Consider the following 45,106-nt stretch of genomic DNA (forward strand, 5'->3'; position numbering starts at 1 on the left):
AATTGCTGGCACTTACGGTTTAGCGGCGATGGATGCACTTCATGTTGCTGCTGCGCTGCAAATTCAAGCTGATGAACTAATCACCACCGAAAAGCCAACCAAACCAATGCACCGAGTCAGGGAAATTCAGATTGTTTCAATAGACATCTCTTTTGCATGAGTAGAAAACGGGTTTCTCCGAGAAACCCGTTTTCTGTGCGTTACTCAGTCTCAACTTAGTTGGGGTTTAACAACCTTTCTAGGTTTTGTTCACAGTTCTCTTTATGGGAGAGCATATTTAATTTTTCAGAAAGATGTAAAGCTCTTTGCCAGTGATTAATAGCTGATTTAAGATCATGGGTTTTTTCTTCAAATTCGGCCAAAATAATTAAAGTCTCTAGTTCTACATATCGTTCTCCAATATCGAGGGCAATATCTAAAGCTTGATTAAGATATTGATAGGCTAGATCATCCTTTCGAGTGATACTATAAATTTCTCCTAATCCAGCGCAAGCATGGGCAACACCTGCCACATCTGAAATAGCTAAAGCTCTTTTCTTTTGTTGTTTAAAGTATTTTTCAGACTCCTGAAAATTTGCTTGTTGCCAATAAATTGCGGCTAAATTTCCCAAAGAAAAAATAATTCCTGCTTCATCGGTTATTTGCTCAGATAAATCAAGACTTCTTTGAGTATAATCGATAGCTGTATTCAAATCATTGATTCGCCGGTGTGCTTCTCCTAAATTTCGTAAAGCCGTTGCTTGATAAATAAGATTTTTAATTTTTTCTGCCCATTTTAAGTATTTTTCTAAACAAGGAATAGTCTGGTCAACTTTTCCCTGATAAACATAACAATTACCCAGATTTGAATGGGCAACATTAATAATCTCAAATTTTTCGTCACAATCGGGAATAATCTCGGCTAGATTTAAAACTTCATTCAGTCCTATTTCAGCGCTTAAATATTCCCCTTTTATTCCATCAATTGTGGCTATATTTCCTTTTCCTCTTGCTTTCCAAAGAGGATTATTTAATTGCTCGGCTAAGGATAAGAGTTTCTCCGCATAATTTTTTGCTTGGTCAAATTGTCCTAATTCTCGATACATATAACCGAGTTCACTTAAACAGATAAAATCGGTTTCATTGTCAAGATTTCCTAATAATTCTTTACACAGTTTTATGCCATCTTCATACCGTCCCCAGATGAGTAATTGTTTGTGCAAAGGGAAAGAAGTTGGATCATGAATTTCTAAGGGTAAAGAAAATAAAGATTTAGCTTCTTTATACCAACCTAATCGACATAGACAGAGAAATGCTTCCACATAACGACTTGCCCGTTCTTGAATAGAGAGCTGCTGTCCCATTTTATCCTTAATATGGCGTTCATAACCAATTAAATGCCAGATGAATGCGCCAAAATGTGCTTTTTCAAAATGACTTCCTGTCGCCCCTAAAATTTCCCCTTTTTGTTTGACTTGAGCGAGTTCTCCAAAAACAGTAAAATCGATACTTGTGAGACGTTCTTTGACTCTTAATTGAGGAGATTTAAAATCATTCATGATTTGGGTTTCCTTCTTTTCTTTGGGTAGATACTAGACGCTTGAAAGCAACATTGCGAATTAAACTGTGCTGTTTGATATGTGGTTCATATCCCAGTTGTTTTTGAGTTTCTACTAAATAACGGTTAAACAAGGTAAAAAGAGCTAGGTCTAAATCTTGTTCCTCGTATTCTGAAAATAATTGAAGATTTTGAAACCACGCATTTTTAAATTCAAAAGATGAATAAGTAGAACCATAGATAAGCAAGAAATAAGCAGTTGTAAAAGTTTTTTCAAGTCGCTCTATTGTTCTTTCGATTTCCTCCTCTAACAGTTGTTTTCGTAATTGTTTGGTCATTAAGTTGACTTTGTAATAATCATCAGGATTGGCTTTTTGAGCTTCATCAATCATTTCTCTTAATCGTCGAAATCGGGATTTATTCTCCTCATAATAAATGCTGATATCTCCCTTCAGTCTATCAATAATATCACCAGAAATTAAGCGGATAGCGAGAGGATGTCCCTCATAAAGTTTTCCGATCTCTTTAAGGTAAGCAAGGTTACGTCCATGAAGAATTAATTCGACTTCTGCTTGTTGAAATAAGCGTTCAAATAACTGTAAACTTTCTTGATCCTCTAATCCCATTAATGGCTGAATATGCCAATATTGAGCTTGACTAAAAGTTTCAAAATCTTCAGGCTTATCCTGCGAAGTTATCACAATTCGAGTCTGACAATCTTCGGCTTCTAATATTTTTTGAAAAAAGACTCGCCAGAGGGGGCCTTTAAAGCGATTACTACCATCTTGTTGTTCTCCTTGTAAAAGATTTTCCATTGAATCAAACCAAATCAATCGACGATTATTGCTCAGATGATTAACCAGTTGAGTTAATAATTGTTCTGGGTTTTTTGCTTGTTTTGCCGTAACAGGTTCATCGCCACGATTGAGTAAATCAATAGCTGTGCTGATAAAGTTTTGTGCTTCTGATTGCGACTGTTGATCCTCCCGTTGATTAAACCCATCAAAATCAATAGGCAGTTCAGGAGGAAACCCTTCTTGACACAAAGCTAAGGCCAATTTGTAGGCGAGGGCAGTTTTTCCAATACCTGTTATTCCCGTAATTACGACAATGCGACAATCGCCTCTTAGTTTTTCCAGTAAATCACTTTGAAGAGACTCTCGCCCCACCCAAATAGGCTCGATATCTTGAGTCAGTTTTTGCAAAAGATTATCTAGATCTGCGACTTTTGAAGGGTCGATGTTCAAAGCTCGACAAAAGGCAAAAAAACCTTCCGATTGAATGGTTTTACCCCTCAAAAAATGATCTAAAGTCTCCGGTGAGCAGTTGTCGGCGTAATAAGAGTAATAAGTGTGGGCTGGGTCATTTGAAATTTCCTCCCAATTCCCATCGGGTTTGGCAAATTGACTAGCCTCGGTGCATAAGTATTTTCTAGTCCAGCCTTCTTTTTGTTTTTGCGCCCATCGGGTTTTGACTTGCTCAAGTCCCGCTACGGAGAGTTTTAACTTCATTGCTCTCTATTCAATCTACATAAGTTTATTTCTCTATTGTTGATCAATTATCCCCAGAAATTCTCATTTTTTGAAAAAATTTTCTCTAATCTGACTAAGCACATATCAGCTATTTGCTCAATTATAGGTATAGGAAGCCATTCAAGCTTTCTAATTCTTTCTAATTCCAGCTTCTTTTGCTTTTTGCGCCCAAAAATCATCGTTTTGCTTGCTTCTCCGTAGAAATCTAAGGATTTCTATCGCTTTACTCCCAATGAAGAGAGCCTCATTGCTCGTTGTCCTCTTCCTAAGGGTAGCAAAATGGCTATTTCTCAAATAATCAACCAAACCAATGGTAAACAGTTTATCTCATTATCATCTACATCGGTGCGGCTACTGTCGTCGGATGGAGGTGATGTCAATCACTTATTTAGCGGTCAAATACGAGAGCGTCACTATGAGCAACTTTCTTGTTGGCTTGATTTAAAACCAAACGAGGAAAAGGATTTAACGGCACAAACATTTACAACGCTAAAGACCACAAATTACACCCAAAAAGATCCCCTATTCACTTTAAGGACTGTCCGAAGAATGTTACAGGATAACGGTCTTCTCTTTGTCTATGATATATCCCAAACCCCTGATATTGAGCAATATGTGAAGATTCTGTTTTCTTGTGCTGGATTTATTGTGTTAAATAACATTGGCAACTGCTGGATTCTTAGCAAAAGAGCCTTACTTTCTTTTGATGTGCCAAAGGTCAAAGGTTATCTGGTCAAGGAAGCGGAAACACCAGCAGAAATTGAATCCTATTTCTTATTTCTCAAGAATCGCTATCCTGAGTCACAAAATTATTGCAAAGAAATCGACGATTTATTTACTCACCAATCGGTTATTTTTCTAGCCTATCCTGAACAGAATCCCTCTCAGGTAATCGGTGTTGCACGTTATACCTATTCTCTGCCTGAATATGGCTACTATTTGCCTTGTCAACTGGCAACACTTTGTGAAGGAAAACACACAGGAAAGCATTTGATGTTACCCAAAAATTTAACAAGCATCGGAGAAAGTCTCTCTCTCTATGATGAAAAGGGAACTGGCAAAATAGGAACAAGTTATCTTGTTTATCAGCAATTGATTCGAGCTATCTTGACTTACAAACATGATATTGCTCACACTGAAATTTCCTACACGACTTATCCGAAAGGGGACGAAACAATTGAAGCACTGTATAAAGAACGTTTTGGATTTAAGCACACTCTACACGATAATGAAAAAGTTTGCTTAAAATATGGAACATTTGCCGGTCAATGGTATCTCATTGAACTGGAGCAGTGGATGATTAAGCATCAGTACCACAACGCTGACCAGATTTTTCATAAACACAAGGAAGCGTTTGCGCTGTGAAGTCTAGCTCAGTAGATTTCCGATAAATATTATATTTTGGGAACTTAAGGTAAATTATCCTGAAAATTGGCTATATCCTTAAGTGTCCCGAAGTTGAACTAGAGTCTTAGCGACGCAATGCCTTATCCCACAAAGACTTACAGCTTTTCAAAAAAAATTTGCATCGGGGAAAGTCCCAAGTTTATCCTCAATGGAACAGTGTTGTATAAGTTTTTGCCCATGAATACTCAAACAGACACAGAATTATCGCCAGCAGACGTTGACAATCAGCAAAGTCAAAAATTGACGGATTCATCCGAGATAGGTAATCAAATTCTCGACAAGCTTGATCACCTTCAATCAGGGTTAGATTCTTTAGGTGATATTTTTGAGCAAAGATTAACCTACGATAAAGAGAAAGAAAAGGCTTTTGACCTGCTCTATACTGAACTTCAAGCACTCAAAGATAATTCAGCATTTGATAGTGTTAAATCTCTCTATCTCGACTTAATCCTCCTACTTGACAGAGTAGAAAACATTAAAGAAAGTATCACTGATGACAAGATAGAAAATCGATCTGATTCCATAAAAAATATTCTAACATCAGTAAGTGAGGAAGTTTTAGAAATTCTCTTACGTCAACAGATAGAGGTCATCCAAACTGTTTCTGGAACGCCATTCAACCCCTCTTGTCAAAAAGCAATTCAAACCCAAGAAACTGACGTTGAGTCGGAAAATAATAAGGTTTTCTCTATTGTTCGTCGTGGCTTTCATTATGGCAATCGAATTTTACGGCCAGAGGAGGTAATTGTTTCTAAGTATCACAGAGCGTAAATTTTTCATTATTAACTTGTTGATGTCTTAAAATCTGACATTTACTCTCAAGAAACAACAGAAATTAAAATGAGTGAAGAAATTATTGTAGGAATTGATTTAGGAACAACTTTCTCGGCTATTGCTTATGTCAACAGCTATGGCAAGCCTGAGATTATTCCTAATTTAGAAGGCGAAAGAACCACTCCATCGGTCATCTTTTTTGAAGAAGATGATGGTACACCAGTCGTGGGACAAACTGCCTTTAATCAAGCCATTACTAATCCTGAAAGAACGGTTCGTTTTGTCAAACGGCAAATGGGAAATCCTTCTTTTCGCTTTAATGTTGATGGAGAAGATTACCTTCCAGAAACCCTATCTGCTATTATCCTAAAAAAGCTTAAAAATGATGCAGAAGAAAGACTCGGAAAGGAAATTAAAAGAGCAGTTATTAGTGTTCCTGCTTACTTTAAAGATGCTCAAAGAGAAGCGACTAAACAAGCAGCAGAGATTGCAGGATTAGAAGTTATTCGCATTATTAATGAACCCACTGCTGCTGCATTAGCTTATGGTTTAGATAAAGAAGAAGACCAAACGATTCTCATTTATGATTTTGGGGGAGGAACGTTTGATGTCACTATCTTGAAAGTAGCGGGACGTGAATTCACTGTTTTAGCGACTGATGGAGATCCTCAATTAGGAGGAAGTGATGTGGATGCAGTGTTAGTTAAATATCTGGCTGAAGACTTCAAAGAAGTCCATAATATCGATTTAAGAGAACACCCCCATACCAATCAAGATTTATGGCAAAAAGCAGAAATAACCAAAAAAGATGTTGGCTTAAAAAATTCAGTTAAAATTGTTCTATCTCATGGAGAAAAAACTGCTAGGCTTGATCTAGATCGGGATGATTTTGAGGATTTAATCGAGGACTTGATTAATAAGACTGAAACCTACATGGAGAAGGTCATTGAAGATGCCAAGATGGATTGGTCAGATATTGATAAGATCATATTGGTAGGCGGCTCTAGCAGGATTCCTGCTGTTCAAAAAATGATCAAGCGTGTCACAGGGAAAGAACCTGTAAAAGACACGAATCCTGATGAATGTGTGGCTTTAGGGGCCGCTATTCAAGCGGTTGTTGCCACTAAGGAAACACCAAAAGATTCCAATGGCAAGAAATCCACTGAAGAAACGCCAGATCTGAAATCAGATAAGGGAGAAATTATTGATCTAGTTATCAATGAAGTCGCTTCTCATAGTTTAGGTATTCGAGTTAAATCTGCACAGACGGGTAAATATATTAATAGCATTATTATTCCTCGTTTAACGCAGATTCCTTGTGAAAAAACTAAGATTTATGGAACCTCTGAAGATAATCAATCCCGTGTCGAATTTGATGTACTTCAGGGAGAAGATGAAGATCCGCGTTCACCCGATGTCGATCGAATTGGCAAAGCGGGATTAAAAAATTTACCTTCTCATAAAGCAGGAGAATTAAAGATTGAAGTCACCCTTAAATATACGGCGGATGGCATTATTGAAGTTGTCACTCGTGAACAGATGAGTGGTCAGGTTTCTCGTGAATCTATCATGCAAAAATCTGGCATCCTTGCTGATGATATTGTTGAAGCAAGTAAGCAAAAGTTAGAAGCGATGGAAATTTAGTTTTTTTTCAGTTTAGTTAATTTATTTGGAGGAATTTATCATGGCTAAAGTTATTGGCATTGACTTAGGAACAACTTATTGTGCTGTTGCCTATCTTAATAAACATGGTCAAGTGGAAATTATCCCTAATCGAGAGGGAGAAAGAACAACACCATCAGTTGTTATGTTTGACGAAGAAACCCCTATTGTAGGTAGTATTGCTAAACGTTCAGCCGTTGCTAACCCTAACTATATTGTACAGTTTGTTAAACGGCAAATGGGAAATCCTACTTGGGAGTTTATTACTGATGAAGATGCAACCTATAAACCTGAAGAAATCTCTGCGATTATCCTCAAACGCTTAAAAGAAGATGCAGCAACATTTCTTGGAGAAGAAGTCAGAGATGCCGTTATTACTGTTCCTGCTTATTTTAATGATGCTCAAAGAAAAGCAACGCAAGATGCCGGTCGCATTGCTGGACTTAATGTTCTTCGGATTATTAATGAACCTACGGCGGCTGCGATTGCTTATGGCTTAGATAAAGGGGAAAAAGACCAAACGATTTTAGTCTATGATTTGGGGGGAGGAACATTTGATGTCACTATCATTAAAATTACTAAAGACTCTATTGATGTACTTGCCACAGATGGCGATAAAAACTTAGGAGGTTTTGACTGGGACAATGAAATTATTAAATTTTTGAATCAAGAATTTCAAAAACATGGTGGTTCTGATTTAGCAAAAGATGCCACTTTATTACAGGATTTAAGAGATAAAGCTGAGACAGCGAAAAAAACTCTATCTACAAAAAGTAAAACCAAAGTCTTTTTATTTGCTAATGGTAAAAACGTCTCAATTGAATTAACCCTAGAAAAGCTTCAGGAAATTACAGAACATTTACTGGAAAGAACTGCTGATTTAATGGAAGCTGTTTTAGAAGATGCTAAATTGCAATGGAAAAACATTGATAAAACTTTGTTGGTAGGAGGTTCAACCAAAATGAAAGCAGTTGCTGATTTAGTCGAAAAAGTAACAGGTAAAAAACCATCGCGCGAAGTACATCCTGACGAAGCTGTAGCAATAGGAGCAGCATTACAAGGAGCTTTGTTACAAATTAAACAAGGCAATATGGATCTGATTGAGTTAGAAGAAGATTCCAGTAAGATGATGGCTACTACTGCACTAACAGAACTAATTAAAGTTGAAATTAAAGATGTTAATTCTCATAGTTTAGGTGTTATTTGTCTAGATTCTAAAATGTGGAATATGGGAATTGAGAAGGAAATCAACTCGATTGTCCTTGCAAAAAATACACCGATACCTTGTAAAGCTTCAAATACTTACTACACCATTCAAGATAATCAAAAGCAACTAAGTGTAAGAATATCAGAAGGCGAAGATATAGATCCTCAATATGTCACCATCATCGGCAAAACACTATTAGATTTAACCCCTCGTCCTAAAGGTTCACCTTTAGAACATTCTTTTGAATATGATGAAAATGGAATTGTTCATGTCAAAGTTTATGACACTTCTGTAAAACCTAGCAAGTTTTTAGGTGAGTTAAAAATTAAGAGAGAATCCAATATGAATGAGGAAGAAATCAAGAAAAGTAACCAAAAAGTTACCGATCTTGTCGTTGGCTAAAAATTAGACCTCTTGCATAAATCCGAAAACAAACGATAGAAACAATAATGGGAGGGACCTTCAGTTAATTATTTATTAGTAGTTGATAATCTTCAAAAATGTTGCTGTACAAGGATCGACTTAAGACTTTTGCAAGAGGTCTATTTTAGAAACAAAATAAATGTTATTTATTACCATTGGAGGTAAAAAATGATCGAGGAATTTGTCAATTATTACGAAATTTTAGAAATCAGTCCTACAGCTGGACAGGATGAGATTGAGCAACAATACAAAGCTATTACTCGCCGATTGAGAAATCTGCAAAATAACCCTGATCTGAATATTCAACAAGAAGCTACACGGAAATCAGAAGAGCTTCCTAAAGCTAAAAAAGTTCTTTTAGATCCTGTTGAAAGGCAAAAGTATAATCAACAATTAGAAGAGTATCAAAGAAGACAACAGCAAGCTCCCTCTCAAGATTCTCAAGGCAACGATATTGCTAGTAGTAGTGAATTAATTAAGGAAGGCTACAGACTGTTTGCAATAGGTGCAATAAATGCAGCTTTGGAAGTTGCTAAGAAAGCCACTGCAAGATACGGAGATGATCCCAATACTTGGGCTTTATTAGCAGAAGCAAGATTCCGAACTAATGATACAGATTCAGCTATTTATGAGTATAAAAGAGCGATTGACCTTAGACCTAACGAAGCAAAGTTTCATCACTCTTTAGGTCAAGTTTTTGAGAAAGCAAAACGCAATGACCATGCTATTATAGCATATAATAGATCTATTGAGTTAGCCCCCACTCAAATCTATTATGCTCTGTCATTGGGACGTTTTCTAGTTGAGATTAAAAGATGGGATGGCAGTGTAAATATTTTAGAAGACTGCTACAAACGTCAACCAGATAATCCCCAAGTGGCTGAAGCTTTAATGATTGCTTATGATGGTTGGATTAAAGCTAATGGTTCTGCTAAAACGCTTGAAGAGCTTAAGAAAACCCTGAAAATGATTGATAAAAGTTTAGCTATCAACAATAATAGTGAAATAACTGATGTCCAAGAATCCCTTCTACAATTAAAAAATACATATAGTAGCTACTTAAAGCGTAAATTTAATGGTCGTCCAATACTTGGGGCTTTTGCAAGCTTATCCTACTCTGGCAATTTTGGGGAGAAATTTTTTCTTTTTGGAGCTATTGGAATTTTTGTATTATATTACTTTTCCTGTCGTCCTCCAAGATATATTTGTTACGATGAAAAAGAGAAAAAAAGCAAAGCTGATTTCGCTCAATCTGGATGTATTGGTTGGGTGCTATTTATAATGGCTTTTCCCTTAGTTATTTTGTATAACTATTTTAATAATTATACAGGAAAAAATAACCCTTCAGAAGATGAATATATCAGAGAAGTTGTTGAATCAATGAAATCTAGGTAAGTTACCTGATTTTAGCATTTAACTCACTTTGTTTGATAAAATTTAAGGAGCAACAATCATGTTTTTTTCTAGTGCATATTACTCAAAAAAAGCTGAACAACAGAAAGAAAAAGCAAGAGAAGCCTTGCATCATGCTGATACTTGTCAACGTCTATATCGTTTTAATGATAGAGGAGACGAATCTGATGAAAAGTTATTAGCTGCTGAAAAAAAATTTCGAGAACAGGCTGAAAAGCATACGCAAGACGCAAAGAAATACGAGGAAAAAGCAAAACTCCAAAAGGAAAAAGAACAAAAAGAACAAGCGCCTAAAGACAAAGCAACTAGGGAAAAAGAAGCCCACCAAAGGGAACAAGAAGCCCGCCAAAAAGTAGCTAGAGAAAGAGCAGAAAGAGAAGCATCTCGTTCTGATAGAGAAAGGTAAATTTTATGTTTGCAATTTTTTAGATTTCTCAAGCTAATTGATTTTTTAATTATTCATAAGGAGTCATCGAACATGAACGGTAATATTATGATTTTGTTAACTATTTTAATTATCGTTGGGAGCAATCTATTATTTATTTATCTTAAAAAGCGCAATCCGATTGTTTGTTATTTAACCTATGGTGTCGGCTTATTTATTGTTGTGCTTTGGCTGATCAGAAATCCAATAATTATGAAAATTCCAGACTTTTACCTACAAATATTAGGTGTTTTTGTTATCGCACCTTTTCTCAAGCAATTAATCTGGCTATCCTTTAAATTTACGGGATTATTAGAAAGAAGATGAATCGGAATTTATTTTAGAATTAAATTATCTAGAACTAAATCTAATTAGGAGATGGAATTATGAATGATTCTCAATTACAGGCAGAGATTAACAAGCTTGAAAAGCAAGTTCATGAACACAATGATCGCGCAGACGATCATGATAAGACAGCCAAGCAAGCCTCTAGACAAAATAATAAACCTGCGTATGAACAGGCAAAACAAAAAGCTGAAGATGAACGCAAAAAAGCCCGCGATTGTAAAACAGGCGCTGACGAATTAAAAACACATCTCAAACAAAGAGAACAGCGAGAAAATCAAAAATCAAGAGACTTTCAAGCTGCCCAGAAAAGAACCAGTCATTCTGTTGCCGCTGATCCTAAAACAAACGATGGTACATCAGAAAGAATTAAAAGAGAAAGAGATGAAGCCGTAGCTGCTCAAGAAAGAACAAAACGTGCTATGGAGGCTGAACGCAAAGTTCAGGAAGCAAAACAACGTGAAGCCCTCACTCGCTCCGATAACGGATATTCTCGTTAATTTCACAATCAATCAATTCTAAAGAGGTTAAATTTATGGTTGAAATATTTATTGAATCAATGAGATGGGTGTGGGGCATTACATCCTTGTTATTAGGTTTCTTGTATAACAAGATTATTTGTCGCTATCCCTACCATTGTCTAGGAGGATTTTTAGCCGCTATTCTTGCCAGTTATTTATTCCCTGGACTATCAGCAAGTTCTTTGATATTAGCCGTGATCATCGGTGTCATTATTGCCGTAGTTTTTAAGCGAAAAACATTACAATTTTCTCCTTCTTCTTCTGAAAAGTTGGCTTCAGCTGAATGGATGAATAAACAAAAAATGACTGAATTGGAGTTATTTGAATCTCAGGGACTTTTACTAGGAAAACTAAACAATCAGCCCCAAACTGGCTTAAAAAATATTTTCTCAAATCAGAGAGCTTTACCCCCATCAAATTTCATTAGTTTTAATCAAAATTTAAAAGACTGTGAAGGAAATTTACTCACCGTTGCTCCCCCTGGTGCTGGAAAAGGAATTGGTGTGGTTATTCCTAATCTTTTAATCTATCCAGGCTCAGTTATTGTTATAGATCCTAAAGGGGAAAACTATGCAGTAACAGCCCTTGCCCGTCGGCGCATGGGGCAACAAGTATTTTGTTTAGATCCCTTTGATGAAATACCTGAAAAAAAGAACCAAGCTAAATTAAATCCTTTAGACCTTTTAGCTCCTGACAGTGATGACTTGATAGATGATGCTAGAACTTTAGCAGATTCTTTGATTTTAAGACCAAAAAGTGAGCAAGGTAATGACAAATATTTTAATGATGAAGCAGTTACTCTTTTGACAGGATTTATTCTCTATGTTGTTTGTGAATCTCCTGAAGAATCGAGACATTTGGGAGAGGTAAGAAAACTACTCACTTCTCCTCCTGATGAATTAGCTTTTCACCTTAACATGATGGAAAGCTCTCCTTATGCTCATGGAATAATTGCCAGAACCGCATCTGGTTTCAAACAATTAGCAGAAAACACCGCTTCTAGTGTCCTTTCCACTGTTAAAAGTAATACTGGATTTCTTGATTCTCCCAAAGTAGTTAAGTCTTTATCTAAAAGTAATTTTGACATTAGAGATATTAAAAGAACAAGTGATGTTTCCCTTTATTTAGTGTTACCGACTGATAAATTATCCTCTTATTCTCGGTTGCTACGTTTATGGATAAGTACGGCAATAAGAGCAATTACAACCGTTAAAGGAAAACCTAAACATCGTGTTTTATTCTTATTAGATGAAATGGCACAATTAGGACGAATGGATTCCCTCAGAGAGGCTGTTTCAATTGTTAGAGGTTATGGCGTAACTTTATGGATAATTCTCCAAGATTTGTCTCAAATAAAGGCTCTTTATCCTAATGATGAATGGCAACCATTTGTTTCAAGTAGCACTGTTCAACAATATTTTGGAGTAGCTGATCTAGATACAGCTAAGTATGTTTCAGAAAAACTAGGTAAACGTGAAATTAAAGTAACTGGAATCAGTCAAGGTACAGGTGAAACCCATGGATGGGATGGAAACCGATCTACTAACCGAGGAATTAATATTACTACCCAAGTAAAGGATCTTTTATCACAAGATGAGGTAATGAGAATGGATAAAACCGATCAAATTATCTTTATACAAGGGCAGAATCCCATTTTGTGCCAAAAAGTTAAATATTATCAAGAACCAGAATTTGAAGGAATGTTCAGTTCTAATCCTCAACACGAATCAGTTTAGTAAAAATGTTAAACTACTTAAAACTCCAAACTATTTTTTCAGAGAGAGCCTTTTTAGCAATTGTCGCCGAAACCTATGAAAGCTCTAAAACAGAAACAGGTGGAATTTTCTTGGGAATAAAAACAGTTAATATATGGTACATTCTCGAAACATTAGATCCAGGCATACATCCTATTTTTCAACCAGGTTATTTTGAATATGATACTGAGTATATTAATCATTTATCTAAGAAAATAGGAAGATATTATCAGGAACCTATAGAACTTCTTGGACTTTGGCATAGACATCCTAGTAGTTTTGATTGTTTTTCACAAACTGATGATATAACGAATAAAAAATATGCTTCTCAAAATTCTGATGGAGCTATTTCTGCCCTAGTTAATCTTGACCCTGATTTCCGATTAACGATGTACCATGTTTTAATTGAACCCGATTCTTTATCACGCCCTCAATATACTAAAATTCCTATAGAAGTAGGCGACCACCTCATCCCAGAAAAATTTTTAACCCTCAAATCCTTCCCAGATTCCTTAGAAAATATTAATCAACATTGAAAATATAGCTATAATGAGAAAAATTATTATCTTCATAGATTATGCCAAGACTAAATACAAGTGATACAGTTAAAGAACAACTCTCTCTTTTGTTAAGAAGATTATTAACGTATGTAAACGGTGAATTAGTAGATCAAGCTTATTGGTCAGATAAAATAATCTATAACTGGTTAAAATATGATAAACCTCACCCAAAACTAATTGTCAAAACAGAATTAAAGGTTTTGGTAGATTTTTGCAACGCTGGTACTAAAAAAACATCAGTTATTTCCCTCACTACAATTCAGATGAGAAATGTTCTTGATGTTTTAAAAGATTGGGGAATCCTTACAGATCATCGCACGAATCCTCAAGGATCACGACAAAGGCACTTCACCCTCAACCTTTGGAGTTCATTTACAGAAGAAAATTTGTGAAAATTTGAGGAAGAATGGGATAAGCGTAAATTTCCCAATCTTGAAAACTCATCAGTTAAAACAGAAATAAATTATGATAATTTCGGATTAATTCCTGATATTTCTCAGATTTATGGTAGAGAAAAAGAACTAGAATTATTAAAACAAAAGTTTTTTCAAAATAGTCCCCCGTGTAAAATTATCGGAATTTTCGGAATAGCAGGAATCGGAAAAACATCTCTTGTCTGTAAACTGATTGAGCAAATTCAAGAGGAATTTCCCCGTGTTATCTATTGGTCTTTTTTGAATCCTCCTTTACCCCTAGAATTTCTTGAAAATACCAGTAATATTATTTCACAGAATATTAGTTTTAAGACAGAAGATAAATTTAAAATAAAACTGATAAAATTTATTAAGATACTAGCTAAATCTCGTTGTTTATTATTTTTAGATAATATTGATGCGATTATTGAGCATGAAAACTATCGAGAATATAGCGAAATTTTACAAGCAATTGGTCAGTCAAAGCACAATAGCTGTTTAATTATAACCAGTCGAAAAATTCCTCAAGAACTTGAATCGTTAGTGGGAAATAAAACTTCAACTTATTTCCGAGAGTTACAAGGACTTGACTATCAAACTGGACGGCAAATTTTGAGAGATATTGACACCTTTCATGGTTCAGAGGATGAATGGCAATTTTTAATTCAACAAGTCTGTCACGGCAATCCTTTATTCATCAAATCTATCGCTCATCATATTCAACGAGTTCATCATAATAATCTCTCGGATTTTCTGTTAAAAGGGAATCTTCTGATAAAAAAAATTGAGTCTATTTTAAATTCTTACTTTCAGCAACTATCTAATTTAGAAAAAGCGATTATTTTTGAGTTAGCGATTAATCGAAATCCAGTTTCTTTGTCGGAACTAGAACATAATATTATCATTGAACCTGATGGTAAAAGTATCCAAGAAGGGATCAGATCATTATCTAGCAAAATTCTGTTAGATAAAAAAGATGACTACTTTACCATACATCCTCTACTGATTGAATATTTCACTCAAAAAATTATTACCATAGCAACCGAAGAAATCAAAACTCAAAAATTCCAATTATTAAAAAGTAATTCCTTGACTAAAACCACTGTTCCTGATTATCTAAGAAAGATTCAAGTTAATGTTATTTTACACCCAATAATTAAGAACTTAATTCATAATTTTCAAGAAAATAATCTAGAAAGCAAACTAATTGATTGTTTAAAGACATTAAAAAATGAACCTTCTGGACAAATTGGCGGCATTGCTGGCAATATTATTAACTTACTTAATATACTGAAAAATGGTCATTTAATCGGCTACGATTTTTCCCATATCCCTATTCGACAAGTCGATTTTTCAAACATTAGACTCAACCAAGTAGATTTTTCATACTCACAGTTTTTTGACTGTATTTTCCCTCAAACTTGTGGCAGTATTTTATCAATTTCTTGCAGTCAGTTTAATCGCTCTTTTCCAAGAGAAGAGCTTTTAGCAACTGGTGACAGTCATGGGATGATTTACCTCTGGAAAGTCAAACAAGATGGAAAATTAGAATTAAGCAAAAGTTTTCCTGCTCACGGAAGTTGGGTGTGGTCAGTAGCCTTAAATTCCGAGGGACAGTTACTAGCAAGTGGGGGACAAGATGGAATTGTTAAAATTTGGTCTATTACAACAGATATATCTATAAATTGTCATTCTTTGCCCCACCCTTCTCAAAAACATTATGCTCCTATTAGAGCCGTTACTTTTAGTGCTGATAGTCAGTTTTTAGCCACAGGAAGTGAGGACAAAACCGTCAAAATATGGTCAGTTGAAACAGGAGAATGTCTCCACACCCTTGAAGGACATCAAGAACGAGTGGGTGGTGTTGCTTTTAATCCAAATGGTCAACTTTTAGCCAGTGGGAGCGCTGATAAAACCATCAAAATATGGTCAGTTGACACGGGAGAATGTCTCCATACTCTTACAGGACACCAAGATTGGGTTTGGCAAGTTGCCTTTAGTTCCGATGGTCAACTTCTAGCCAGTGGAAGTGGGGATAAAACCATTAAAATATGGTCTATTATAGAAGGAGAATATCAAAATATTGATACTTTAACAGGACACGAAAGCTGGATTTGGTCAGTTGCTTTTAGTCCGGACGGTCAATATATAGCCAGTGGGAGTGAAGATTTTACACTGCGGTTATGGTCAGTAAAAACCAGAGAATGTCTTCAATGTTTTAGGGGATATGGCAATCGATTATCATCGATTACTTTCAGCACCGATAGTCAATATATTTTGAGTGGTTCTATAGATCGTTCGATCCGATTATGGTCTATCAAAAACCATAAATGTCTTCAACAGATTAATGGTCATACTGACTGGATCTGTTCAGTAGCTTTTAGTCCCGATGGAAAAACATTGATAAGTGGAAGCGGAGATCAAACGATTAGATTATGGTCAGGGGAAAGTGGCAAAGTAATTAAAATTTTACAAGAAAAAGATTATTGGGTTTTATTGTATCAAGTCGCGGTTAGTCCGAATGGTCAACTGATTGCTAGTACCAGTCACGATAACACCATCAAACTTTGGGATATTAGGACAGATGAAAAGTACACTTTTTCCCCAGAACATCAAAAGCGCGTATGGTCGATCGCTTTTAGTCCTAATAGTCAAATGCTGGTAAGTGGTAGTGGAGATAATTCTGTTAAGCTTTGGTCGGTTCCGAGAGGATTTTGTCTTAAAACTTTTGAGGAACATCAGGCCTGGGTATTATCAGTAAATTTTAGTCTTGATGGAAAATTAATAGCAACTGGTAGTGAAGATCGAACTATTAAACTCTGGTCTATTGAAGATAATATGACTCAATCTTTGCGAACTTTTAAAGGTCATCAAGGAAGAATCTGGTCTGTTGTCTTTAGCTCTGACGGTCAGCGATTAGCCAGTTCAAGTGATGATCAAACGGTCAAAGTTTGGCAAGTCAAAGATGGTAGATTAATTAATAGTTTTGAAGGTCATAAGTCTTGGGTGTGGTCAGTAGCTTTTAGTCCCGATGGGAAGTTACTAGCAAGTGGGGGGGATGACGCAACGATCCGAATTTGGGATGTTGAAACAGGTCAGCTTCATCAACTCCTGTGTGAACATACTAAAAGTGTCAGGTCAGTCTGTTTTAGTCCCAACGGTAAGACATTGGCCAGCGCAGGTGAAGACGAGACGATTAAACTTTGGAACCTAAAAACAGGAGAGTGTCAGAACACTTTACGCTCTCCTAGACTTTATGAACAAACAAATATTAAGGGAGTAGAAGGGTTGAATTATGAAACGAGCAACACCATGAAAATTTTAGGAGCTTTTCTGTCACGTTGAAGAGAGGATAGAAGTTAATCAAGGTAGTCTCAATGAGAGGTAATCCCGATCTGAAAATCCCTAAAACCCCACACCCCACTTCATAATTCATCATTCATAATTCATCATTCATAATTCCCATGTAGTCTTAACGGGTTACTCCATCCACCACTGGACGGACATCGCTGCCCTCAAAATAGCCGGGGTTGCCTGTCCAGTTGAAATCCGACACGCGGATGTTGAGTATTCCCAACTGCAGCACTGGGTTATAGCGCAAAATTAAACTATAGGTACGACGACTCCATTCGAGAAAATATTCTGTACTGATTTCCTTCGCTTGATCGATACTATAAATACTCTGGAAACCCACGCGAATCGGACCATATACCTGTTGAGTTATACCATAGGACATTGTTTGTTGATCAACAAAGCGATCGAAGAAAAAGGGTGATTGTCCGTTAACTAAACCCTGACTAAAACTGATATTAAACCCGGTATAGTCGAAAAAATTGCGGGAAAAACGCCCAAACTGTCCTAATAATCCCACAGTTCCCGTGACGGAATTTTGCGTCTCTCCGTTAGTGTAATAACCAGTGACACCAGTGACACCAGTGACAATAGCAATATAGGGTTGAACGGGAAGAGGAGAAAATCTTAAACCTTGGTCGGGAGTCGGTGGTAAAGTAGGGGCAGACCAGAGTAAAAAACTGCGATTGAGGGAGACAGCACCCTGAAAACGGCTTAAATTAGTAACATTATCCGTTGCATTGGCCGCTAAGAGATTACTGCGATCGGTGGGTGCGTTAATATTCTGAACAGAAGCTTGATAACTGAGTCTAATATCCGTATTCGGGATGACAATCACAGGTGAGGTCAAAATTGCCCCAAAACTGCTATTAACCGTCTGAAAACCCAAAGAACCGTTAAAGAGACGCTCGCGATAATTGTACTCCACATTGAGCAGATAGGGATCCTGCAACTGTCCGAGCGTCTGTTGAAAGCGAATTTTAGAACGAACACTATTTTCGATCTGTTCCAAATCTAAATTAGAAAAAGAGGCTGTTGCTTGCAAAAACGAGCGCTCACCGAAATTAGTGGCAAAATTGCCCAATAAACCAAAAGCTTTCGGACTAAGGGGCGAAACTTCGCCACCTCCGGGGTTAGCTGAGGGAAAAGCATCGGGATTAAGGACTTTTTGAATTAAATATTGCGGTGTCAACTCAAAAATAGTCTTCGGTGTCTCCACTAAAGTTAGGGGACTTTCTACGAAAAATCCGCCCCGATCCTCCCCATCATAGCCCGGGGCAATTAAAAAAGGACGACGACGACGGCGATCGAAAGTAAGACTATTAATAAAAGTGGGGGCCACTACCCGTTGATCGAAAACCAACTGGGAATTACTCATCCGCAACTCATCGGTAAAAGGGCCGGTACTGCGAAAAGTGGCGGAATTGGCCCGAACTTCCAATTCAGGGGGGGAAAAAGGGTCATTTGTCAGACGCACATTAGTGGCATTCCACACCTTACCATCAAAATTCAAGCGCTCGGCCTGAAAACGGACACGATTAATCGTTCCCCCCGATGGACTACTAATATTCTGTCGATCACGCCGACTGGGATCCTGTCCCCCGACGACAAATTGAAAACCCTCTCCCGTAGTGATTCTCTGCAAGGGTTGATTTAATGCCAAACGATCGGTTAGGGTTCCAAAAGAACTGCTGGCCCCCGCACCCACATCCGTGGGCAGCGTTTGTCCTAAATCCCTAGCGGTGCTGGGTTGAAAAATCTCCCCATTGGCATTAAATACCACACCGCTATCCTGGACGAAATAATATTCAAAGCGATCGCCGCGCAGGATTTGATCTCCCCGGGTTAGGATCACTTGGCCCTCCGCTACCGCTAACTTTTCGGGAAGATTAATCTGTAAGCGATCGGCCGTTAGTACACTTTGGGCAAAACGCAGGGTGACATTACCTCTAGCGGTGATAATCTGCCGATTTTGGTCAAATTCCTGCTCATCGGCCACTAATTCTAGGGGTCTTTCCCCTTCTGGATTCGCGGCCTGATCTAGGCTGTTATTGAGGGAAATCAAGTATTCTTGGCTGGTTTTTTCGCCTTTTTTCCGCACTAATATCCGAGTTAAGCCATTTTTCTGGTTAAGAGCTTTTTGATTTAATCCTGAAACTATCTCGGTTTCGGGATGAATAGTGACACCAACGGCTGCGGGGGGTGGAGAATTCCGAACAGAAAGGGGTTTTCCTAAAGCTGCCGCATCCCCCGCACTACTAGGTAAAGGTTTTAGGGGAATACCCTGATCGGGAACCAAGGGTTTTACCTCGACGGTTTCCGGGGGTGGAGTGACGGTGAGGGGAATAGAAACGCTCTCTTCTGAAGGCTTTGTTGCCTCTAGAGGTGCTGGGGTGACAGGGAGAGGAACTACAGACGTGGGAATATTTTCAGCAACTTGGCGCTCCTCCGTTTCCGGTTCGGCTACAGTATTAATCAGGGCAGGTGGTTCAACAGCTAAGATAAAAAAAGACATGACTGCACGAGTCGGCGATCAAAATAGAGGACGAGCGAACCTCATTGATACTACCATGATCATTATTTCTAGGGAGACAGGGAAAGTTTAATAACTTGTTCCCTGTGCCTTTACCCTAGAACCGGTTTGTTAATTGTCTTCTACTCAAAGTCTTTGCGTCCGGGGTTACGGGTAGGATCGCCAGAAAGGAAGCCAAAGATAAAAAGTAAGACAAAGAAGGAAACAACGATATAAACGGCGATTTTTAGGGTTAACATTACTAAGACGTTCTCCTTAGACTAGATTAATTCAATAACAGGGGTGAGCATACCTTGACCTACTTTACCCCATTTGGGCGATCCCTGAACAGAGAAAAGCGATCGGTCTTCAGTTATCAGTTATCAGTGAGCAGTTATCAGTGAGCGGTGAGCAGATGTGAGTTTTGGCTCTTCTAGGTTCTGTGTGATAAGTTTAACTTACAGAGGATTGATCGATCTTTGTGTCCTTTGTGTCTGGAGTGGTTCGTTCCACTCACTGCCCCAAGACTGTATCTTAGAATACATTTTACCCACCAAACCTGGGAGAGCCGAGTTTTTAGTTTACTGATTACTGGGTACTGATCACTTAAAATACGACTAAATAGCCTATTTTTAGCCAATTTATGAATAATATCGGTAAATTGTATGTGGTGGGAACGCCGATCGGCAATTTAGACGATCTGACTTTGCGGGCCCTGGCAACTCTCAAAAAAGTCTCTCTAATTGCTGCCGAAGATACCAGACACACGGGCAAATTATTACAGCATTTTGATATTCCAACCCCTCAAATTAGTTACCACGAACATAATCGCCTTTCCCGTCTCGATCAGTTATTAAATATTCTCAGCCAAGGTCAGGATATCGCTTTGGTTACTGATGCGGGAATGCCGGGGATTTCTGACCCGGGTTATGAGTTAATTAAAGCTTGTATAGAAGCTAATATCGAAGTGGTTCCCATCCCCGGAGTAACGGCGGTAATTACTGCTTTAGCGGTGTCGGGATTACCGACGGAAAGATTCTGTTTTGAAGGATTTCTTCCGGGTAAGGAAAAGCTGAGACAAGAGCGCTTAGAGGGTTTAAAAACTGAAACAAGAACGATGGTTTTTTATGAAGCACCTCACAAACTTATTAAGACTTTGGAGGATTTACGCGAAACTTTCGGCCCAACGAGAAAGATAGTTTTAGGTCGGGAATTAACCAAGCTTTACGAAGAAATTTGGCGAGGAACTATCGCCGAGGCGATTAATTTATATCAGGAGAATAAAACTCCTAAAGGGGAATTTACAATCGTAGTTATGGGCAAAGATAAAACCGATAATATCCAATTATCCGAGGAGGAATTAAAACGGGAATTAAAACAAATTATAGAACGGGGAGTTAGTCGATCGCAAGCCAGCAGACAATTAGCACAGGTTACTAATTTATCCCGCAGTCGTTTATACAAATTAGCCCTAGAAATTTGATGATTATCAATTTTTATTCCCACCGCTAATCCTCGATTACTTAGCCGATTGAAGTAACAAAATTCCCCCGGCAGTTAATCCTAAAATGTTGGGCAACCAAGCGGCCATCAAGGGGGTTAAAACTCCGCCAATGCCTAAGGAACTGGTGACAAAAGATAGGAGATAATAGGAGAAAATTAGGACAATACAAATACCGAAACTGGTGGCTTTGTTAGAATTTTGGGGACGCAATCCCAAGGCTGCCCCAATCATCCCAAAAACTAAACAAACAAAGGGTAAAGATATTTTCTGCTCGATTTGAACCTGTAGTTTTCTAATTTTGGTAGGATTGCCGCTTAATTGCAGTATTTTTAGGTATTCCTGCGCTTGTCTTAGGGTCATTTCTGAACCATCTCGGCCTCGAAAAGCTAAATCTAAGGGGGTACGCGGTAGGGCTAATTGTTGATGTTGAAAGCGGACAATATTACGATAGGAACCCTTAGGATCAATTAGATAAATTGTGCCGTTATAAAAATCCCAGATATTTTTTTCAATATTCCAAGAAGCTGATTCTGAGGTAATAATTTGATTAACTTCCGGTTGGGTGCGATCGAGAATGGTTAAACCTAACATTTCTTGACCGTTAAATCTTTCGGCATAAAATAACCTTCTTAATACCGTTTGGGGTTCCCCTCCATTCGCTGGCCGCACTTTGCCGTATTCAGGATAAATAATATTATCTTCAATAAAAGATTTGCGATTTGGTCGTAGGGCTTTGGTCATGGTAGCATTAGCTTCATAACTGGCAGCTGGAGCCACATAATCGTTAAAAACGTAGGTTAATCCCGTCACTATTAAACTTAGCACAATGGCGGGAATTATTAGGCGATAAACACTAATTCCAATACTTTTAAAAGCAATTAATTCGCTATCACTGGCTAAACGACTGTAGGCCATTAAAGCCGCTAAAAGTATCGACATGGGAAAGGCTAAAACGATAAACTCTGGCATTTTTAATAAGAGAATTTTTAGGGCCAAAGTAAAAGGTAAACCCGATTCAGTAATGCGTCGCACTAAATCAAATAAAGTACCGATCGCCACTCCCAAAGAAGTGAATAAACCCATACCAAATAAAAAGGGCAATAATAACTCGACAAAAATATAGCGGTCTAAGATGCTAAATCCGGGTATTCTACTTAAATTTCCTTGCCAATTGCCAACTTTCATGATATAATGCAGCGATTTTTATTAATAACAATTATCTGAAAAAATTATCACCCAAATAATACTGACGCACCAGAGGATTATTATAAAGTTCTTCGCCACTTCCCGCCGCTAAAATCTGCCCTTCGCGCATAATATAAGCCCGATTAGTGATAGCCAAAGTTTCTCGCACATTGTGATCAGTAATTAAAATTCCCATCTGACGATCCCTTAAACCAGCAATCATCGCTTGAATCTCGGACACGGCGATCGGATCCACCCCGGCGAAAGGTTCATCTAATAATAAAAATCTTGGTCCGTTGACTCCCACCGCTAAAGCGCGAGCTAATTCCGTCCTCCTTCTTTCTCCTCCGGAAACGTAGGCTCCTTTAGTGCGAACAATCTTATCGAGGCGAAATTCTTTTAATAAATCATAGAGACGATTTGCCCGTTGGGAAAAGGGAACTCCCGACTGTTCTAGGGCTAACTGAATATTTTCTGATACAGTTAAATAACGAAAAATACTGGCCTGCTGCGTCAGATAGCCAATACCCAGACGCGCCCTTTGATTAAGGGGTAATTTGGTAATTTCTTTTTGATCGAGCCAAACGCGCCCCAGATTCGGTTTAATTAATCCCGTGGCGATATAAAAAGTTGTGGTTTTTCCCGCACCATTTGGTCCTAATAACCCGACAATTTCCCCCGGGGCAACAGTAATACTCACCCGGTTAACCACGAGCCTTTTACCGTAGGATTTATGGATATTTTCTAATACTAAAGTCATCTTTATCCGGTGTTGGGAATTATGAATTATGAATTATGAATTATGAATTAGGAAGTGGGGGAATTATGAATTATGAATTAGGAAGTGGGGGAATTATGAATTATGAAGTGGGAAATGGGGAAGTGGGGACGTGGGGAAGCTGTCTCATCACCCTATCACCCCAAAACCCTATCACCCTATCTCCTCCTGAATTCTGATTCCTGACTCCTAATCACTGCGGGTTAATAATTGGAGCAGCGGGGAGGGAAGGGGAAGGTATGGGCGCGGGTGTCGGGGAGGCTGCCGGTTGGGGGGAAGTTTCGTTATCTTTGACTAAATAAATTGACTCCACCTGCTGACTGGTTTGGGGAGTAGCGATAAATCTGCCCTCATCGACAAGATAAGTCATCGTTTCGGCGCGGATACTGTTGCCTTCCTGCAAAACGTAAACGTTACCCGTCATCACTAAACGACGTTCGCGGCTAAAATACTGAGCTTGAGCGGAAGTGGCCTGCATTTTGCGAGCGGGATAGAACACTTGTACGTTACCCCGAGCAGTAATTACCCCGGTTTTTGAGTTCGCCTCCTGAATATCCGATCGCACTGTCATGGCATTACCCGGTACAATATTCTGCTGTGCTTTGACTAGGGGAGAAGTACCTAATCCCATGATTAAGCTAGTAGAAACGAGGGTAACTAGCCATCCTCTGATTTTTGCGTATCTTGCTCTCATAGAAATGTCACCTATAGACGTTTGTACTTACTAACTAATCTAGCTTTTTAGAGAACGGGATGACTTTTGAGGATTTTCGGCAGAGAACAGATAGATCGATCGAGGTGGGCATGAGGATGTTCCTGATTGCTTTTCATCGCTTCTAGCACTGCCGGTAAAGCTTGGGGATCGAGATTCTGTAAAAAGTTTAATAGATCCAAACTCTCCCCCACCAAGTGCGTCACGTTGATCCCCTCGTAATCGGGTTGATAGTGTTGCAAACGTCTAACCCCTTCTCCCAAAAGGATTACCGCTCCGCGCCAGTTATTATTTTCTAGATGGTAACAAGCGACAGCAATCTGCAAAATGCCTTGATAAAAGGTTTTTTCAGGCTCTGCGGACTCCATCCACAAAGCCTCTAGGGTATCATGACAAGCATAGAATTGCTGGCGATTAAATTCGTCGATTCCTTGCCCAAAAGCGCTGGCTGTCATTACCCTATACTAATGCCCCTTCATCGATTCGCGGACTTCTTGGATATAGTCGAGGGAAATTACCTGTTCTTCCCCAGCAAACTCGTTATCGGGGGTAATAAACAGCATACAGTGACATTCTTTCCGTTCCCGCATCGGCACACAGGGACAATTCCAGAAAGTATTTTTTACCTCCGCTTCTTTGTCTTCGTAGTGACGACAGGGACATAAAGGAGCGCCTAATTCGTCCTTATGACGCGCTAATCCCTCAATTACTACCGCTGTCACCGAGAGATCGCTACAGAAATAAGTATTTGTACCTTTAGCGTACTGTTCGGCAAACTTCTTCATCGCCTCAAGACTCTTATCCGTGTCCGTGATCTGGCTCATAGTTATCTGATCCCCTTAGCTTTCTACAAAAAAACTCTTTACTATCCTATCTCGATCCGCTTCCCCTTGGCTGAGGGGAATTTTTAGAATCTCTTTTGATTTTGCGACCGATCCCCTTGTTAATCTAATACGATAAAAAGACTCTCTTTGGCCAAAAGCTCGACTTTTTGGCCAGCAGATCGGAATTATAGGGGCAAAGTTCCTCAAAACCTGTCCTTGATTCCTGCAATCCCTGTCCCCTATCACTACCAGAACATGATTTTATCTTTCTTGGAGACAAATAAAATTTCTGACGATAACACGCCTTGGTGGCTGAAAATTACCTCCCTTTATCCCCACTGTATCTACTATTTTGGTCCCTTTGCTTCTTTTGAGGAAGCACAACAGCATCAGGGGGGTTATCTACAGGATATAGAGTCCGAAGGAGCGCAAGGGATTAGTCTTTCGATCGAGCGGAGTAATCCCCATTATTTGACCGTTTTTGACGATGGAAATCAGCATCTAGCTAAAACTTTCGCTTCCCATGCTCGAACCTTTTCTCGCTTTATTTCTTAAGTCTCCCTGTCCTCTTTGTCAACGGCAGAGCGATCGAGAGCTTTGCCGTGATTGTGAGGGACAATTACAGGCCTATCGTCAGAATAACCCGCTTTTTCTCTGGCGTGGTTCTATTCCCCTGTTTATCTGGGGACGCTATGAAGGTAAATTAAAACAGGCGATCGCTAAAATGAAATATGATCGCCATCCCGCTCTCGGCTCTTTGCTAGGCAGTTGCATGGGGGAAACTTGGCTGCTTCGTCCTCCCCTCACCGATAAACGTTTGACGGTGATTCCTATCCCTCTCCACCCAGAAAGATTAAAGGAAAGGGGTTTTAATCAAGCAGAAGTCATTGGCGAAGGTTTTTGTCGTTTAACCGGTTATCCTCTGGCTAGTCGCGGATTAATTCGGATTAAGAACACGGCAGCTTTATTTAGTCTGGCAGCCGAGGAAAGAAAAAAGACGATGCAAGCGGCTTTTCAACTGGGGAAAAATTTACCCAAATCAGTGCCGATTCTCTTAATTGACGATATTTATACCACAGGAACCACGATCGAGGAAGCTGTGCAGGTTTTACGCACAGAGGGATATCGGGTAGTCGGTGCGATCGCTGTTGCCAGTTCCAAAATCAGCTAAAATGCCCAGACGGAATCGGTCTAGGCATTTTAGGGTTAAATTAAATTAAGTGCGTTTGATCTTGTCGTATTGACTGATGAAAATCAAACCGATAGTGGCGGGGATCAGGACGATAACCGCACCTAAAACAAGGCTCCAGAGAAAGTTAGCTAAAGAGGGTGTCATGATAGATAAATCCTTTGTCATATTTTCAAAGACTTAGTTTTTTATCTTATCACCTTGGGCGAGAAGGCCCCCAGTTCCACGACCAGATAAATGCGATCGCAGGTTTTATATGTCTTCAATCGCTGAAAATAAAATCTCCCTTGACTTCTCAAGGAGATAGGGATGTTTGACAATGGGTGATAGTTACAAAAGTTCACACTAGACTGGCAAAGATTTTTATGGCTACTGACGATCGCAAACGGCGCATTCTCGATCATCTCTCCAGAAGTACCACTGGTGCTGACTATATTCCCCAAAAACCGCTGCCAATTGTGGAAACTCCCCCGGTGGCAGCGGAACCTGTGGCAGCGCCGCCTCCAGTAACTCCTTCACCGGAATTAACCGCTAAAGAGCGCAAAAGAAAGATAATGTCCCATCTTTCCATGAGTAGTGAAGATTTTGGCGAAATTACTAGCACTACCCCCCAAGAAAAGCGTAAACGCCAAATTAACGACCATCTGCGCCAAAGCCAAGGATAAATAGGGTTTGCGGCAAAAAGTCTTTCGTGGAGGCAGGGTGTGGGGTGTGGGGTGTAGGGTTTTACCGATTTTGAGGGAGTCAATTACCTAATTTTTAGGGAAAAAGTCCCTGAATTTTCCCCCCAATCACTCCAATGGTCGGCACTTTTTGAGGGAAAAAAAGTCTAAAAACTTTGTTGGATAAGGTTTTTAGATTTATTCAGCAAACCCTAAATAGTAAGGAGTGAGAATTAGCAACTAGGCATCTTCTAGACTGTTCTCACTCCCTCATTTTCTGCTGTCGATGGCAATAATGACAGTTGTTGCAAATCAGTTCCTCGCTCTGGCAACAAGGGAATGTTAAAGTTAGTAATGAGCGCTTCGGTGATCGGATGACGTAATTTTTCTGTGGAACCCACATGATAAAAATGCTGTTTAGTATAGATATAAAACTTATCAGCACTCCAATTTTTTTTAATTAAAGGATTGCTTCTAAACTGATTACTGTGCCAAGTGGACAAAATAAACCGACAAGAAATATCCTTTAAAATAGTCACCAAACAATCTTCATCCTCTTGAGACCAAGAGTTAAAATAATCGGTGTGTCTCCCTAAATAAGGAGGATCGAGATAGATCAAGTCTGTTTTTTGCCAATTAGATAAAGTCTCTCGAAAGTCAGCAACTTGAAAATTATAATCAGTTTTAATAAGAATATTTTCTAGGGCAATAACTTGATTGACTATTTTGGTAATATATGCTTGAGAAAATCGTTCTGATTTATGACAGTAAGGTACGTTAAACTGTCCCTTACGATTGAATCTCATCACGCCATTAAAACAGGAGCGATTGAGAAATAAAAAATCTAGAGAATTAGGAGCTTGATTAAATCTTTCTCGTACTTGATAATAATAACTTTCTCCCTGCTCCTTAAGAACTTGACCATTTTCTTGCAAAAAAAGCTTCACAGTTTTACTGGTAATAAATTGATTTTTTAGATTATTATAAAACTGGATAATATGAGTATTTGTGTCCGCAAGTAAAGCCTTTTTGGGATTAATATTAAAAGCCACCACCCCCGATCCAGAAAAGGGTTCTATCCAACGCCCAAAGCTCAGATCAGACACAATATTTTTAACATCTTTTACCAATTTAGTTTTAATTCCTTGACACTTAATCGGTGGCACAAGTGGCGTTAACTTCACTAAACACTCTCCTCATCAATAGTAATTTCTATCCACAGCAAACTTAGCTCCTGTTGGCTCGTGAATAAAGGTCAAATCAGGGTAAAAATTTTGTTGAGATACTAACTCTATCTTTAATTGGTTACATCTAGCAAAATTATCAAATATGGGAAAAAGAAGCAATTCTAATATCTTAGAGATGATTTTCGTATCAATAGATATAGTATATACCTTGAGGCAGTTTAAATTCAGTACAGCTGATCCCAGAAACCATGAGACTCTTGTTAGAACAAATGAACCAAAAAAATCTGGCTCTTCTCGGTTCTGTGTGATAAGTTTAACTTACATAGAAGCGATCAATCTTTGTGTCCTTTGTGTCTTTGTGGGTCGTTCCACCCCCCCGCTAGGAGGAATGTATCTTAGAATACATTTTACCCACCAAACCCAAGAGAGCCAAAATCTCTCGTCACCATTCTTGTCAGAATTATGAGAATTACGTTACATTTAGTTAAGATTTAATTGGCTGCGGGGATTAATCTCGAAAAAATAACCTAAAATCCTTGACAAAAACAGCTAAATGAGTTAAGCAAAAATCTTTATCCTAGAACCACTAAACAAACATGAAACTATCCTGGAAAACGATTTTACTGTGGACATTGCCCGCCCTTGTGGTCGGTTTTTTCCTCTGGCAAGGCACTTTTGCCACCGCCACCAGTAATATCGGCAATAACACCGCCACTACCCGCATGACCTACGGACGCTTTCTAGAATACCTAGACAGTGGTAGGGTTGTTAGCGTCGATCTCTACGAAGGGGGCAGAACCGCGATCGTACAGGCCCTAGATCCAGAACTAGAAAACCGAGTACAACGCCTACGGGTCGATTTACCGGCCAATTCCCCGGATTTGATCGCCCGTTTACGCGATTCTAAAATTAGTTTCGATGCTCACCCGATGCGGAATGAAAGCGCTTGGTGGGGATTCCTCGGTAATCTACTTTTCCCCTTTTTGCTGATTGCCGCTCTCTTTTTCCTGTTCCGCCGTTCTAATAATATCCCAGGCGGTCCGGGTCAAGCGATGAGTTTTGGTAAATCAAAAGCTCGCTTCCAGATGGAAGCAAAAACCGGCATCACCTTTGATGATGTGGCGGGAATTGACGAAGCGAAGGAAGAATTACAGGAAGTCGTCACTTTCCTCAAACAACCGGAGAAATTTACCGCCGTCGGGGCCAAAATCCCCAAAGGAGTCCTGTTAGTTGGTCCTCCTGGTACGGGTAAAACCCTGTTGGCTAAAGCGATCGCCGGTGAAGCGGGTGTACCTTTCTTCAGCATTTCCGGTTCGGAATTTGTGGAAATGTTCGTCGGTGTCGGTGCTTCTCGCGTGCGCGATTTGTTCAAAAAAGCCAAGGAAAATGCTCCCTGTTTAATCTTTATCGATGAAATTGACGCGGTAGGTCGTCAACGGGGTGCCGGTATCGGTGGTGGTAACGATGAACGGGAACAAACCCTAAACCAATTATTGACAGAAATGGACGGTTTCGAGGGGAATACGGGAATTATCATCATTGCCGCCACTAACCGCCCCGATGTTCTCGATTCCGCTCTCATGCGTCCGGGCCGTTTTGATCGGCAAATAACCGTGGATGCGCCCGATTTTAAAGGTCGTTTAGAGATTTTAGACGTTCACGCCCGCAATAAAAAGCTGGCCAACGACGTTTCCATCGAAGCGATCGCCCGTCGCACTCCGGGGTTCAGTGGAGCAGATTTAGCCAATTTACTGAACGAAGCGGCAATTTTAACCGCCCGTCGTCGTAAAGATGCCATTACCCTCCTAGAGATAGATGACGCGGTAGATCGCGTTATCGCCGGTATGGAAGGCACTCCTTTAGTCGATAGCAAGAGCAAGCGCTTAATCGCTTACCATGAAGTGGGCCATGCGATCGTGGGTACGCTCTTAAAAGATCACGATCCCGTCCAGAAAGTGACTCTGATTCCCCGGGGACAGGCCCAGGGTTTAACTTGGTTCACTCCCAACGAAGAACAGGGTTTAACCACGAAAGCGCAGTTAATGGCCCGGATTTCCGGTGCTTTAGGTGGTCGCGCAGCCGAGGAAGAAATCTTCGGCTATGATGAGGTGACTACCGGTGCCGGTGGTGATTTACAGCAAGTTTCTGATATGGCCCGCCAGATGGTGACTCGTTTCGGGATGAGCGATTTGGGTCCTTTGTCCCTAGAAAGTCAAGGGGGTGAGGTGTTCCTCGGTGGCGGTTTGATGACTCGTTCCGAGTATTCTGAGAAGGTCGCTACTCGCATCGATGATCAGGTGCGATCGATCGTGGAACACTGTCATGAAATTTCTCGGCAAATTGTCCGGGATCATCGCGAAGTGATCGATCGAGTGGTGGACCTGCTGATCGAAAAAGAAACGATCGATGGGGGAGAATTCCGGCAGATTGTGGCTGAATACGCCTACGTTCCCGAAAAAGAACAGTTTGTACCACAGTTATAGGTTGATTTCAATCTATATGCGATCGGGTGGGTTAAGGCTCACCCGATTTTTTTATGCTAGGGATTTAGTTATGGCTTGCTGAATAATGGTAAAACCCTTGTGGGTTAAGACTTTTAGAGTTTTTGTAAATCAAAAAGTACCAGATATGGGAGTGATCGGGGGGAAAATTCAGGGACTTTTTCCCTGAAAATTAGGTAATTGACCCCTTCAAAATCGGTAAAACCCTACACCCCACACCCCACACCCCACACCCTGCCCCCAAGAAAAACTTTTTGCCGCAAACCCTAGTCATCATCATCGTCATCGCCTTTATTCTGGTCATTATCACCGTCTTTTTGCTGCTTTTCCCCGTCTTCATCGCTATCTTCGTTTTTTTGGGGGGATTCCACCGCAGGAGAGCCATTTTTCGGTTCTTCGGCTTCTTTTCCTCCCTGACAAGCGCCTAAAACCGTAGTCAAGGTTAACAGAATCAGCAAAACTAAGGATTTGATTTTCATGGTCTTTCTCCCCACTCGATCGATAAATATAACAATTTTAAGGCTTTTGGGCGGTGGATAGCTTGGCTAATGCCAAGAAAGTGCATTCCCAGACTAAACGGGGTTGAACGTAGGCTAACAGCTGCCGGCGGGTTTTTTCCAAGATTTCTAAAATCGATCGCTCTCGTCGTCGTTGCCAATCCTCATACTGAAGATAACTCACATACCATAATTGGGTTTCCGTGTCAAGATTTTGAGCGATAATTTTGGCTAATTCCAGTGCTTGGGAGAGTTTTAGGGGAAATTTGCCGGAAGATCGCGGTAAATCTTGGGGGAGACTGTCGAGAAATTCTAAAGCAGCGATCGCTTCTCCGGGGCTACCTTGGGCTAAACCGAGAATTGCCGGATAATTGAGAACGCGAGCGTGTCCGTTAGAGCGGAGGACTTGAGCGAGATTTTCTTCCGAAAGACGCTGAAAAGGGATATGTTGACAGCGAGAAACGAGAGTCGGTAGTAAAGAGGAGGGACTGGGAGCAATCAGGATTAAAGTGGCTTTCCCCGGTTCCTCAAGCGTTTTTAAGAGCGCATTTGCCGCCGATTCCGTCATGGTGTCTGCTTCCTCGATCACCACCACAGAGCGGGCCGATTCCAGGGGAGGACGACTTAAAAAGTTAGTAATCTCGCGAATTTGTTCGATGCGGATTTGCGGGGGGGCTTTACGCTTGAGATTGCTTTCCTGTGCTTCTTTTGCGGTGAGCAGTTTGCCTTGGTGTTGATAAGTGGGTTCAATCCAGAGTAAATCGGGATGATTGCCCCCTAAAAAGCGTTTCAGGATTAATTCCCTTGTTTCTGGAGATCGATCTCTAGTTAACAAGTCTTGACAGAAACATTTTGCGGCCAGATTGCGTCCGATCCCCCTAGCGCCGGCGAATAAGTAAGCGGGAGCGATCGAATTGACTTCAAGCGCTCTTTGTAGTAGTTCAATGGCCTGATTTTGACCGATTAACCTTGACCAATTTATCATCTTTTCCCTGCCATGGCTCGCTATTGCTGTTCCTATTTTGTCGGGATTTCTCCTCATCAGACCGGGTTTTTATACGATGATATATTAAGTTTGGGTGAATTTGAAATCATCAAGCGCCGGACCGATGTCTTGCTTTTATCGGAAGTTCCTAACGATGCTTTCTTTCCCCAGTTAGTGAAAGTGGAATTGTTTATTCATCCTCCCACTAGCTCGGAACTTCAGATCGATTTATTGGTAAAAAATCATGAATTGCCCCTGAGAACTAATAATCGTTGTCGGCGATTTTTTGAATCTATTCACCAGATTATTACCAACAATTATCAAGGCCAATCCCTGACCAGAATTACCGCTTAACCCGATTTGTTCCTGTCTCCGTCAACTGACAAAGACAGGGACAAAATACCATCTTGGCTCTCTTGGGTAACGAACCACAAAGACACAGAATACACAGAGATTGATCGCTCCTGTATCAGTGAAACTTATCACACAAAGAATAAGAGAGTCGCTCTTTTTGGTGCTTGATGGATTTATCGAGAAAAAATCGGCATTGCTTTAATTTTTGCATTCCTGCGTCGATTTGAGTGGGGGAAATTGACGACGTAAAAGCAAGGAATTACTCACTACCATAACCGAACTAAAAGCCATTAAAGCTGCTGCTAGGGCCGGACTGAAAGCTAGACCCCAACGGGGTAGTAATAAACCACCAGCAATGGGAATAGCAAAGGTATTATAACCCAAAGCCCAAAAAAGATTTTGTCGGATTTTTTGCCATGTGGCCAGACTTAAATGCAGAGATTGCACCACATCCTCCAGGCGATCGCTAATTAAAACGATCCCGGCTGTTTCCATGGCCACCTCCGTGCCACCGGCCAGAGCAATACCGATGTTAGCCTGTCCTAGTGCAGGAGCATCATTGATACCATCCCCGACCATAGCCACGATTTTGCCCTCTTTTGTCTGTAGGTCGGCAATTAAGGCGGATTTTTCGGTGGGGGCAACTTCGGCATAAAATTGGCTAATACCTAAACTATTAGCGATCGCTGTCACCACTTCTTGGCGATCACCACTGAGTAAAATCACCTCTAAACCGAGTTTTTGTAACTGATTCACGGTTGTTTGAGCATCGGGACGTAATCGATCCTGAAAAGCGATCGCGCCGAGTAATTGTTCTTCCATCCCCAGATAAATCACCGTTTTACCCGCTTGTAAAAGCTCTTGAATCCCCCTGATAGTTTCATCGATTTTAATGCCGTTCTGCGCCAACCATTGCCGATTTCCTAGAACAATTTTCGACCCCTGCACCCTTGCAGAAACTCCCAATCCGGCCACAGTTTGAAAATCTTCCCCCGTCAGATTAGTAGGAGGAGTAACCGCGTCTAAAATCGCCTGAGCAAGAGGATGATTAGTGCCACTCTCCACTACTGCCGCTAATTGTTGAATTTCCAGGGAATTAAGGATAGAAAAACTCAAACAATCGGTAATTTCTGGATGACCTTGGCTAAGGGTTCCCGTTTTGTCAAAAACCACCGTTTGCAGTTGCGAGACGGTTTCCAAAACATCACCCCCTTTAATCAAAATACCCCTTTCGGCTGCTAAACTGGTTCCCACCAGTAGGGCCGTCGGTGTGGCTAAACCGAGAGCGCAGGGACAAGCGACCACAAGTACAGAAATCGCTAATTTTAGGGACAAAAGTAGGGGAGAAGTGGGTTGAATCATCTCGTGGTGTCCTGTGGTTGACCCTAACACCTCTGGAAAGAGCCTAGTTCCCCAAAAATACCAAAAGAGCAGCACAATTAGGGCAATTATCATCACTCCGTAGGCAAAATAACCCGCTACCCGGTCCGCTATCTTCTGCACCGGGGCCTTGCGAGTTTGGGCTGATTCCACGGCTGCGATAATCTTAGCTAGGGTGGTATCGGTCCCCACCTGACGAGTTTGCACAGCGATCGCACCAGAGAGATTGAAACTGCCAGCAATGACTAGATCTCCCATTTCCTTAACCACCGGCAGCGATTCCCCCGTTAATAAAGCTTCATCTACCGTGGTTCTTCCCTGAATAATCTCCCCATCCACGGGAATTTTTTCCCCGGGTAAGACGCGCACCCATTCCCCGACGCGCAACTGTTCCACGGGAATGGCCACGCCCACACGGTCATCTGTACTACCAATCAGGTGAGCCACTGCCGGTTGTAGGGAGGTAAGCGCTTCTAAGTCTGCGGCTGCGCGATGACGGGAATGCGCTTCTAGAGTCCGTCCGAGGAGAATAAACCCTAACAGCATGACCGGTTCATCAAAAAAGCACTCTAGACCGAGATTAGGAAAGATAAGAGCCAAACAACTGGCTATATAGGCGCTACCTGTGCCTAAACTAACGAGAGTGTTCATATTTGGCATTCCGTGCCGTAATCCCCGCCAACCATCGATGAAAATATCGCGGCCGGGGAATAAAATGGCTAGGGTGGCTAAAGTCCAGTGAAAAGCAATACTTTGAAGGATGGGGATTTCCGGTCCCCCGATGTGGTGTAAGTGACCAATCAGGGAAAAAACCAGTAAACAACAAGCGATCGCTAATCGGTATAATTGTTGTTGCCGTTCTTTTTGTTGGTTTTGCCGACGTTGATTTTGTTGAGAAAGGGGAGTCGATGAGCTGCGCGGTTGGGTGGGGAATCCAATCGCGGTTAATTTTGCGGCTAACTGCTCTGGTGCGATCGCATCCGGTTGGTATTCAATCACGGCAATTTCCGTGATTAGGTTAACCTGGGCCGATTTTACCCCTTGATTTTGGCTGAGTTGTCTTTCTACGGCACTCACACAGCCGGCGCATTTCATGCCTTTTACGTCTAGAGTAGCGGTTTTTAGTCCAGTTTCGGCGGCTAGGATCATAGAAAAAGTAGGCAAGGATGGTCTTTACTTCTATCCTAGAAATTCTCGGCCGATTTTTAAACTATTTTGGCGATCTCTTCCGGATCCATTCTCGATCGGTAATAGTTAGACTACAATACTGTCAACTTAGTCAAAAGATTACAAAGGTGGTAATGATATGCGGCGTTATCTCAGAGAAGCATGGGAGGATATATCAAAGGGTGAAAACCTTGAACTATACGCAACCATTACTACTTCGTTAGTAATTACCATACTAAACTTGTTGGGTATTAAGGAGGTGGAGTCTAAATTAAGTGCGATAGTTTTAGCACTTCTAGGCTTTATAGCAGGCTCTCTACTATCAAATCGAAAAGCAACAAACAATGTTCAATCATCTACCAACGACTTAAAAGCAGAAATTATCAATTTCAGAAAAGCAATTAACAGCGGAAACCTTAAAATAAATCAACAAGATATTCTTTATAAAGAGCTTATTGAATGGATTAATCAAAATAAAACTCCTGAAAAGATAACTTTCATTCAACATTCAGGAGTTTTACTTAGGGATAACATCCTTGATCCTCTCATGCGCTTAAACACGAAGATTATTCTTTATCAACAGTGCGATGAAATCTGGGATAAGCTTAATTTAGGTGGAGATACAAAGGATAGGATTTTACAAGTTCCAAAGGAATTGCATCTCAGAGAACGTAACAACCGAAATGATCCTGATAATCGCTATAAGGCTCATCTCTACATAAAACGCTTTTATTCCCCTGCATCTGTTAGGGCTGTCTTGGTTGATAGCGATGTATTAATTATAAGTTGGTACGTTTATTCTCAAGACGACGAAGGAAAAACAAACATAAAAGGCTCAGAATATCCCGGATTAATGGTTTTCAAAGAAACGACTGAATTTGATATGTTGCAGAGGATACTGGAAACAATCTGTGAAGATCTTGACAAAGAATGTTTAGATCAACCTGAAAATTATCCAGGATCTCAGTTAATTCATATACACGAAGCTAAACCCCATTCACAGGGACAACCGTAGCTGTAGGGTGCGTTAATGAAATGTAACGCACCTTATCTAATGTTCAAAATTCCTGCGTTAGGCTGACGCTAACACACCCTACTGGGCTGACACAGCTAAAATAGGGCAATAGATAAGCTCAACTGAGGACATCAATCATGGGAAGATGTAGGCGAGATAAAGTTCATCTGACAGTCGCACAACGAGAAAACTTTGAACAAATCAGTGGGGAAGGGTTCATAACAGAGTACGCTAATCGGCATAACACGCTTATCGTAATATTATACGGAAAACTTCTTGCGATCGCTCCATTTGAGTGTAATATACGGAAAGATTCTTTTAAAAATGCGTATTTGGCGTGATATACGGAAAATTTCCGCATAATATATAGTTGGGCTGCTTCATTCCTCAGTTCAGTAAGGAAATGGTTTAGGTTACTTGTCAGAGCGCTGAGTTAAGTCAGTGTGAGTTTGTGTGATGAGTCATAGCCGTTTGATAATGAGCGGCTATTTTGAGTTCTCGTGCAATTTTATCGTCGTAGGTCAACTATCTGAAGCCTAAGTTTAGTGTCCAAGTCCATTAGGTGAATCGAATTTCAACTTGTACTAAGGAGTAAAAAATGCCTGAGCTGATCATTCATGCGATCGATTGCAAAGTGGTTTCGAGCGGTACTGATGCCGGTGCTATTCAAGCAGTCGTTGATACCGTGAAAAAGGTTGCTGATGTTGGTGCTGGCTCGGCATCTTTTTTTGGACCGACAGGTGCTGCCGTAGGTGCCGCCCTACAAGCCGCAAAGGCATTAATTAGCGTCGTTCCAGGATTAATTTCAGCGATCGACATCGCCCGCAACGATCCTGACCAACTCTATCTCAATCTTTCAAACCAAGAGCGTGTCGCTAAAGTTTGGCCGCCCAGCAAGTATTACAACATCAATGGTGGGCAAATTGTTCGACCGAATTTGCGGGTGCCTTTTTCTGATGCTGTTGATGTGAACTTCTGGGAATATGACACTGGCAGTGGCGATGATTTCTTAGGACGACTGACAGTAGACAAATCTCATGCGGGAGGTGTGCGTTATCAGATCGTAGCGATGCCTTCTGAAGGTAATGTGTACGTGGTTGCTTATTCTATTGAGGGAGTTCCTATTCCGTCGCCGGGAGGTTCTACGTCGGGGGGAGGATGGGAAACGTTGGGCGGTCATCTCACGTCTGGACCTGATGTTTGTTCATGGGCACCGGGACGACTGGATGTCTTTGTCCGAGGTGGTGATGATGCGCTCTACCACAGGTATTTTGAGAATAGTTGGTCAGACTGGGAATCTTTAGGCGGCGTTTTGACCTCCGATCCGAGTGCAGTCTCCTGGGGCAATGGTCGAATTGACGTTTTTGCCCGGGGCGGAGACAATGCGCTCTACCACAGGTATTTTGAGAATAGTTGGTCAGACTGGGAATCTTTAGGCGGTTATCTCATGTCCGGACCTGATGTTTGTTCATGGGCACCGGGACGACTGGATGTTTTTGTCCGGGGTGAGGATGCTGCGCTATATCACAAGTATTTTGAGAATGGTTGGTCAGACTGGGAATCCCTCGGTGGCGTTTTGACCTCCGATCCAAGTGCAGTCTCTTGGGGCAATGGTCGAATTGACGTTTTTGCTCGGGGTGGAGACAATGCGCTGTATCACAAGTATTTTGAGAATGGTTGGTCAGACTGGGAATCTCTCGGCGGCGTTTTGACTTCCAGCCCTGATGCTTCCTCATGGGCAGCCGGACGGCTGGATATTTTTGTTCGGGGTGGAGACAATGCGCTGTATCACAAGTATTTTGAGAATGGTTGGTCAGACTGGGAATCCCTCGGTGGGATCTTGACTTCTGATCCGGCTGCCGTTTCTTGGAATGCTGGCAGGATTGATGTTTTTGCTCGTGGCGGTGACTACGCCCTCTACCATAAGTGGTTTGATGGTAGTTGGAAGCCATAGTTAGCTAGTTGCGCCAGCAACACAACAATGCGGTGGAGCGGACAACCTAGAGATCTTGGTGCTGAGTGCGATCGCTGATCTTGTGGGGTGCGTTAACGAAGTGTAACGTACCGATGATATTTTGCAGGTTTATGCCGACAATTTTATGGGTTGCTCTAGAACCGGAAAATTCTGAATTATCTGTGGGAGTGTAATCCCATAGTAAAATGCTTTATAAAAGCTCAACAAATTCGTCAACGCTCAAGCCGACTTGCCGAATAATTGCGCGTAAAGTACCTCGATCTAGTTCTTGATGATCTGGTACCGAGACTGTTGTTTTGGGAGCTTCACGTACTAAAATCATGTGACTTCCACGCTGACGCTCTACGGCAAAGCCTATTTGCTCAAGTGCTTTTACACATTCTGCGCCTGAGATAACACGTAATTTACTCATACCAGAATGACCTCAACCGTATCATTGGGAACAGGTTCACCCCGATCCTGTAAAACTTCGATATACAGAGCGATTGCCTCTTCAATATTGGCTAGAGCCTCCTCACGAGTTTTTCCCTGGCTAATACATCCTGGCAAACTAGGAACTTCGACAACAAAGTAACTATCCTCACCAGGATAGAGAAGTACTTTACGGCTGGATTCAGCTTGTGGTTTAACCATAATCATTGCTCGATAACTATTTGGTTGTTTCATTCAAATATTAACATTTTATGTTCTAGAACCAGTGTGATGCCGAAGGCACTGCGTAGCAGCACGCCGCTCTTGTAGGGTGCGTTAACGAAGTGTAACGGTGCGATTCGTTTCTAGGGGAATAAATAGCCTAGAGTGCTGATAAAACAGCATAACTGACAAAAAGGATGTAGGTGAAAGACCTACCCTGTAAGGGACACAGTGACTCCCGACCTGCCCCCAGTGACTGGACTCGGAAATCTAGAGGCTGAAGCGGGGAACAAGGACGCAATCAGAGCCAAAACAGATAGGCGCAAGGAGCGTTAACGGGGAGTATGATCGCCGCTCTTGTAGGGTGTGTTAATGAAATGTAACGCACCTTATCTAATGTTCAAAATTCCTGCGTTAGGCTGACGCTAAAACCCCCTACATCATATCGATCGTCAAGATTAAGTGATTGCCAAAGCGATCGGGGTATAACACAACGTTGCACCTGACTTAATAAAGCAACGGCTTTCTAAACCTATGACCATCCGGTTCTACGACTATAAATGCTCCTGCTAGTTCCACTTCGGAGTAATTTTTGATGATTCGCGCTAATTCCCCATGAACTGCATTAACTGTCGTGGGTAATACCCGAAGGTAAATAACTCCAGTTCCAACTGCTCTGACAAAAACAAGATTCCCGTAATCCCTATCTCGTGTGACGAGGATACGATTTTCTTGCTGAGATGTCCTAAGTATTTCTTCATCACTAGCTTGTGATAGACCAAGCTGAGCAACAAGAACCACATCATGTCCGGCATCAATCAGAAATCTCGCAGTGATTGCGTAAACGTCTTGATCGAGAAGAAATTTCATTATTAAGCCGACACGAGTTTAATGTCTTCAGCCGCTACTAAAGCGATAGCATATTGCAGACAAGCACGAATGTCTTCAATTTGTAAATCAGGGTAATAATCCTGAATAATTATACTGAAAGAGAGTCCCTCATTTAGCAACTCAAGAACACTCTGCACAGTGATGCGCGTCCCTTCTATGCAGGGCTTCCCAAAATGAATTTGAGGGTTAACAGAAATTTTATACATTGTTGTCACCTAGTCGTAAGATGCCTTTATTTTAGATCACATTGCACAAAAAAAGCCGTATAACTTGGCCGTTATGCCGACCAGCGAGTCAAGTGCGATCGTTCCGATCGTAGGGTGCGTTAGTGTGATCGCTGATCTTGTAGGGTGCGTTAATGAAATGTAACGCACTAATTCCCTCGCAAACCCTCAAAATAAAGCTCAAATGCGATAGAGTGAGGGACAAATAAAATTCAGAAAGTGCTGTGAGGGAAACCGTCTATATTGAAACCAGCGTTATTGGTTATCTGACAGCCAGATCGACCAAAAACTTGGTTATTGCTGGGAATATCGAAACGACAAGGGACTGGTGGCAAAATCGCCGTAATGATTTTCTTCTCTATATTTCACAGGTTGTTTTAGATGAAGTCGCTAAGGGAGATACAGAGATTGCTTTGAAAAGGTTAGAAATTGTCAATGAAATGCCTTTGGTTGAACTCAATCAAGCTGTACGCAACTTGGCAGCCCAGTTTCTTATACGAAGCAACCTTCCTGCCAAAGCTTCTGATGATGCGGTTCACATTGCTGCGGCGACTGTCCACGGGCTAGATTACTTGTTAACATGGAACTGTAAACATATTGCCAACGCTCAAATTCAGAGGAAGTTGGCAGAGCTCAGTCTTGATTTGGGATACGAGTTACCCATAATTTGTACTCCTTACGAACTTTTAGGAGATTATAACGATGTGGCAAGATGACATTTTAGATGAAATTCATAAATTTCGAGAAGAACACGCTAAATCCTTTAACTACGATTTGGATGCAATGTTTGTAGATTGGCAAAAAAGACAAGCAGAAAGTGGCAGGCAGGTAGTCAGCTTACCACCAAAGCAAGGTCTAACAAGTCGTTGGAGCCGACCAAAACAGGATGAACCACAAGAATCTCAAATCTAATCGTGGCGGCTCAACTTAGCCGTTAGGCCTAACCGATACGCTCATTAAAGTTGTCTATTATCAGTGCGATGCCGAAGGCACTGCATAGCAGATCGCCGATCTTGTAGGGTGCGTTAATGAAATGTAACGCACCTTATCTAATGTTCAAAATTCCTGCGTTAGGCTGACTGGAATGTTTCAGCCGTAGGGTGCGTTCTCTAATGCAGGATTTTTGGGAACGCACCCTGCACATTGATGGAAGTCGTTAGACCGCTTCAATTTTAGGGTAATAGTTGCTAAAGTCCGCTAACTTCACCGGTGAAGCCACCTAGGGAAAGGTTTGTGATCGCTAAAAATTTCTTTCTTCTCCATAAAAACGATAAAATCTCTATTCTGGAAGCAGAAAGAGGCTTCAGGCAGATTTAAAGGCGCATTTAAGCGGTATAAATCGAATATTTACACTTTTTTCAGCTAATCAAGCCATTAATGGCTTGATTTATTTGCATCTAACCCAAACAGTATAATTTTTTCTTTGATGTATTGTAATTGTTTTTTATTTCGTATAGAATACAATTCTAGAAAAAATACCTAGCAATCTCCCATAAATAAACAAAGGAGCCGATGACATCGTGATCCCTGATCCTAGATCCCCAAAACCGAAAACCCTCTTACCTTTTATTTCTCTAGCTACGGCTGCCGTCGTCACAACGGGAATCGGACTAACTTTTAGTCCCCTATCAGCATCGAGTAATCTGCTGGCAGCTGCGGATAAAGAGCAAGCTAAACAACAAACCGTGGAAATCACCCTGGTTTCCTACGCGGTGACTCAATCGGCCTACTCAAAAATCATTCCTCTATTCGTCGACAAATGGAAAAGAGAGAAAAAACAGGATGTGGTGATTAAACAGAGTTATGGCGGCTCTGGTTCCCAAACCCGCGCTGTTATCGACGGATTAGATGCAGATGTGGTAAATTTGGCTATCGGTTCCGACGTGGAACGCTTGCAAAAAGCGGGTTTAGTTAACCCCGGTTGGCAGAAAGAACTCCCCAATAACGCCATCGCCACTCGTTCCGTGGTAGCTTTAGTTACTCGTCAGGGTAATCCGAAAGCAGTCCGCAACTGGCCAGATCTAGCCAAATCGGGGATTAAAGTCATCACTGCCAACCCGAAAACCTCTGGGGTGGCCCGGTGGAATTTTCTGGCCCTGTGGGGATCGGTAACTCGGAATGGAGGCAACGAACAACAAGCGACCAATTTCGTCCGCAATGTCTATAAAAACGTGCCTGTATTACCCAAAGATGCCCGGGAAGCCAGCGATGTCTTCTTTAAACAGGATCAGGGGGATGTGCTGCTTAACTACGAAAACGAGGTGATTCTGGCCCGTCAAAAAGGAGAAACCGGTTTTTCCTATACTATTCCTCCGGTCAATGTTTCGATCGATCCACCGGTGGCCGTAGTGGATAAAATAGTTGATAAACGCAAAACCCGGGAAGTAGCGACAGCTTTTGCCCAATTTCTCTTTACTCCGGAAGCGCAGCGGGAATTCGCCAAGGTGGGTTTCCGTCCGGTTAATGCTACTGTGGCTAAAGAGTTTAGTAAACAATATCCAAAAGTGTCGAATCTGTTCCCCTATACGGCGATCGGTAGCTGGGATGCGATCCAGAAAAAATTCTTCGCTGATGGGGCGATTTTTGACCAAATCCAGCGTTAATTAGTAGTGAGCCATCAGCTGTCAGCTAGATAGCAGAGATAGTTGATTGCTGATGGCAAAAAAAACAGGCTCTATTGGATTTGGTGGGTAAAATGTATTCTAAGATACATTCCTCCTAGAGAGGGGGTGGAACGAACCACAAAGACACAAAGGACACAAAGATCGATCAATCCTATGTAAGTAGTCTTGCAAAATAAATTTCCTAGTGAAGATAGGCAAGAGGCAAGAGGCAAAAGGCAAAAGCTTTATCGAAATGTGTAACTAATTTTGCTTAGGTACTTAAGTTAAACTTATCACACACAACCTAGAAGAGCCAAAAACAAAACTAATAGTTAGTAACTAAAAAAAAGATGTATCTACTGGACAAAATCAAAAACGGAAGCTTGGTCTTGATTGGTTACTTATTATCGCCCCTGTGTTGGTGGAACGATCTAATTTTTAATCTGCCGATCGCCTACGGTTTCGGTCGTTTAATTGCTTGCTTGCACGCCGATTTTTTTCTACCAGCGGCCATGGTTGGTTATTGGTTATCTAATCTGGTGGGAATTCTGCTAATGCAGTTCGGAACGAAAGAATTAATCGGTGGAGAGAAAGAAGAACGCAATTGGCCAAAAGAATTAAGAAATGGATTACTTTCCTCGACAGTTTACACTTTAGTTATTCTGGGCCTAATTCATTTTCAGGTATTAGAAATGCCCCTGTTATCCTCGATCGTCACTTTTTCCCCGTGATGCCCAAAACTTACTTAAACAATAGCTTATTTTTCTTAGCCATCTTGTTAACATCCCTAACTTTTACGGATTTAGCGATCGCTATTGACCGGCAGCCCCAAGGATTTGCGTGGGAAAAATCCCTGCTGCTATCTATTCATCAAACTACTAATTTAAACCTAAATTTTTTGGCCATAAAACTAACGGGATTAGGTACTTATTGGGGAGTGGCTCCGATACTAACAATTTTACTGCTGATTTTTGCTATAAAAAAATACTGGTATGGGTTCGCTTATCTGCTTGTGACTATGGCCGGAGGTTGGGCAATTAGTTATAATCTCAAGATTTTTTTTCATCGAAATCGCCCGCAATTTTGGCAGTTATTTTATCCGTTACCCGATGATTTTGCCTTCCCTAGCGGTCATGCTTTATTTAGTTCCCTGTTAGTCATTTCTTTACTGATTTTATCTTGGAGAACGCGCTGGTTTTTCGGGGTAGTTTTACTGGGAATTCCCTTGGTTTTGATTATTGCTTGGACTCGTCTTTATTTAGGAGTTCACTTTCCTAGTGATATCCTTGCCGCTTGGCTTTTAGCGATCGCTTGGTCCCTCCTAGTTCATATCTGGTGGCAACAGTTATTAAAGACACCCAAGGCGATCAGGAAATAAGGAGAAATTAATAATTAGGGTTGGCTGAATATCAGTGAAAGCTTTGCTAGAAAATGGTTTAGGGACTTTTGTTTTCAAGAAAAGTGCCAAAGACAAACGTTGATAAATCGATCCGAGGGACTCAAAATCCTTGCACTTTCCGAAGGCGATTGCAAAGGGTTCCGCTTCTCAGTGTGCGAGGTTATTCTGTTATTCTGACTTCCCCTCCTGACTCCTGACTACTGGCTCCTGACTACTGGCTCCTGACTCCTAACCCCACCAACAAACTTTTTTAGCAAACCCTAATTAGTTGACCGACTTGCTGCCAAAAAAAAATATCACGCTATACCTAAATTTTTGGAGAAAGCTAATCAAAGCCCTATAGTAATTATCGTTTGATATTCGTCGCTGACACTGAATCATGAAACCAAAACTGCGTCAAGGGAAGGGTCTATCCCTGGGACGGTTTCACAGCCGTCCCCTTGCTTTTTTCACTTTAGTTCTTCTGTGCATTTTAACCTTTACCTTAGCCCCGTCATCGCCCCTGATGGCCACGTCTAAATCTGAGACTAAGATAGACTTTGTATCGCCGGCGTGGGTAGCACAAAATCTCAACGATCCGAAGTTAAAAATTCTCGATGTGCGGATTAATCCTTTGGAATATATCACCGGTCATTTACCAAAAGCGGTGAATATAGCCGACAATAATTTTCGCGGTCCAAACGGATTTTTACCGGTTCAATATTGGCAAGAGGATAAAATTGGCAGTCTCTTTGCCGCCGCAGGAATCACTAATGGCGATCGAGTGGTAGTATATTCCGATGGTCGCGATGTCTTGGGGGCAACCATGGTGGCCTATTTACTAGAGCGATCGGGTTTCCGAGATGTGGCCGTCTTAGATGGTGGGTTTAAGGGTTATAAGGGTTCCGAACAAAAGGTAACTAAAGAATTCCCTAAATATCAACCCGGGAGCTTTACTGTCCGTGATAATCCCTCGATTCGGGTGACTTTAGCAGAAGTAGAGAAATTGATCGGCAAACCCGATGTGGTTTTTATCGATCCTAGACCGGAAGAACTTTTTCAGGGGAAACAGGATATCTGGCTGAGAAATGGTCATATTCCGGGGGCGAAAAATATACCCTGGCCGACCTTTACGGAAGCGAATAATCCCGATGAATCCCTGAAAAATCCCCATAAATTGAAATCTTTAGACGAAATCAGGAAGATTCTTGCCCAACGCAACATCAAGCCCTCGGATAATATTATCGTCAGTTGCAGTACTGGACGGGAAGCGACTTTACAGTATATCGTCCTCAAACATCTGCTCGGTTATCCCAAGGTGCGAATTTATGAGGGTTCTTGGACAGAGTACAGTACCACAGATCTGCCCGTCGCTACCGGGCCAGAAAAAGCGGTCTAAAGTCAAGTTTGTCGGTTTATACTCGTTGTGTTTAACCATCTTGCCCAAGATGGTTTTTTTGTTAGGGTAGGTTCCCGAGGACGACTAAGTTAGGGTTTGCTGAATAAATCTAAAAATCTTGTTGGATAAGGTTTTTAGACTTTTTTTCTCTCAAAAATTGCCGACCATTGGAGTGATTGGGGGGAAAATTCAGGTACTTTTTCCCTGAAAATTAGGTAGTTGACCACC

General features: G+C 41.0%; 45 protein-coding genes and 1 pseudogene. 26 read left to right on the plus strand and 20 right to left on the minus strand.

What is annotated here, in order from left to right:
• Window positions 1-215 precede the first annotated feature (215 nt).
• From IM450_RS09875 to IM450_RS09885, 3 genes are read right to left on the minus strand one after another with little or no spacing between them, the layout of a single operon-like run.
• On the minus strand, window positions 216-1,538 hold the full coding sequence (locus IM450_RS09875) for a tetratricopeptide repeat protein (RefSeq protein WP_287665777.1): 1,323 nt from the start codon (window positions 1,536-1,538) through the stop codon (window positions 216-218).
• Window positions 1,531-3,048, minus strand: a complete 1,518-nt coding sequence (locus tag IM450_RS09880; protein WP_287665779.1) for an ATP-binding protein — start codon at window positions 3,046-3,048, stop codon at window positions 1,531-1,533. The genes IM450_RS09875 and IM450_RS09880 overlap by 8 nt, the downstream gene beginning before the upstream one ends.
• A 47-nt stretch (window positions 3,049-3,095) precedes the next feature.
• Window positions 3,096-3,248: a hypothetical protein gene (locus tag IM450_RS09885; RefSeq protein WP_216628730.1), complete on the minus strand. Its 153-nt coding sequence runs from the start codon at window positions 3,246-3,248 to the stop codon at window positions 3,096-3,098.
• A 100-nt stretch (window positions 3,249-3,348) separates the two neighbouring features.
• On the opposite strand from IM450_RS09885, the gene IM450_RS09890 reads away from it, so the two are divergent.
• The 11 genes and pseudogenes from IM450_RS09890 to IM450_RS09940 all read left to right on the plus strand — a co-directional run bounded on the left by IM450_RS09890 (window position 3,349) and on the right by IM450_RS09940 (window position 17,317).
• Window positions 3,349-4,434: a hypothetical protein gene (locus IM450_RS09890; protein WP_287665782.1), complete on the plus strand. Its 1,086-nt coding sequence runs from the start codon at window positions 3,349-3,351 to the stop codon at window positions 4,432-4,434.
• A gap of 219 nt (window positions 4,435-4,653) precedes the next feature.
• On the plus strand, window positions 4,654-5,247 hold the full coding sequence (locus tag IM450_RS09895) for a nucleotide exchange factor GrpE (protein ID WP_287665784.1): 594 nt from the start codon (window positions 4,654-4,656) through the stop codon (window positions 5,245-5,247).
• Window positions 5,248-5,316: 69 nt separating this feature from the next.
• The gene (locus IM450_RS09900; RefSeq protein ID WP_106908959.1) at window positions 5,317-6,894 is read left to right on the plus strand and encodes an Hsp70 family protein; all 1,578 of its coding nucleotides are present in this window, start codon (window positions 5,317-5,319) and stop codon (window positions 6,892-6,894) included.
• Between the two features lie 40 nt (window positions 6,895-6,934).
• Window positions 6,935-8,521 carry an Hsp70 family protein gene (locus IM450_RS09905; protein ID WP_106908958.1) on the plus strand — a complete coding sequence of 529 codons (1,587 nt, stop codon included), beginning with the start codon at window positions 6,935-6,937 and terminating at the stop codon, window positions 8,519-8,521.
• 189 nt (window positions 8,522-8,710) lie between these two features.
• Window positions 8,711-9,937: a DnaJ domain-containing protein gene (locus tag IM450_RS09910; RefSeq protein WP_287665788.1), complete on the plus strand. Its 1,227-nt coding sequence runs from the start codon at window positions 8,711-8,713 to the stop codon at window positions 9,935-9,937.
• Between the two features lie 58 nt (window positions 9,938-9,995).
• Entirely contained in the window at window positions 9,996-10,361 is a 366-nt protein-coding gene (locus tag IM450_RS09915; protein ID WP_287665791.1) for a hypothetical protein, read from the plus strand.
• Window positions 10,362-10,433: 72 nt separating this feature from the next.
• Entirely contained in the window at window positions 10,434-10,706 is a 273-nt protein-coding gene (locus tag IM450_RS09920; protein ID WP_154663904.1) for a hypothetical protein, read from the plus strand.
• 59 nt (window positions 10,707-10,765) lie between these two features.
• Complete coding sequence (locus IM450_RS09925) at window positions 10,766-11,224, plus strand: hypothetical protein (protein WP_106908954.1); 459 nt, start codon at window positions 10,766-10,768, stop codon at window positions 11,222-11,224.
• A gap of 35 nt (window positions 11,225-11,259) precedes the next feature.
• On the plus strand, window positions 11,260-12,981 hold the full coding sequence (locus IM450_RS09930) for a type IV secretory system conjugative DNA transfer family protein (RefSeq protein WP_024970138.1): 1,722 nt from the start codon (window positions 11,260-11,262) through the stop codon (window positions 12,979-12,981).
• 5 nt (window positions 12,982-12,986) lie between these two features.
• A complete protein-coding gene (locus tag IM450_RS22695; RefSeq protein ID WP_002793844.1) occupies window positions 12,987-13,535 on the plus strand; it encodes a Mov34/MPN/PAD-1 family protein in 549 nt (182 codons plus the stop codon).
• Between the two features lie 41 nt (window positions 13,536-13,576).
• Window positions 13,577-17,317 (plus strand): annotated as a pseudogene (locus IM450_RS09940) (NB-ARC domain-containing protein).
• 127 nt (window positions 17,318-17,444) lie between these two features.
• Here the strand turns inward: IM450_RS09940 and IM450_RS09945 are convergent.
• On the minus strand, window positions 17,445-19,838 hold the full coding sequence (locus tag IM450_RS09945; RefSeq protein ID WP_287665796.1) for a DUF3769 domain-containing protein: 2,394 nt from the start codon (window positions 19,836-19,838) through the stop codon (window positions 17,445-17,447).
• A 140-nt stretch (window positions 19,839-19,978) separates the two neighbouring features.
• Window positions 19,979-20,095: a photosystem II reaction center protein I gene (locus IM450_RS09950; protein ID WP_002732356.1), complete on the minus strand. Its 117-nt coding sequence runs from the start codon at window positions 20,093-20,095 to the stop codon at window positions 19,979-19,981.
• Between the two features lie 383 nt (window positions 20,096-20,478).
• Here IM450_RS09950 and rsmI point away from each other — a divergent pair, with 383 nt between their 5' ends.
• Window positions 20,479-21,318 carry a 16S rRNA (cytidine(1402)-2'-O)-methyltransferase gene (rsmI, locus tag IM450_RS09955; protein WP_287665799.1) on the plus strand — a complete coding sequence of 280 codons (840 nt, stop codon included), beginning with the start codon at window positions 20,479-20,481 and terminating at the stop codon, window positions 21,316-21,318.
• Between the two features lie 36 nt (window positions 21,319-21,354).
• Here rsmI and IM450_RS09960 read toward each other — a convergent pair whose 3' ends face one another.
• Window positions 21,355-22,524 (minus strand): LptF/LptG family permease, encoded by a 1,170-nt coding sequence (locus IM450_RS09960; RefSeq protein WP_287665802.1) that lies wholly within the window; start codon window positions 22,522-22,524, stop codon window positions 21,355-21,357.
• A gap of 31 nt (window positions 22,525-22,555) precedes the next feature.
• A complete protein-coding gene (gene lptB, locus IM450_RS09965; protein ID WP_002782446.1) occupies window positions 22,556-23,284 on the minus strand; it encodes an LPS export ABC transporter ATP-binding protein in 729 nt (242 codons plus the stop codon).
• Window positions 23,285-23,319: 35 nt separating this feature from the next.
• On the opposite strand from lptB, the gene IM450_RS09970 reads away from it, so the two are divergent.
• On the plus strand, window positions 23,320-23,481 hold the full coding sequence (locus IM450_RS09970) for a hypothetical protein (protein WP_287665804.1): 162 nt from the start codon (window positions 23,320-23,322) through the stop codon (window positions 23,479-23,481).
• A gap of 14 nt (window positions 23,482-23,495) precedes the next feature.
• Here IM450_RS09970 and IM450_RS09975 read toward each other — a convergent pair whose 3' ends face one another.
• From IM450_RS09975 to IM450_RS09985, 3 genes are read right to left on the minus strand one after another with little or no spacing between them, the layout of a single operon-like run.
• Window positions 23,496-23,996 (minus strand): LptA/OstA family protein, encoded by a 501-nt coding sequence (locus IM450_RS09975; protein ID WP_287665807.1) that lies wholly within the window; start codon window positions 23,994-23,996, stop codon window positions 23,496-23,498.
• Between the two features lie 47 nt (window positions 23,997-24,043).
• The gene (locus IM450_RS09980) at window positions 24,044-24,469 is read right to left on the minus strand and encodes a DUF309 domain-containing protein (RefSeq protein WP_002803089.1); all 426 of its coding nucleotides are present in this window, start codon (window positions 24,467-24,469) and stop codon (window positions 24,044-24,046) included.
• A 9-nt stretch (window positions 24,470-24,478) separates the two neighbouring features.
• Complete coding sequence (locus IM450_RS09985) at window positions 24,479-24,838, minus strand: ferredoxin thioredoxin reductase catalytic beta subunit (protein ID WP_002803092.1); 360 nt, start codon at window positions 24,836-24,838, stop codon at window positions 24,479-24,481.
• A gap of 255 nt (window positions 24,839-25,093) precedes the next feature.
• On the opposite strand from IM450_RS09985, the gene IM450_RS09990 reads away from it, so the two are divergent.
• Window positions 25,094-25,393, plus strand: coding sequence for a DUF1816 domain-containing protein (locus tag IM450_RS09990; protein WP_002803095.1), 300 nt, complete (start codon window positions 25,094-25,096; stop codon window positions 25,391-25,393).
• A complete protein-coding gene (locus IM450_RS09995; protein WP_287665811.1) occupies window positions 25,362-26,009 on the plus strand; it encodes a ComF family protein in 648 nt (215 codons plus the stop codon). The genes IM450_RS09990 and IM450_RS09995 overlap by 32 nt, the downstream gene beginning before the upstream one ends.
• Window positions 26,010-26,054: 45 nt before the next feature.
• On the opposite strand, the gene psbX is transcribed toward IM450_RS09995, so the two are convergent.
• Window positions 26,055-26,174 carry a photosystem II reaction center X protein gene (gene psbX / locus IM450_RS10000; protein WP_002733679.1) on the minus strand — a complete coding sequence of 40 codons (120 nt, stop codon included), beginning with the start codon at window positions 26,172-26,174 and terminating at the stop codon, window positions 26,055-26,057.
• A 218-nt stretch (window positions 26,175-26,392) separates the two neighbouring features.
• Here psbX and IM450_RS10005 point away from each other — a divergent pair, with 218 nt between their 5' ends.
• Window positions 26,393-26,692: a hypothetical protein gene (locus IM450_RS10005; protein WP_002803105.1), complete on the plus strand. Its 300-nt coding sequence runs from the start codon at window positions 26,393-26,395 to the stop codon at window positions 26,690-26,692.
• A gap of 248 nt (window positions 26,693-26,940) precedes the next feature.
• Here the strand turns inward: IM450_RS10005 and IM450_RS10010 are convergent, their stop codons facing one another.
• Together IM450_RS10010 and IM450_RS22490 are read right to left on the minus strand one after the other, a co-directional pair.
• The gene (locus tag IM450_RS10010) at window positions 26,941-27,873 is read right to left on the minus strand and encodes a DNA adenine methylase (protein WP_287665814.1); all 933 of its coding nucleotides are present in this window, start codon (window positions 27,871-27,873) and stop codon (window positions 26,941-26,943) included.
• Window positions 27,874-27,888: 15 nt separating this feature from the next.
• Window positions 27,889-28,185, minus strand: a complete 297-nt coding sequence (locus tag IM450_RS22490; RefSeq protein ID WP_353736984.1) for a type II restriction endonuclease — start codon at window positions 28,183-28,185, stop codon at window positions 27,889-27,891.
• Between the two features lie 287 nt (window positions 28,186-28,472).
• Between IM450_RS22490 and ftsH2 the strand changes: the two genes are divergently transcribed.
• Window positions 28,473-30,359, plus strand: a complete 1,887-nt coding sequence (gene ftsH2, locus IM450_RS10020) for an ATP-dependent zinc metalloprotease FtsH2 (RefSeq protein ID WP_002803112.1) — start codon at window positions 28,473-28,475, stop codon at window positions 30,357-30,359.
• A 284-nt stretch (window positions 30,360-30,643) separates the two neighbouring features.
• On the opposite strand, the gene IM450_RS10025 is transcribed toward ftsH2, so the two are convergent.
• Both IM450_RS10025 and holB read right to left on the minus strand, forming a co-directional pair.
• Complete coding sequence (locus IM450_RS10025) at window positions 30,644-30,856, minus strand: neurohypophysial hormones like protein (RefSeq protein ID WP_287665817.1); 213 nt, start codon at window positions 30,854-30,856, stop codon at window positions 30,644-30,646.
• Between the two features lie 37 nt (window positions 30,857-30,893).
• Entirely contained in the window at window positions 30,894-31,859 is a 966-nt protein-coding gene (holB, locus tag IM450_RS10030) for a DNA polymerase III subunit delta' (RefSeq protein WP_287665820.1), read from the minus strand.
• Window positions 31,860-31,871: 12 nt separating this feature from the next.
• On the opposite strand from holB, the gene IM450_RS10035 reads away from it, so the two are divergent.
• Complete coding sequence (locus IM450_RS10035; protein WP_002734498.1) at window positions 31,872-32,213, plus strand: hypothetical protein; 342 nt, start codon at window positions 31,872-31,874, stop codon at window positions 32,211-32,213.
• Between the two features lie 198 nt (window positions 32,214-32,411).
• Here IM450_RS10035 and IM450_RS10040 read toward each other — a convergent pair whose 3' ends face one another.
• On the minus strand, window positions 32,412-34,742 hold the full coding sequence (locus IM450_RS10040; RefSeq protein WP_287665823.1) for a heavy metal translocating P-type ATPase: 2,331 nt from the start codon (window positions 34,740-34,742) through the stop codon (window positions 32,412-32,414).
• Between the two features lie 157 nt (window positions 34,743-34,899).
• On the opposite strand from IM450_RS10040, the gene IM450_RS10045 reads away from it, so the two are divergent.
• Window positions 34,900-35,775, plus strand: a complete 876-nt coding sequence (locus IM450_RS10045; protein ID WP_287665825.1) for a hypothetical protein — start codon at window positions 34,900-34,902, stop codon at window positions 35,773-35,775.
• 598 nt (window positions 35,776-36,373) lie between these two features.
• On the plus strand, window positions 36,374-37,729 hold the full coding sequence (locus IM450_RS10050; RefSeq protein WP_287665827.1) for a hypothetical protein: 1,356 nt from the start codon (window positions 36,374-36,376) through the stop codon (window positions 37,727-37,729).
• Between the two features lie 211 nt (window positions 37,730-37,940).
• Here the strand turns inward: IM450_RS10050 and IM450_RS10055 are convergent, their stop codons facing one another.
• From IM450_RS10055 to IM450_RS10070, 4 genes are all read right to left on the minus strand, one after another.
• Entirely contained in the window at window positions 37,941-38,162 is a 222-nt protein-coding gene (locus tag IM450_RS10055; RefSeq protein WP_002764761.1) for a type II toxin-antitoxin system HicA family toxin, read from the minus strand.
• Window positions 38,159-38,383 (minus strand): type II toxin-antitoxin system HicB family antitoxin, encoded by a 225-nt coding sequence (locus IM450_RS10060; protein ID WP_002779120.1) that lies wholly within the window; start codon window positions 38,381-38,383, stop codon window positions 38,159-38,161. Before IM450_RS10060 ends, IM450_RS10055 begins: the two co-directional genes overlap by 4 nt.
• 507 nt (window positions 38,384-38,890) lie before the next feature.
• Window positions 38,891-39,253 (minus strand): DUF5615 family PIN-like protein, encoded by a 363-nt coding sequence (locus IM450_RS10065; RefSeq protein ID WP_002803120.1) that lies wholly within the window; start codon window positions 39,251-39,253, stop codon window positions 38,891-38,893.
• Window positions 39,254-39,255: 2 nt separating this feature from the next.
• Complete coding sequence (locus tag IM450_RS10070) at window positions 39,256-39,480, minus strand: DUF433 domain-containing protein (RefSeq protein ID WP_002753441.1); 225 nt, start codon at window positions 39,478-39,480, stop codon at window positions 39,256-39,258.
• A gap of 242 nt (window positions 39,481-39,722) precedes the next feature.
• Between IM450_RS10070 and IM450_RS10075 the strand changes: the two genes are divergently transcribed.
• The 6 genes from IM450_RS10075 (at window position 39,723) to IM450_RS10100 (ending at window position 44,878) form a co-directional block, all read left to right on the plus strand.
• Window positions 39,723-40,214, plus strand: a complete 492-nt coding sequence (locus tag IM450_RS10075) for a type II toxin-antitoxin system VapC family toxin (protein ID WP_287665831.1) — start codon at window positions 39,723-39,725, stop codon at window positions 40,212-40,214.
• Window positions 40,201-40,410, plus strand: coding sequence for a hypothetical protein (locus IM450_RS10080; RefSeq protein WP_002732654.1), 210 nt, complete (start codon window positions 40,201-40,203; stop codon window positions 40,408-40,410). The genes IM450_RS10075 and IM450_RS10080 overlap by 14 nt, the downstream gene beginning before the upstream one ends.
• Before the next feature lie 608 nt (window positions 40,411-41,018).
• Complete coding sequence (locus tag IM450_RS10085) at window positions 41,019-42,101, plus strand: sulfate ABC transporter substrate-binding protein (RefSeq protein ID WP_287665833.1); 1,083 nt, start codon at window positions 41,019-41,021, stop codon at window positions 42,099-42,101.
• Window positions 42,102-42,451: 350 nt separating this feature from the next.
• Window positions 42,452-42,832, plus strand: coding sequence for a hypothetical protein (locus IM450_RS10090; protein ID WP_287665835.1), 381 nt, complete (start codon window positions 42,452-42,454; stop codon window positions 42,830-42,832).
• A complete protein-coding gene (locus IM450_RS10095; RefSeq protein WP_287665838.1) occupies window positions 42,829-43,479 on the plus strand; it encodes a phosphatase PAP2 family protein in 651 nt (216 codons plus the stop codon). Before IM450_RS10090 ends, IM450_RS10095 begins: the two co-directional genes overlap by 4 nt.
• A gap of 400 nt (window positions 43,480-43,879) precedes the next feature.
• Complete coding sequence (locus IM450_RS10100; protein WP_287665840.1) at window positions 43,880-44,878, plus strand: sulfurtransferase; 999 nt, start codon at window positions 43,880-43,882, stop codon at window positions 44,876-44,878.
• The last annotated feature ends 228 nt before the right edge of the window (window positions 44,879-45,106 follow it).

Origin of the sequence: Microcystis sp. M083S1 (genome assembly GCF_020246405.1) — a bacterium.
Classification (GTDB): Bacteria; Cyanobacteriota; Cyanobacteriia; order Cyanobacteriales; family Microcystaceae; genus Microcystis; species Microcystis aeruginosa_C.

What these genes read in the sequence shown, in the direction of transcription:
- IM450_RS09875 (WP_287665777.1), bottom strand. Translation starts at nt 1,538, where the DNA reads ATGAATGATTTTAAATCTCCTCAATTAAGAGTCAAAGAACGTCTCACA.
- IM450_RS09880 (WP_287665779.1), bottom strand. Translation starts at nt 3,048, where the DNA reads ATGAAGTTAAAACTCTCCGTAGCGGGACTTGAGCAAGTCAAAACCCGA.
- IM450_RS09885 (WP_216628730.1), bottom strand. Translation starts at nt 3,248, where the DNA reads ATGATTTTTGGGCGCAAAAAGCAAAAGAAGCTGGAATTAGAAAGAATT.
- IM450_RS09890 (WP_287665782.1), top strand. Translation starts at nt 3,349, where the DNA reads ATGGCTATTTCTCAAATAATCAACCAAACCAATGGTAAACAGTTTATC.
- IM450_RS09895 (WP_287665784.1), top strand. Translation starts at nt 4,654, where the DNA reads ATGAATACTCAAACAGACACAGAATTATCGCCAGCAGACGTTGACAAT.
- IM450_RS09900 (WP_106908959.1), top strand. Translation starts at nt 5,317, where the DNA reads ATGAGTGAAGAAATTATTGTAGGAATTGATTTAGGAACAACTTTCTCG.
- IM450_RS09905 (WP_106908958.1), top strand. Translation starts at nt 6,935, where the DNA reads ATGGCTAAAGTTATTGGCATTGACTTAGGAACAACTTATTGTGCTGTT.
- IM450_RS09910 (WP_287665788.1), top strand. Translation starts at nt 8,711, where the DNA reads ATGATCGAGGAATTTGTCAATTATTACGAAATTTTAGAAATCAGTCCT.
- IM450_RS09915 (WP_287665791.1), top strand. Translation starts at nt 9,996, where the DNA reads ATGTTTTTTTCTAGTGCATATTACTCAAAAAAAGCTGAACAACAGAAA.
- IM450_RS09920 (WP_154663904.1), top strand. Translation starts at nt 10,434, where the DNA reads ATGAACGGTAATATTATGATTTTGTTAACTATTTTAATTATCGTTGGG.
- IM450_RS09925 (WP_106908954.1), top strand. Translation starts at nt 10,766, where the DNA reads ATGAATGATTCTCAATTACAGGCAGAGATTAACAAGCTTGAAAAGCAA.
- IM450_RS09930 (WP_024970138.1), top strand. Translation starts at nt 11,260, where the DNA reads ATGGTTGAAATATTTATTGAATCAATGAGATGGGTGTGGGGCATTACA.
- IM450_RS22695 (WP_002793844.1), top strand. Translation starts at nt 12,987, where the DNA reads ATGTTAAACTACTTAAAACTCCAAACTATTTTTTCAGAGAGAGCCTTT.
- IM450_RS09945 (WP_287665796.1), bottom strand. Translation starts at nt 19,838, where the DNA reads ATGTCTTTTTTTATCTTAGCTGTTGAACCACCTGCCCTGATTAATACT.
- IM450_RS09950 (WP_002732356.1), bottom strand. Translation starts at nt 20,095, where the DNA reads ATGTTAACCCTAAAAATCGCCGTTTATATCGTTGTTTCCTTCTTTGTC.
- rsmI (WP_287665799.1), top strand. Translation starts at nt 20,479, where the DNA reads ATGAATAATATCGGTAAATTGTATGTGGTGGGAACGCCGATCGGCAAT.
- IM450_RS09960 (WP_287665802.1), bottom strand. Translation starts at nt 22,524, where the DNA reads ATGAAAGTTGGCAATTGGCAAGGAAATTTAAGTAGAATACCCGGATTT.
- lptB (WP_002782446.1), bottom strand. Translation starts at nt 23,284, where the DNA reads ATGACTTTAGTATTAGAAAATATCCATAAATCCTACGGTAAAAGGCTC.
- IM450_RS09970 (WP_287665804.1), top strand. Translation starts at nt 23,320, where the DNA reads ATGAATTATGAATTAGGAAGTGGGGGAATTATGAATTATGAATTAGGA.
- IM450_RS09975 (WP_287665807.1), bottom strand. Translation starts at nt 23,996, where the DNA reads ATGAGAGCAAGATACGCAAAAATCAGAGGATGGCTAGTTACCCTCGTT.
- IM450_RS09980 (WP_002803089.1), bottom strand. Translation starts at nt 24,469, where the DNA reads ATGACAGCCAGCGCTTTTGGGCAAGGAATCGACGAATTTAATCGCCAG.
- IM450_RS09985 (WP_002803092.1), bottom strand. Translation starts at nt 24,838, where the DNA reads ATGAGCCAGATCACGGACACGGATAAGAGTCTTGAGGCGATGAAGAAG.
- IM450_RS09990 (WP_002803095.1), top strand. Translation starts at nt 25,094, where the DNA reads ATGATTTTATCTTTCTTGGAGACAAATAAAATTTCTGACGATAACACG.
- IM450_RS09995 (WP_287665811.1), top strand. Translation starts at nt 25,362, where the DNA reads ATGCTCGAACCTTTTCTCGCTTTATTTCTTAAGTCTCCCTGTCCTCTT.
- psbX (WP_002733679.1), bottom strand. Translation starts at nt 26,174, where the DNA reads ATGACACCCTCTTTAGCTAACTTTCTCTGGAGCCTTGTTTTAGGTGCG.
- IM450_RS10005 (WP_002803105.1), top strand. Translation starts at nt 26,393, where the DNA reads ATGGCTACTGACGATCGCAAACGGCGCATTCTCGATCATCTCTCCAGA.
- ftsH2 (WP_002803112.1), top strand. Translation starts at nt 28,473, where the DNA reads ATGAAACTATCCTGGAAAACGATTTTACTGTGGACATTGCCCGCCCTT.
- IM450_RS10025 (WP_287665817.1), bottom strand. Translation starts at nt 30,856, where the DNA reads ATGAAAATCAAATCCTTAGTTTTGCTGATTCTGTTAACCTTGACTACG.
- holB (WP_287665820.1), bottom strand. Translation starts at nt 31,859, where the DNA reads ATGATAAATTGGTCAAGGTTAATCGGTCAAAATCAGGCCATTGAACTA.
- IM450_RS10035 (WP_002734498.1), top strand. Translation starts at nt 31,872, where the DNA reads ATGGCTCGCTATTGCTGTTCCTATTTTGTCGGGATTTCTCCTCATCAG.
- IM450_RS10040 (WP_287665823.1), bottom strand. Translation starts at nt 34,742, where the DNA reads ATGATCCTAGCCGCCGAAACTGGACTAAAAACCGCTACTCTAGACGTA.
- IM450_RS10045 (WP_287665825.1), top strand. Translation starts at nt 34,900, where the DNA reads ATGCGGCGTTATCTCAGAGAAGCATGGGAGGATATATCAAAGGGTGAA.
- IM450_RS10050 (WP_287665827.1), top strand. Translation starts at nt 36,374, where the DNA reads ATGCCTGAGCTGATCATTCATGCGATCGATTGCAAAGTGGTTTCGAGC.
- IM450_RS10055 (WP_002764761.1), bottom strand. Translation starts at nt 38,162, where the DNA reads ATGAGTAAATTACGTGTTATCTCAGGCGCAGAATGTGTAAAAGCACTT.
- IM450_RS10060 (WP_002779120.1), bottom strand. Translation starts at nt 38,383, where the DNA reads ATGGTTAAACCACAAGCTGAATCCAGCCGTAAAGTACTTCTCTATCCT.
- IM450_RS10065 (WP_002803120.1), bottom strand. Translation starts at nt 39,253, where the DNA reads ATGAAATTTCTTCTCGATCAAGACGTTTACGCAATCACTGCGAGATTT.
- IM450_RS10070 (WP_002753441.1), bottom strand. Translation starts at nt 39,480, where the DNA reads ATGTATAAAATTTCTGTTAACCCTCAAATTCATTTTGGGAAGCCCTGC.
- IM450_RS10080 (WP_002732654.1), top strand. Translation starts at nt 40,201, where the DNA reads ATGTGGCAAGATGACATTTTAGATGAAATTCATAAATTTCGAGAAGAA.
- IM450_RS10090 (WP_287665835.1), top strand. Translation starts at nt 42,452, where the DNA reads ATGTATCTACTGGACAAAATCAAAAACGGAAGCTTGGTCTTGATTGGT.
- IM450_RS10100 (WP_287665840.1), top strand. Translation starts at nt 43,880, where the DNA reads ATGAAACCAAAACTGCGTCAAGGGAAGGGTCTATCCCTGGGACGGTTT.